This window comes from Paractinoplanes toevensis (assembly GCF_018332695.1).
In the GTDB taxonomy this organism is placed as follows: Bacteria; Actinomycetota; Actinomycetes; order Mycobacteriales; family Micromonosporaceae; genus Actinoplanes; species Actinoplanes toevensis.
Window position 1 is genome coordinate 57,029 of sequence record NZ_BOQN01000107.1, and the last position, 55,587, is coordinate 112,615.

52 protein-coding genes (2 of these 52 only partly in view) are annotated in these 55,587 nt (G+C 71.8%); 26 read left to right on the forward strand and 26 right to left on the reverse strand.

Annotation, left to right across the window (positions count from 1 at the left end; genetic code table 11):
- A protein-coding gene (locus Ato02nite_RS39595; protein ID WP_213011832.1) for a lysyl oxidase family protein crosses the window boundary here: on the reverse strand, positions 1-433 show its beginning. The gene continues 1,082 nt to the left of window position 1, outside the view; only the first 433 of its 1,515 coding nucleotides appear in the window; it begins with the start codon at positions 431-433; its stop codon lies off the left edge, out of view.
- A 194-nt stretch (positions 434-627) separates the two neighbouring features.
- Here Ato02nite_RS39595 and Ato02nite_RS39600 point away from each other — a divergent pair, with 194 nt between their 5' ends.
- Positions 628-1,647: a M48 family metallopeptidase gene (locus tag Ato02nite_RS39600; protein WP_213011833.1), complete on the forward strand. Its 1,020-nt coding sequence runs from the start codon at positions 628-630 to the stop codon at positions 1,645-1,647.
- Positions 1,648-1,650: 3 nt separating this feature from the next.
- Here the strand turns inward: Ato02nite_RS39600 and Ato02nite_RS39605 are convergent, their stop codons facing one another.
- Positions 1,651-3,576, reverse strand: a complete 1,926-nt coding sequence (locus Ato02nite_RS39605) for an acyl-CoA dehydrogenase family protein (RefSeq protein ID WP_213011834.1) — start codon at positions 3,574-3,576, stop codon at positions 1,651-1,653.
- Positions 3,577-3,613: 37 nt separating this feature from the next.
- On the opposite strand from Ato02nite_RS39605, the gene Ato02nite_RS39610 reads away from it, so the two are divergent.
- Positions 3,614-4,234 carry a TetR/AcrR family transcriptional regulator gene (locus Ato02nite_RS39610; protein ID WP_213011835.1) on the forward strand — a complete coding sequence of 207 codons (621 nt, stop codon included), beginning with the start codon at positions 3,614-3,616 and terminating at the stop codon, positions 4,232-4,234.
- Here the strand turns inward: Ato02nite_RS39610 and Ato02nite_RS39615 are convergent.
- Genes Ato02nite_RS39615 through Ato02nite_RS39625 form a run of 3 tightly spaced genes read right to left on the reverse strand, consistent with a single transcriptional unit; the run spans position 4,218 to position 6,191 of the window.
- Positions 4,218-5,186, reverse strand: coding sequence for a CU044_5270 family protein (locus tag Ato02nite_RS39615; RefSeq protein ID WP_213011836.1), 969 nt, complete (start codon positions 5,184-5,186; stop codon positions 4,218-4,220). The genes Ato02nite_RS39610 and Ato02nite_RS39615 overlap by 17 nt on opposite strands.
- On the reverse strand, positions 5,183-5,692 hold the full coding sequence (locus Ato02nite_RS39620; protein WP_213011837.1) for an RNA polymerase sigma factor: 510 nt from the start codon (positions 5,690-5,692) through the stop codon (positions 5,183-5,185). Before Ato02nite_RS39620 ends, Ato02nite_RS39615 begins: the two co-directional genes overlap by 4 nt.
- 31 nt (positions 5,693-5,723) lie before the next feature.
- The gene (locus Ato02nite_RS39625; RefSeq protein WP_213011838.1) at positions 5,724-6,191 is read right to left on the reverse strand and encodes a hypothetical protein; all 468 of its coding nucleotides are present in this window, start codon (positions 6,189-6,191) and stop codon (positions 5,724-5,726) included.
- 80 nt (positions 6,192-6,271) lie between these two features.
- Between Ato02nite_RS39625 and Ato02nite_RS39630 the strand changes: the two genes are divergently transcribed.
- Entirely contained in the window at positions 6,272-6,598 is a 327-nt protein-coding gene (locus tag Ato02nite_RS39630; RefSeq protein ID WP_213011839.1) for a PadR family transcriptional regulator, read from the forward strand.
- Positions 6,595-7,635: a hypothetical protein gene (locus Ato02nite_RS39635; RefSeq protein ID WP_213011840.1), complete on the forward strand. Its 1,041-nt coding sequence runs from the start codon at positions 6,595-6,597 to the stop codon at positions 7,633-7,635. The genes Ato02nite_RS39630 and Ato02nite_RS39635 overlap by 4 nt, the downstream gene beginning before the upstream one ends.
- Positions 7,636-7,646: 11 nt before the next feature.
- Here Ato02nite_RS39635 and Ato02nite_RS39640 read toward each other — a convergent pair whose 3' ends face one another.
- The 5 genes from Ato02nite_RS39640 to Ato02nite_RS39660 form a co-directional block, all read right to left on the reverse strand.
- Complete coding sequence (locus Ato02nite_RS39640) at positions 7,647-8,303, reverse strand: tetratricopeptide repeat protein (protein WP_213011841.1); 657 nt, start codon at positions 8,301-8,303, stop codon at positions 7,647-7,649.
- Positions 8,285-8,761, reverse strand: coding sequence for a tetratricopeptide repeat protein (locus Ato02nite_RS39645; RefSeq protein ID WP_213011842.1), 477 nt, complete (start codon positions 8,759-8,761; stop codon positions 8,285-8,287). Before Ato02nite_RS39645 ends, Ato02nite_RS39640 begins: the two co-directional genes overlap by 19 nt.
- Positions 8,656-9,447, reverse strand: a complete 792-nt coding sequence (locus Ato02nite_RS39650) for a tetratricopeptide repeat protein (RefSeq protein ID WP_213011843.1) — start codon at positions 9,445-9,447, stop codon at positions 8,656-8,658. The genes Ato02nite_RS39645 and Ato02nite_RS39650 overlap by 106 nt, the downstream gene beginning before the upstream one ends.
- Entirely contained in the window at positions 9,404-10,249 is an 846-nt protein-coding gene (locus Ato02nite_RS39655; RefSeq protein WP_213011844.1) for a hypothetical protein, read from the reverse strand. The genes Ato02nite_RS39650 and Ato02nite_RS39655 overlap by 44 nt, the downstream gene beginning before the upstream one ends.
- Before the next feature lie 230 nt (positions 10,250-10,479).
- A complete protein-coding gene (locus tag Ato02nite_RS39660) occupies positions 10,480-11,943 on the reverse strand; it encodes an aldehyde dehydrogenase family protein (protein ID WP_213011845.1) in 1,464 nt (487 codons plus the stop codon).
- 201 nt (positions 11,944-12,144) lie between these two features.
- Between Ato02nite_RS39660 and Ato02nite_RS39665 the strand changes: the two genes are divergently transcribed.
- The 4 genes from Ato02nite_RS39665 to Ato02nite_RS39680 all read left to right on the forward strand — a co-directional run bounded on the left by Ato02nite_RS39665 (position 12,145) and on the right by Ato02nite_RS39680 (position 16,584).
- The gene (locus tag Ato02nite_RS39665; protein WP_246607977.1) at positions 12,145-13,803 is read left to right on the forward strand and encodes a sulfatase-like hydrolase/transferase; all 1,659 of its coding nucleotides are present in this window, start codon (positions 12,145-12,147) and stop codon (positions 13,801-13,803) included.
- A 40-nt stretch (positions 13,804-13,843) separates the two neighbouring features.
- Positions 13,844-14,299 (forward strand): hypothetical protein, encoded by a 456-nt coding sequence (locus Ato02nite_RS39670; RefSeq protein ID WP_213011846.1) that lies wholly within the window; start codon positions 13,844-13,846, stop codon positions 14,297-14,299.
- Between the two features lie 20 nt (positions 14,300-14,319).
- A complete protein-coding gene (locus Ato02nite_RS39675) occupies positions 14,320-14,877 on the forward strand; it encodes a DoxX family protein (protein WP_213011847.1) in 558 nt (185 codons plus the stop codon).
- A 489-nt stretch (positions 14,878-15,366) separates the two neighbouring features.
- Positions 15,367-16,584, forward strand: a complete 1,218-nt coding sequence (locus tag Ato02nite_RS39680) for a vanadium-dependent haloperoxidase (protein ID WP_213011848.1) — start codon at positions 15,367-15,369, stop codon at positions 16,582-16,584.
- 3 nt (positions 16,585-16,587) lie between these two features.
- Here Ato02nite_RS39680 and Ato02nite_RS39685 read toward each other — a convergent pair whose 3' ends face one another.
- Positions 16,588-17,274: a toll/interleukin-1 receptor domain-containing protein gene (locus tag Ato02nite_RS39685; RefSeq protein WP_213011849.1), complete on the reverse strand. Its 687-nt coding sequence runs from the start codon at positions 17,272-17,274 to the stop codon at positions 16,588-16,590.
- 65 nt (positions 17,275-17,339) lie between these two features.
- Positions 17,340-17,897, reverse strand: coding sequence for a hemerythrin domain-containing protein (locus tag Ato02nite_RS39690; RefSeq protein WP_213011850.1), 558 nt, complete (start codon positions 17,895-17,897; stop codon positions 17,340-17,342).
- 86 nt (positions 17,898-17,983) lie between these two features.
- Between Ato02nite_RS39690 and Ato02nite_RS39695 the strand changes: the two genes are divergently transcribed.
- The gene (locus tag Ato02nite_RS39695) at positions 17,984-19,168 is read left to right on the forward strand and encodes a zinc-dependent alcohol dehydrogenase (RefSeq protein WP_213011851.1); all 1,185 of its coding nucleotides are present in this window, start codon (positions 17,984-17,986) and stop codon (positions 19,166-19,168) included.
- A gap of 38 nt (positions 19,169-19,206) precedes the next feature.
- Positions 19,207-19,518 (forward strand): Hsp20/alpha crystallin family protein, encoded by a 312-nt coding sequence (locus Ato02nite_RS39700; protein ID WP_246607978.1) that lies wholly within the window; start codon positions 19,207-19,209, stop codon positions 19,516-19,518.
- Positions 19,519-19,600: 82 nt separating this feature from the next.
- Here Ato02nite_RS39700 and Ato02nite_RS39705 read toward each other — a convergent pair whose 3' ends face one another.
- Positions 19,601-20,680, reverse strand: a complete 1,080-nt coding sequence (locus Ato02nite_RS39705; protein ID WP_213011852.1) for an NAD-dependent epimerase/dehydratase family protein — start codon at positions 20,678-20,680, stop codon at positions 19,601-19,603.
- 63 nt (positions 20,681-20,743) lie between these two features.
- Here Ato02nite_RS39705 and Ato02nite_RS39710 point away from each other — a divergent pair, with 63 nt between their 5' ends.
- Genes Ato02nite_RS39710 through Ato02nite_RS39725 form a run of 4 tightly spaced genes read left to right on the forward strand, consistent with a single transcriptional unit; the run spans position 20,744 to position 23,653 of the window.
- Positions 20,744-21,655, forward strand: coding sequence for an acyl-CoA dehydrogenase family protein (locus Ato02nite_RS39710; protein WP_246607979.1), 912 nt, complete (start codon positions 20,744-20,746; stop codon positions 21,653-21,655).
- On the forward strand, positions 21,652-22,368 hold the full coding sequence (locus Ato02nite_RS39715) for a PIG-L deacetylase family protein (RefSeq protein ID WP_246607980.1): 717 nt from the start codon (positions 21,652-21,654) through the stop codon (positions 22,366-22,368). Before Ato02nite_RS39710 ends, Ato02nite_RS39715 begins: the two co-directional genes overlap by 4 nt.
- On the forward strand, positions 22,365-22,964 hold the full coding sequence (locus Ato02nite_RS39720) for an SAM-dependent methyltransferase (RefSeq protein WP_213011854.1): 600 nt from the start codon (positions 22,365-22,367) through the stop codon (positions 22,962-22,964). Before Ato02nite_RS39715 ends, Ato02nite_RS39720 begins: the two co-directional genes overlap by 4 nt.
- Positions 22,961-23,653, forward strand: coding sequence for a glycosyltransferase family 2 protein (locus Ato02nite_RS39725; protein WP_213011855.1), 693 nt, complete (start codon positions 22,961-22,963; stop codon positions 23,651-23,653). Before Ato02nite_RS39720 ends, Ato02nite_RS39725 begins: the two co-directional genes overlap by 4 nt.
- A 29-nt stretch (positions 23,654-23,682) precedes the next feature.
- Here Ato02nite_RS39725 and Ato02nite_RS39730 read toward each other — a convergent pair whose 3' ends face one another.
- Entirely contained in the window at positions 23,683-23,856 is a 174-nt protein-coding gene (locus Ato02nite_RS39730; protein ID WP_213011856.1) for a CsbD family protein, read from the reverse strand.
- A gap of 193 nt (positions 23,857-24,049) precedes the next feature.
- Between Ato02nite_RS39730 and Ato02nite_RS39735 the strand changes: the two genes are divergently transcribed.
- The 5 genes from Ato02nite_RS39735 (at position 24,050) to Ato02nite_RS39755 (ending at position 30,924) form a co-directional block, all read left to right on the forward strand.
- Entirely contained in the window at positions 24,050-25,255 is a 1,206-nt protein-coding gene (locus Ato02nite_RS39735) for an LLM class flavin-dependent oxidoreductase (protein WP_213011857.1), read from the forward strand.
- Entirely contained in the window at positions 25,245-26,990 is a 1,746-nt protein-coding gene (locus Ato02nite_RS39740) for an ABC transporter ATP-binding protein (protein WP_213011858.1), read from the forward strand. The genes Ato02nite_RS39735 and Ato02nite_RS39740 overlap by 11 nt, the downstream gene beginning before the upstream one ends.
- Complete coding sequence (locus tag Ato02nite_RS39745; protein ID WP_213011859.1) at positions 26,968-28,713, forward strand: ABC transporter ATP-binding protein; 1,746 nt, start codon at positions 26,968-26,970, stop codon at positions 28,711-28,713. The genes Ato02nite_RS39740 and Ato02nite_RS39745 overlap by 23 nt, the downstream gene beginning before the upstream one ends.
- The gene (locus Ato02nite_RS39750; RefSeq protein ID WP_213011860.1) at positions 28,710-29,753 is read left to right on the forward strand and encodes an LLM class flavin-dependent oxidoreductase; all 1,044 of its coding nucleotides are present in this window, start codon (positions 28,710-28,712) and stop codon (positions 29,751-29,753) included. The genes Ato02nite_RS39745 and Ato02nite_RS39750 overlap by 4 nt, the downstream gene beginning before the upstream one ends.
- Before the next feature lie 223 nt (positions 29,754-29,976).
- Positions 29,977-30,924, forward strand: coding sequence for an NADPH:quinone oxidoreductase family protein (locus Ato02nite_RS39755; RefSeq protein WP_246607981.1), 948 nt, complete (start codon positions 29,977-29,979; stop codon positions 30,922-30,924).
- Between the two features lie 114 nt (positions 30,925-31,038).
- Here the strand turns inward: Ato02nite_RS39755 and Ato02nite_RS39760 are convergent, their stop codons facing one another.
- Genes Ato02nite_RS39760 through arfA form a run of 10 tightly spaced genes read right to left on the reverse strand, consistent with a single transcriptional unit; the run spans position 31,039 to position 43,949 of the window.
- Positions 31,039-32,616 (reverse strand): dipeptide ABC transporter ATP-binding protein, encoded by a 1,578-nt coding sequence (locus Ato02nite_RS39760; protein WP_213011861.1) that lies wholly within the window; start codon positions 32,614-32,616, stop codon positions 31,039-31,041.
- A complete protein-coding gene (locus Ato02nite_RS39765; RefSeq protein WP_213011862.1) occupies positions 32,613-33,602 on the reverse strand; it encodes an ABC transporter permease in 990 nt (329 codons plus the stop codon). The genes Ato02nite_RS39760 and Ato02nite_RS39765 overlap by 4 nt, the downstream gene beginning before the upstream one ends.
- Entirely contained in the window at positions 33,599-34,480 is an 882-nt protein-coding gene (locus Ato02nite_RS39770; protein WP_246607982.1) for an ABC transporter permease, read from the reverse strand. Before Ato02nite_RS39770 ends, Ato02nite_RS39765 begins: the two co-directional genes overlap by 4 nt.
- Positions 34,477-36,168, reverse strand: coding sequence for an ABC transporter substrate-binding protein (locus Ato02nite_RS39775; RefSeq protein WP_213011863.1), 1,692 nt, complete (start codon positions 36,166-36,168; stop codon positions 34,477-34,479). The genes Ato02nite_RS39770 and Ato02nite_RS39775 overlap by 4 nt, the downstream gene beginning before the upstream one ends.
- 32 nt (positions 36,169-36,200) lie before the next feature.
- Complete coding sequence (locus Ato02nite_RS39780) at positions 36,201-37,223, reverse strand: glycoside hydrolase family 43 protein (protein ID WP_246607983.1); 1,023 nt, start codon at positions 37,221-37,223, stop codon at positions 36,201-36,203.
- Positions 37,220-39,337, reverse strand: a complete 2,118-nt coding sequence (locus Ato02nite_RS39785; RefSeq protein WP_213011864.1) for a glycoside hydrolase family 43 protein — start codon at positions 39,335-39,337, stop codon at positions 37,220-37,222. The genes Ato02nite_RS39780 and Ato02nite_RS39785 overlap by 4 nt, the downstream gene beginning before the upstream one ends.
- Before the next feature lie 4 nt (positions 39,338-39,341).
- On the reverse strand, positions 39,342-40,166 hold the full coding sequence (locus Ato02nite_RS39790) for a carbohydrate ABC transporter permease (protein ID WP_246607984.1): 825 nt from the start codon (positions 40,164-40,166) through the stop codon (positions 39,342-39,344).
- Positions 40,163-41,098 (reverse strand): carbohydrate ABC transporter permease, encoded by a 936-nt coding sequence (locus Ato02nite_RS39795; protein WP_246607985.1) that lies wholly within the window; start codon positions 41,096-41,098, stop codon positions 40,163-40,165. The genes Ato02nite_RS39790 and Ato02nite_RS39795 overlap by 4 nt, the downstream gene beginning before the upstream one ends.
- A 2-nt stretch (positions 41,099-41,100) precedes the next feature.
- The gene (locus Ato02nite_RS39800; protein WP_213011865.1) at positions 41,101-42,435 is read right to left on the reverse strand and encodes an ABC transporter substrate-binding protein; all 1,335 of its coding nucleotides are present in this window, start codon (positions 42,433-42,435) and stop codon (positions 41,101-41,103) included.
- Positions 42,432-43,949 (reverse strand): arabinosylfuranosidase ArfA, encoded by a 1,518-nt coding sequence (gene arfA, locus Ato02nite_RS39805; protein ID WP_213011866.1) that lies wholly within the window; start codon positions 43,947-43,949, stop codon positions 42,432-42,434. Before arfA ends, Ato02nite_RS39800 begins: the two co-directional genes overlap by 4 nt.
- Positions 43,950-44,029: 80 nt before the next feature.
- Between arfA and Ato02nite_RS39810 the strand changes: the two genes are divergently transcribed.
- From Ato02nite_RS39810 to Ato02nite_RS53370, 4 genes are all read left to right on the forward strand, one after another.
- A complete protein-coding gene (locus Ato02nite_RS39810; protein ID WP_213011867.1) occupies positions 44,030-45,040 on the forward strand; it encodes a LacI family DNA-binding transcriptional regulator in 1,011 nt (336 codons plus the stop codon).
- A gap of 35 nt (positions 45,041-45,075) precedes the next feature.
- Positions 45,076-46,107, forward strand: a complete 1,032-nt coding sequence (locus tag Ato02nite_RS39815; RefSeq protein WP_213011868.1) for an LLM class flavin-dependent oxidoreductase — start codon at positions 45,076-45,078, stop codon at positions 46,105-46,107.
- Positions 46,108-46,198: 91 nt separating this feature from the next.
- Positions 46,199-47,221 (forward strand): discoidin domain-containing protein, encoded by a 1,023-nt coding sequence (locus tag Ato02nite_RS52895; protein ID WP_213011869.1) that lies wholly within the window; start codon positions 46,199-46,201, stop codon positions 47,219-47,221.
- Entirely contained in the window at positions 47,122-47,385 is a 264-nt protein-coding gene (locus tag Ato02nite_RS53370) for a beta-1,3-glucanase family protein (protein WP_213011899.1), read from the forward strand. The genes Ato02nite_RS52895 and Ato02nite_RS53370 overlap by 100 nt, the downstream gene beginning before the upstream one ends.
- 3 nt (positions 47,386-47,388) lie before the next feature.
- Here Ato02nite_RS53370 and Ato02nite_RS39830 read toward each other — a convergent pair whose 3' ends face one another.
- Positions 47,389-48,888 (reverse strand): methyltransferase domain-containing protein, encoded by a 1,500-nt coding sequence (locus Ato02nite_RS39830; RefSeq protein ID WP_213011870.1) that lies wholly within the window; start codon positions 48,886-48,888, stop codon positions 47,389-47,391.
- Between the two features lie 57 nt (positions 48,889-48,945).
- On the opposite strand from Ato02nite_RS39830, the gene Ato02nite_RS39835 reads away from it, so the two are divergent.
- Positions 48,946-49,722 (forward strand): DUF1684 domain-containing protein, encoded by a 777-nt coding sequence (locus Ato02nite_RS39835; RefSeq protein WP_213011871.1) that lies wholly within the window; start codon positions 48,946-48,948, stop codon positions 49,720-49,722.
- 1 nt (position 49,723) lies between these two features.
- Here Ato02nite_RS39835 and Ato02nite_RS39840 read toward each other — a convergent pair whose 3' ends face one another.
- Entirely contained in the window at positions 49,724-52,894 is a 3,171-nt protein-coding gene (locus Ato02nite_RS39840; RefSeq protein ID WP_246607987.1) for a PAS domain-containing hybrid sensor histidine kinase/response regulator, read from the reverse strand.
- Positions 52,895-52,960: 66 nt separating this feature from the next.
- On the opposite strand from Ato02nite_RS39840, the gene Ato02nite_RS39845 reads away from it, so the two are divergent.
- Both Ato02nite_RS39845 and Ato02nite_RS39850 read left to right on the forward strand, forming a co-directional pair.
- The gene (locus Ato02nite_RS39845; RefSeq protein ID WP_213011873.1) at positions 52,961-53,659 is read left to right on the forward strand and encodes a sensor histidine kinase; all 699 of its coding nucleotides are present in this window, start codon (positions 52,961-52,963) and stop codon (positions 53,657-53,659) included.
- Between the two features lie 10 nt (positions 53,660-53,669).
- On the forward strand, positions 53,670-55,587 hold the 5' portion of the coding sequence (locus Ato02nite_RS39850) for a hybrid sensor histidine kinase/response regulator (protein ID WP_213011874.1). Its footprint extends 59 nt past the window's final position; only the first 1,918 of its 1,977 coding nucleotides appear in the window; its start codon is at positions 53,670-53,672; the stop codon falls past the right edge of the window.

The following is a 55,587-nucleotide window of genomic DNA, read 5'->3' on the forward strand; positions in this document are numbered from 1 at the left end:
GGGTCCGCGCCGATCCCCAGGTGTTGCCGCAGAACGACGTCTTGTAGGAGGTGACCACCTGACCGGCCGCATCCTTGATGGTGAAGGCGGTGAAGTCCTTGAGACCGGTGAAGTCGGTGACCATGCCGGCCGGCAGCGCCACCTTCTTCGTCTTGCCGTTCTGCACCACGACCCGCTCGGCGGTGATCGGCTTGTCGTAGCCGGTGCGCTTCGCCCAGATCTCGAACGGGTCCTTGCCGGCGATCACGTGCAGGCCGAGGTCGAAGTACAGGTAGACCTCGTCGTCCCAGACGTAACGCTCGGCAGTGACCGCGTTCGTGGCCGCCACGAACTGCAGCGGTGGCGGGCTGGTCGCCGCCTGTGCGATGCCCACGCCGGTGGCCGTGAGCACCAGAACCGCAGCGGCGGCGCCGCGGGTCAGAAGCTTCCTCATTGATGTACCTCTCCGTGGGGAGTCCTGTCGGGGGACCATCCAAAGGGGACACCTGTGTAGCGCCTGTGAAGTTCTCGATCGGTTGGCACGAATCCGGGATGGTCACGGTCATCGGCCGAAAGTCATAGCGGCGGGCGGCAAATCCAGCTCAGGGCGGATGGCCGGGGCTTGCACCGATAAGGGAGGCTTCGGCCATGACGATCGACGACGAGAATCGGCCCGAGCGGCAGCGGGTGACGCTGACCGGCATCAGCTCCCGGGCGTGGGAGCACCCCGCCGACCGGGGCGCGCTGACCGCCCTGCGCGAGTTGCGGGGCTTCGACGACCTGGTGAAGGCGTTCTTCGGCATGTGGAACGAGCGGGGGTTCCGCCTGTCGTACCTCGCCGGGGCGATCCGGGTCGACCACCGGCAGTACCCGCGGGTCTACCAGCGTTACACCGAGGCGGCCCGCACCCTCGACATCGAGAACCTGCCCGAGCTGTACGTCGAGCAGGCCCCGATCATCCACTCCCGGTCGATCGGCATGGACAAGCCGTTCGTGGTGATCAGCACGGCCGCGGTGGAGAAGCTCGACGACGAGGAGCTGCGCACCATGCTGGGCCGGGAGCTCGGCCATGTGCGCAGCGGCCACGCCGTCTACCAGACGATCATGACGATCCTGACCGGCTGGGTCACCAACGTCAGCTGGATCCCGGTGGGCGCGCTGGCGATCCGGGCGATCATCGTGGCGATGTACGAGTGGTGGCGCAAGGCCGAGCTGTCCGCCGACCGGGCCGGGCTGCTGGCCGCGCAGGACCCGTCGGCGTCGATCCGGCTGTTCATGAAGTCGGCCGGCGGCGGGGACCTGTCGCAGATCGACACGGCCGCGTTCCTGGAGCAGGCGGCGGAGTACGAGGGCGGCGGCGACCTGCGGGACAGCATCCACAAGCTGGGCATGACGGCGTTCAACAGCGAGCCGTTCCCGGTGGCCCGGGCGGCCGAGTTGCGCCGCTGGGTCGACTCCGGCGAGTACGCCCGGATCCTGGGCGGCGACTACCCGCGCCGCGACGACGACCGGAACGCCTCGGTGACCGAGGACGTGAAGGCCGCCGCCGCGCACTACCGGGACTCCTTCCGCGACTCGGACGACCCCCTGGTGAAAGTGGTCCGCAAGGTCGGCGGCGGCGCGGCCAACCTGGCCGGTTCGGCCCGGGACTGGGTCAGCGGGCGATGAGGCTCAGCGGACGCTGAGGTCGTGGGCCGCCATGGTCTCCTGGCGGCCCTCCTCCTCGCGCAGGATCGCGGCGTTGAGCCACTCCTCCGGGATGGCGAACGCGTCGACCAGCTCGCGCATCTCCGGTCGCAGCTGCTTGAGCAGGTCGTTGACCTTCCCGGTGACCGCCTTGGCCCGGGCCGGGGTGAGCCGGCCGTGCTCGAGATACCAGCCCTTGTTCGCCTCGATGACCGTCAGGGCGTACAGGTCGCACATCTTTTCCAACCGGGGCTCGGTGGCGTGCGCGACGAAGGCCTCCAGCACCACCCGGTCGACGTGCGCCTTCGCCACCGACAGGACGTGGTCCTGGACGTCGTTGAAGATGTCGAACTGCCGGTCCCGCTTCTGCGCGGCACCCCGGCGCAGCCGCCGGATCACCCCGTCGAGCTGGTGCTTCTCCCGGTCCTCGAACATGCGCAGGTGCCAGCCGCGGTCGGTGAGCGCGACCTCCTCGTCCCGGCCCGGCACCGCGTCGACGAGCCGCTGGATCAGCGACCGCGCCGCCGTGCGCTCCAGGACCATCTCGCGCACCTGCTCGGCGACGAACGCGGCCCGCCCCCACCCGTCGAGCGAGCCGAACGCGTCCCGGTAACCGGTGAGCAGCCCCTTCGCGACCAGCTGGAGCAGGACGGTGTTGTCACCCTCGAACGTGGTGAACACGTCGGTGTCGGCCTTGAGCCCGGGCAGCCGGTTCTCGGCGAGGTAGCCGGCCCCGCCGCAGGCTTCCCGGCACACCTGGATCGTGTGGGTGGCGTGCCAGGTCTGCACGGCCTTCAGTCCGGCCGCCCGCGACTCCAGCTCGCGCTGCCGGTGCTCGTCGACCGCCCCGTCCGCCGTCTGCACCTCGTGCAGCGCGATCACCAGCTCCTCCTGGGCGAACGTCAGCGCGTAGGTGTGCGCCAGCGCCACGAGGAGTTTCCGCTGGTGGACCAGGTAGTCGTTGACGACGATCTCGCGCTGCTCCCCCGGCGCGCCGAACTGGCGGCGGGTCTCGCCGTACCGCACGGCGATGGTCAGCGCGCTCTTGGTCGCCGAGGAGGACGAGCCGCCGACGACCACGCGCCCGCGCACGAGCGTGCCCAGCATCGTGAAGAACCGCCGCGTGTCGTTCTCGATCGAGCTCGTGTAGGCGCCGTCGGACGAGACCTGCCCGTAGCGGTCCAGCAGCGCGTCGCGCGGCACGGTGACGTGGTCGAACGAGATCCGGCCGTTGTCGACGCCGAGCAGGCCGGCCTTGTGGCCGTCGTCGCCGATCGTCACGCCCGGCAGCGGGTTGCCGTCCTCGTCGCGGATCGGCACCAGCCAGGCGTGCACGCCGTAGCTCTTGCCGCCGGTGATCAGCTGGGCGAAGACCACGGCCATCCGACCGTCCTTCGCCGCGTTGCCGATGTAGTCCTTGCGGGCCGCCTCGTGCGGCGTGTGCAGGTCGAACGTCTCGGTGGCCGGGTCGTAGGTGCACAGTGTGCGCAGCTGCTGGACGTCCGAGCCGTGCCCGGTCTCGGTCATCGCGAAGCAGCCCATCAGCCTCGCGGTGATGATGTCCGGCAGGTATGCCGCGTGCTGCCGCTCGTTGCCCAGCGCCACCACCGCCCCGCCGAACAGCCCCCACTGCACGCCGGCCTTCACCATCAGCGACAGGTCGAGCTGCGCGAGCATCTCGGCCGCGACGACCGAGCCACCGGGGTCGGCGCCGCCGCCGTACTCCTTGGGGAAGCCCGCGGCTACGCCCGGGTCGACGGGCAGCTCGGTGATCAGCCGGGAGATGCGTTCCCGAGCCTGCTCGATCGTCTCGCCCGGCACGGCGACGAAGTGCGAACCGGCGAGCTGCTTGCGAGCCTCCTGGCGCACGTGCGCCCAGCGACCGTCGAGTGCCTCTTGAAGACCCGTCATGGGTACGGACTGTACCCAGGGTTATAGGGTTCAGGCTGTGAAACGGGACACGATCGCGGCGCGCCGCGCCGCCGCCACCGACGATCGGCGCAGGCACATCGTCGAGGCCGCGGTCCGAGCAATCGAGGCGTACGGGACGGAAGCCGGCCTGAGTGCGATAGCCGACCAGGCCGGCGTTCCCCGCCCGCACGTGTACCGGCACTTCACCGGCAAGGACGACCTCGACCAGGAGGTCGGCCGGCACGCCGCGCGCGAGCTGAGCACCTGGATCCGGCCGAGCCTGACCGCCCGCGGCACCCCGGCGTCGATCATCCACGGCCTGATCGAGCGGGTCGTGCAGTGGGCGGTCGACCACCCCAACCTGTACCGCTTCCGGGCCCGGCTGGGCTCCCCCGCCGCGGTCGACGAGCTGGTCGACGCCCTGGCCGCGTACCTGCGGGCGGCCGGCTACGACACCCGCCCGCCGGCCTACGTGGTGGCCGGCGTGATCGGCCTGGCCGACGCCGGCATCCTCTGGTGGCTCGACCACCCCGACGAGACCGGCCGCGCCGCACTGACCGACTGGCTGGCCGACCAGGTGTGGCTGGTGCTGGCCGACATGCTGCGCCGCATCGGCCACCCGTTCGACCCGGACGCGACCCTCAGCCCACGGTCCTGACCACCCGGTAGGTCACCGAGCTGGACCCGACGACCGTGCCGGCCGGGATGCCGTCCCGATCCGCGGTCAGCCGGGTGCGCTCCCCGATGAACGCACCGGTCACCGGGTCGATGACGATCTCCCGACGCTCCCCGGCCGCCACGATTCCCAGCGCCGTGCCGGTGTGACCGTCCAGCGTGGTGGTGCGTTCGGTGATGGTCAGCGCCGGCAGTAAGGCGAGGGCGCGGTAGAGGGCGGCCCGCAGGTCGGCCGGGAGAAGTCCGCTGCGCAGGGCGTCGGCCGCATAGACCAGCACCTCCTGGTCGGGATCCCGGCCGTGCCCGTCGGTCTCCCGGCGCAACTGGTCGAAGAGCCGGCGCGGATCGCGGGTCAGGTCGTCGACGAACGACGCGGTGGGCTCCTGCCAGTTGCCGGGGCGGTCGCACGAGTCCACGCCGGGCTGCGGGAAGAAGTCGCCGCAGCGACCGCGCCAGGTCTCCGGTTCCGCTCGCACGTCGTCGGGACCGGGACCGCCGACCAGGTAGGTGCGCTCGCCGGTGTCGGTCCGGCGCTGGACCCACTCGCCGTCCGGGTCGGCCGGAACCCACGTCTCGAAGCGCATACCGAACCGGTAGGACGACGCCGGGCCGTAGGCCATGCTCAACGAGTGGGTGACGATGTACCGGTACCGGCCGGCCGGCACCGGAGCGTCCGGGTTCTGGCTCTGCGCATCCGCGGCCAGGCTCAGGGTGTGCGCCACCTCGACCATGGCGCCGGGTGGGTGGTGACGGCGCTGCACGACCGCCGCCCCGGCGATGGCGATCAGGACGGCGACGGCCGCCGCGGCGAGCACTCTCCTCGGCGTACGGCTGCGGCTCTTGTGCAAGACGCGCGCCCGGGCGCGCCGCAGCGAGAGTGCGTCCGGCTCGGCCGGCGGATAGAGCTCCCGCAGGGCTTCGTCGAGGTCGCTCATGACTCGCCTTTCACCGCGGGGAGGGTGGCGCGCAGCGTGCGCCGCACGCGGTGCATCCGGGACCGGACGGTCCCTTCCGGAATGCCGAGGGCGACGGCGATCTCCCGGGACTCGAGCCCGGCGAGGCTGCTGAGCAGCAGCACCTCGCGATCACCGTCGGAGAGCGCGGCGATGGCCGCGGCGAGCTGCCGGAGATGGGTACGGGCATCAAGGCGTTCGGCGGTACGGTCGTGCCCGTCCTCCGCCTCGGCACGTTGCCCGGCCAGCCGTTCGGCCATCCGCGTCTGCTGCGCCTGGGTGCGATGGTGGCGGCGCAGCAGGTTGGTGGCTATGCCGTAGAGCCAGGCGCGCAGGCTCCCCAACTCGGCCCGATAGTCGGCACGCTGCTGCCAGGCGGCCAGAAAGGTCTCGGCGACCAGGTCCTCGGCGGCGGTGGCACCGGCCTGGCGGGCGAGATATCGCCACAGCCCCGGTGCGTGCTCGTCGAAGACGGCGGCGAGGTTCATACCGTTACTTGCCAGGAACGGCTCCCCGCGTTCACGCCCTCCGGTCGAGGGCCCGCAGCACTCCGTAGGTGACGGCACCGTAGACCAGGTGTGGCACGAGGTCGCTCAGCCAATCGGTGGCCGACCAGCCGCGCGGATCGGTCACCCGCAGGGCGGTCATCGACACGTCGGTGGAGGCCATCGCGGTGATGCCGGCCAGCGCACCGCCTACCGGGAGCGGTGGCCGGAAACCGGCCGCCCGCGCCACCCCGAAGGCGGCGCCGATCCCGACCCCGGTCAGCATGCCGGTGAGGCTGCCCAGCCCGGCGATCCGGTTGTCGCGGGTCTCCCCCTCGCCCGGGACGGACACCGGCAGCCGGTCCTCGATGGCTTCGACGGTCTGTTCCGGGGTGCTGCTGGTGCCCCGGCCCCGCCACACCATGTCCAGATAGGTCGCGGCGTTGAGCGCGGCCGTTCCCGCGGCTCCGGCGGCGGCTCCGGCCAGCATTCCTGTCCTCATGCTCTCGGCATGCCCGCCGCGCCGATCATCAAACAATAGTACGGTTGACGGTATATACCGCCGCCTGTAACGTCGCACCCATGCAAGAACCCACCTTCCTCATTCTCACCGCGCTGGCGGTCGAGCCCCGGCACGGATATGGCGTGATCCAGTCCGTCACCGCCCTCTCCGGCGGCGAGGTGAAACTCCGGGCCGGCACCCTCTACGGCGCCCTCGACCGGCTCACCGAGCGGGGCCTCGTCGAGGTCGACCGGGAAGAGGCGGTCGACGGCCGGCTGCGCCGCTACTACCGGCTCACCGACAGCGGCGCGGGGGCGCTGTCGGCCGAGGCCGCCCGGCTGCGGCGCAACGCGTCGGCCGCCGAGACGCAGTTACGCCGCCGCCCGTCGTTCGGCGGTGCCGCATGACACTGGAAAATCAGTACCGCCGCCTGCTACTGGCCTACCCGGGCCGCTACCGCCGGGCGCACGGCGCCGAGATCGTCACCACGCTGCTGGAGATGGCCGGCGACGGCCAGACCCGGCCCACCCGGTCGGACGCCTGGCATCTGTTCGTCAGCGGTGTGCGCCAGCGTTTCCGGCTGCCCGCGCGGCCCCTCGTCTGGGTCGCCGCGGCGCTGATCCTGCTGATCGGCGGGGGTTTCGGGTCGGCCGCCGGCTCGTGGGCGGCCGAGCAGACGTTCGCCGCCCTGCCCGGCGACACGACCCTGATGGCGCTGACCCACCAGGCGGCCGGCGGCGGCAGCCAGTACGGTTCGGCCCGCTCGTCGTCACCCTGGTGGACCCCGACCGTCACCGGGGTCGTCGACAATCCCGGCTGGGACCCCGAGGCCGCCCGGCAGACGCTCGCCGCCGACGGCTGGCGGGTCGGCGCGATCCGCGACCTCGACGGCGCCGCCTACGACACCGACCCGGCGACCGGCGCCATGGTGGAGGTCCCGATGCGCGGCACCCAGTTCGACACCGTCCGGGACGGCCTGCTGATGCGGGTCACCGGCTACGTCACGGCCGGCCGCGGCACGATCTCGGTGATGGTGTCGCCGGCCGACACCGGGGCGATGCGCCCGCTGACGCTCGCCGGCGTGCTTCTCGGGCTGACCGCCGGCTGGCTGCTGGCCGCGGCCGGGGCCTATCGCCTGCTCGGGCAGCCCGGTCCGGCCCGTCGTCGCGTCGCCGCCGTCCTGGCCGGACTGGCCATCGTCGCGCTCATCGTGCCGGCATTCGCGTTCTGGGTGAACCTCATGCGGGTTCTGGGGGCGTCCGGCGACGTCGTCCAGACCGTGCACAGTGCGCTCAACCGCTCGCCGTACTGGAGTTACAGCACGCCCTGGATGCTGGTGCAACTGACCGTCGGCGGTGCGGTGCTGGCCGGCGTGGCCTGGCTGGTGATGGGCCGGCGCGGCCGGTCAGCCGCGGCGGTGGACCAGATTCCCACCACTGGATAAAGCGGGCCCGGTCAACCACTCGCCGGGCGGCTGAGCACCGCGTCGAACAGGCTCCGGAGGACCTCCGGCGCGGTGCCGCTCAACCGGTCCAGCGGCAGGTCGTCCAGAAATGTCCCGCACAGCGCCGTGGCGATCAGCGACCGCCCCCGGCCCGGGTGGCCGGCTTCATGGAGAACCTCGGCGACGGCGAACAACGCCTGCGCCTGATAGGCCGGCTTCGCGACGGACAGCGCGAGTTGCTCGGCTCGCTCGTGCTCGCCGGCCCGGGCCAGACCTTCGGCGAGCCGGCTCCACACGTACGCCTGGTCGTCCGGGTCGCGAATGGTGCGCGCAGCCCGCTCGGCCCGGACGAAGTCGCCCACCTCCACGAAGGTCACGGCGAGGCGGACGATCACCCGGCCGAGGTGGGGCGACGTGGTCATGGTGCCGACGATCTCTTCGGCCCGGGCGCCCCGACCCGCCCCGGCGAGGGCCACCGCCAGTTCGCCGAGCACCGGCAGACCGACGTCGAATGCGCCGAGCACGTGTCCCGGCCGGCTGGTCCGACGGACGAACCGCTCCGCGGCGTCGTGATCAGCGGCCTCGACCAGGGCCACCGCGATGCCGCCCATCGCTCTTTCCCGGTGTTTCTGGTGGGGGATCACCCGCATCAGCCGTTCGGCGCCCACTCTGTCGCCGATACGCGCGAGCGCCTGCGCCAGCACGACCAGCGCTGCCGCCCGGCCATCCAGGTCGCCGATGGTCCGGCCAGGGTTTCCGCCTGGTCCGCCACCCGGCGAGCCCGGTCCTGGTCACCCGAGCGGGCAACGGCGACCGCGAAACGGGCGAGAACCTGCGCCCGGCCCGACCGGTCCCGGACGGCGTCCGCGATCTGGCCGGCGCGGTCGAAGTCGCCGGCCCGGATCAGGGCCTCGGCGAGCCGCCGCAGCGCATACGAGTGGGAGTCCCGGTCGAGCAGTTCGGCCAGCCGCTCGGCCCGGTCGATCTCGCCCGCCTCGACCAGGGCCTGGGTGAGATCGTTCAGTACCGACATGTCGACCTGCCGGTCACCGAGGCCTTCGGCCAGCCGCTGCGCCCGGTCGTGATCGCCGGCCCGGGCCAGAACCACGGCGAGCGACAGCAACACCCGGCCTTCGTGGTAGGGATCGGCGATGGTGCGGGCCAGACGTTCGGCGCGGTCCCCCGCACCGGCGTGCGCGACAACCACCCCGATATCGCCCAGGATCTGCGCTCGCTCCAGCGGTCGGGTGCCCGCGTCGGCGAGGTGCTCGGCCCGGTCGTGTCGCCGGACGCGGCGAGGGCGATCGCGAGCCCGCGGAGAACGCGGCTCGCCGGATACGACTCGGCGGTGGCGCGAGCCAGCTGCTCGGCCTCGGCCGCCAGCCGGCGAGCCTCCTCCACCGCACCGGACCGGACCAGGGCAAGCGCGACGCGGCTCAGCGCCTCGGCCCGGTCGGCGAAGTAGGAGAGGGCGCGGGCGAACCGTTCGGCGCGGGCGTAGTCACCGGCGTCCGTGCAGACCTCGGCAGCACGCCAGAGCGCCGTTGCCCGGAAGCGGTTGTCGGTCAGCCCGGCCGGGCCGGACCGGCCGGGGATCTGCCGGGCCCACTGCTCAGCCTCGTCGGCGAGCGCTCGGGCCCGGTCGCCCGCCCCGGCCCGGGCGAGAGCTTCCGCCACCTCCAGCTGCGACCTGGTCCGGCTCTGCTGGTCGGCGATGGCGGCCACGAGCCGGTGTGCGTCGTCGGCCAGCCGCTGAGCCCGGCCGCGGTCACCGAGGCCGGCGGACACCCCCGCCAGTTGGCTCAGCGCCACGACGTGCAGGTAGGGGTCGGTGATGAACGATCTCCTCGGCGCGGTCGCCGTCACCGGCGGCCGCCAGCGCGCTGGCAACCCCGCCGAGCGCCTTGGTCTGCTGGTAGGAACCGCTGATGGAGCGAGCGAGCCGTTCGGCCCGATCCGGGTGATCGTCCGCGAGAGCCTCCACCAGGTCGGTCAGCACGCCCGTACGATCACTCAGGTCGACCACCCGGTAGGCGAACTCCTCGGCGCCGTCGTGATCACCCGCGCCGGCGAGGGCGACCGCCAGGCCGCAGAGCATCTTCTGCCGATCGTGCGGCTCGATATCGAGGTGGACGATCCGGGCGGCATGCACCGCCGCCAGCCGCCGGGCCCGGTCGTGGTGCCCGAGCCGGGCGAACTCCGCGGTGAGGGCGGCCGGCACCGCCGCGTCGTCCCCCACGTCGATGACCGCACCGGCGACCTGTTCGGCGTCCGCCGCCAGCACGCGAGCCCGATCGTCGTCGCCGGCCTCGGCGAGAACCACGGCGAGCCGGATCAGGGCCGGCGCCCGGGCCTCCGGTTCGGTGATGGCCCGGGCAAGCTGCTCGGCCCGGTCGGCCTGGCCGAGCCGGGCCCAGACCGCGGGCAGATCGGCTGGGATCTCGCTGTTCCGGCTGGCCAGGAGGCCGCGGTGGAACGCCAGCCGCGCCGGCGCCGCGAGGTCGGGTCCGGCCGAGGCCAGGATCGTGTTCTGCGCCTTGGTGATCTCCACCAGGGCGGCGGTGTCCCCGCCCGACAGGTCGAGCATCCGGTCGTGCCGGCCCAGGTCGGTCACGAGGTCGACCGCTCGCCCACTCGTGCAGCCGCTCGCGGTAGCGGCCCAGCTGCGCGGGCCCGTACGCGCGCGCGGACGACTGCTGGATCTCTTCGTGGCCGAGCACGTAGACGGCCGGATGGGCACCCACCGCCCAGCGGTCGCGGCGCTCCCCCGCCGTCGTCACTTCCACAGTCGACAGCTTCTCACCGGAACGCAACGAAGCCGCCCCGGAGGGCGGCTTCCCGGACTCAGAAGGGGAAGGACCCCGGCCGGCTGCGTACCGTCACCCAGCGGGTCTCCGTGAACGCGTCGATGTTGGCGTCGGCGCCGCCGAAGCGGGAACCGGTGCCGGAGGCTCCGGTTCCACCGAAGGGGGCGTTGGCCTCGTCGTTCACGGTCTGGTCGTTGATGTGCACGATGCCGGTGGGGATGCGGTCGGCCAGTTCCAGGCCGCGCATCGCGTCGCGGGTGACGATGCCCAGGGACAGGCCGTACTCGGTGTCGGTGGCCAGGGCTATCGCCTCATCGATGCTGCCGAAGCGGGCCACCGGCGCGACCGGGCCGAAGATCTCCCTCGCGAACGCGGGTGTCGACGCGGTGACGCCGGCCAGGACCGTGGGGCGGTAGAAGAGACGATCGAATTCGCCGCCGGCGGCCAGGCGTACGCCGTCGCCGACGCTCGCCGTCACGATGTCGTGGATCTTGTCGCGCTGGCCGGCGTCGATCACCGGGCCGAGGGCGACCTGTTCCCGGGCCGGGTCGCCGACCGGCAGTTTCGCCGCCTTGTCGGCCAACCGCTCGACGAAGTCGTCGTAGATGCGCTCGTGCACCAGGTGCCGGCCGGTGGTCATGCAGATCTGGCCCTGGTGGAACCAGCTTCCCCAGGCGGCCAGGTTGACCGCGGCGTCCACGTCGGCGTCGTCGAGCACCAGCATCGCCGAGTTGCCGCCCAGCTCGAGGTGGGCCCGCTTGAGGTGGCTGCCGGCGGCCGCGCCGACCCGGCGGCCCGCCTCCGTGGAGCCGGTGAACGAGATGACGCCGACCCGCGGGTCGGTCACCAGGGCCTCGCCCACGTCGGCGCCGCCCGGCAGGACCTGCAACAACCCGTCCGGCAGGCCGGCCTCCTGGAAGATCCGGGCCAGGATCAGGCCGCCGGTCACGGCCGTCCGGGGATCGGGCTTGAGGAGTACGGCGTTGCCGAGCGCGAGGGCCGGTGCCACCGAGCGGATGCCCAGGATGATCGGCACGTTGAACGGCGAGATCACCCCGACGACCCCGACCGGGTAACGCCGGGTCATCGACAGTCGCGGTTCCTCGCTCGGCACCAGCGAGCCGTAGGGGCGGCTGGGCAGCGCGGCGGCCTCCCAGCACTCCTGCTCGGCGACGTGCACGGCGAAGCCGGCCATCCCGGGGACCGCGCCGACCTCCCGCACGTTCCACCAGGTGATCTCCTCGGCGTGCTCGGCCCACAGCTGGGCGGCGCGGCGCAGGACGGCCGCGCGGGCACTGTGCGGCTGGGCGGCCCAGTCCTTCTGCGCCGCGGCGGCGGCCTGCGCGGCCTGCGCCACGTCGGCCGGGGTGGCCAGGGCGAACTGGCCGAGAGTGTCGCCGGTGGCGGGCTCGACGACGTCGGTGGTGGCGCCGCTGCCGGGGCGCCAGGAGCCGCTCTCGAAGATCAGGTTTTGCCAGCGGGCGGGATCCAGCAGGGCCATCGTCGGCCTCCCTTCGAGTGGGCTGACCATAGGCCGGGATTTCGCCCAGATCAACACACTGTTTCAAATGTTGAACAGTAACCCGGGCCGGACGGCGGCTGATTCCGTTCTGATCTAGATGGTGAACCGCCGGGCGCTCCGGCTCGTATGTCGGGGAGAGGGTGGCACCCCACGCTGCCCCCGACCGAAGGACAGCAGATCTTGCCGCGCATCAGCCGGCGTCCCCTCCTGAGGGGCACGCTCACCGTCGCCGCCGCCGTCCTTGTCTATCTGGCCCTGATCGTTCCGGACGCGCTCGGCCGCACCAAGGCCGGGACACCCATCGAGGGCGCGTTCTTCCGGGTGCCGATCGAGGTGATCATCGGAGGGGCGGTCCTGCTCGCCCTCTCGCCGCGCTGGCGGCGGCCGGTCGCCGTGCTGTTCGGGCTGGGGCTGGGCGTGGTCGCGGTTCTCAAGGTGTTCAACTTCGGCTTCCGGCAGACGCTGGGCCGGCGCTTCGACATCGTTCTCGACCCGCCGCTGCTGCGCGACGGCTACAACGCGCTCACCGAGACCGACGGCCGGCTGTACGCGAACCTGGCCGTCGCCGGAGCCGTGCTGCTGATCGTGGCCGTGCTGGTGGCCTGCACCCTGGCCGTCCTGCGGCTCACCGCCGTCACCGCCCGCTACACGAACCCGGCCCGCCGCACCCTGGTCGGCCTCACCGCGGTGTGGCTCGCGCTGGCGCTGAGCGGTGTCACCCTGTTCCCGAACTCGCCGGTCGCCTCGGACACCGCCGCCGACCTGCTCAAGAACACCGTGAAGTCGGTGCCGGTGGCGCTGCGCGACAAGCGCGAGTTCGCCGCGCAGACCGAGAACGACCCGTACCACGGCGTGCCGCCGGCCGAGCTGGTCAGTGGCCTGGCCGGGAAGAACGTGGTGATCGGCGTGGTGGAGAGCTACGGGCGCACCGCCCTGACCAACCCGGCGATGACCGCGATCGTCAACCCGGTGCTGGACGCCGGCCAGAAGAAGCTCGACGCGGCCGGCTTCGCGGCGAAGACCGGATGGCTGACCTCGTCGACGTTCGGCGGCGGCAGCTGGCTGGCGCACGCGTCCTTCCAGTCCGGGCTGTGGATCGACAACCAGCAGCGGTACCGGCAGCTGGCGGCCAGCGACCGGCTCACCCTGACCAGCACCTTCCACGACGCCGGCTGGCAGACCGCCGGCATCGAACCGGGCAACACGGTGGCCTGGCCGGAGGCCTCCTACTACGGGTACGACACGGTCTACGACTCGCGGAACATGGGCTACAAGGGCACCCGTTACGGCTGGTCCCGGATGCCCGACCAGTACACGCTCGACGTCTTCCAGAAGAAGGTGTACGGGCCGCGGACCAAGCCGGTGATGGCCGAGATCACCATGACCTCCAGCCACGAGCCGTGGACCGCGATCCCCGACATGGTCGACTGGGACAAGATCGGCGACGGTTCGCAGTTCCAGGCGAACCCGCTGGACCGGCACGAACTGTGGGATTCCGCGCCGAACACCCGGATCCAGTACGCCAAGTCGATCGGCTACTCGGTGGACAGCCTGATCTCGTGGGCGACGAAGTACGGCGGCAAGGACCTGGTCCTCGTCATGTTCGGCGACCACCAGCCGATCCCGCTGGTCAGTGGCGGCACCAACGCCAGCCACGACGTCCCGGTCACGATCATCGCGCACGACCCGGCCGTGCTGGACCGCATCGCCGACTGGCACTGGGCCGACGGCCTCCGCCCCGCCGCCGACACCCCGATCTGGCGGATGGACCAGTTCCGGGACCGGTTCTTCACCGCGTTCCGCAGCCAGGGTGGCGTGGCGATGTCGGCACACCGCTGAGCCACTGTCACGATTTCGCCGGCTGGGCAGTCCTGTCGGTATGAAAACCGCAACCGCGAGCAGGGCCGGCCTGTTCACCCTGGCCGGCCTGCAGACGATCGTCTCGGTCTGGCAGTACTTCTTCCCGCGCTCGTTCTACGACGACTTCCCGACCGTACGGCTCGACCCGCCGTACAACGAGCACCTGCTCTCCGACGTCGGCGGCCTCGGCCTGGCCCTGACCGCCATGCTGTACTTCGCCGCCGTGGTCCTCGATCGCAAGGTCGTGCTGTCCGCCCTCACCGGTTACACGATCTACGCGGCCACCCATTTCGCCTTCCACGTCCGGCACTTCGAGCACTTCTCGGTACGGGACGCGCTCGGGGTCGGCACCGGACTCGGCTTCGAGGTGGTGCTGGCTGTCGCACTGCTGTTCGGGACTTTGGTCCTGCCGGGTCGGGATGTTCTACCCGGGTCTGCACAGCCCGCGGAGAGGAGTCTCAAAGGCGAGAGATAAACAGACCTCCGGAGGCAACGATGACCACCACCGCCGCTCACGCCCACCAGCTCGAAACCGTCGAAGCCCCGGGCCACATCCTCACCAAGCCCGCCGCCAAGGTCCTGGCCGTCCTGCGGGTGGCCACCGGGTTCGTCTTCCTCTGGGCGTTCCTCGACAAGACCTTCGGCCTCGGCTACTCGACTCCCTCCGCGAAAGCCTGGATCAACGGCGGCTCCCCGACCAAGGGCTTCCTCGCCTCGGTGGAAGCCGGACCCTTCCAAAGCTTCTTCCACAACATCGCCGGCGCCGGCTGGGCCAACTGGCTGTTCATGCTGGGCATGCTCGGCGTCGGCCTCGCCCTCATCCTCGGCATCGGCCTCCGCGCCGCCGCCGGCGCGGGCACCGCGATCATGGCGATGATGTGGCTGGCCGAGTGGCCCCTCGCCAGCGGAAGCTCCAACCCGATCGTCGACTACCACGTCGTCTACGCCCTGGCCGCCATCGTCTTCGCGCTCACCTACGCCGGACAGACCTGGGGACTCGGCAAGATCTGGGCCAACCTCCCCATCGTCCAGAAGAACCGCTGGCTCATCTGAAAATAAAAATCCGAAGCCGCCTCTCGGGGCGGCTTCGCCGTGTTCGCCAGGGGCCGCAGGAAGCGGGCGTACGAGACGGCCAGGACCGCCATGACGGTGAAGATGATCCAGGCGGTGGTGGCCGGCCCGGCGACCGTCAGGGCGTAACCGGCGATCAGGGCGCCCAGTGGGGCCGCGCCCTCGGTGACCACGGCGGCCGCGCTGACCACCCCACCAGGACCAGGAGTACGACGGTCCGGAACAGGATGTTGGTCGTTCCGGCGGCCACTGTCGCCGGCCGCAGGAACGGGATCCGCCAGGTCCAGCGGAAACCCTCAGGGCGCCGCCGAAGGCGCGGCCGCCGAGGTTCGCGCGCGGCGAGCCGGTGACCACGCTGAATGTTATCCGTCCCGCCCCAAATGACCGTCCCTCCACATCGGAGTGACGGGGTTGCCCGGCACCGCGCGCGACGACTTGGATACGAGCGACACGACTATCGGGGGAAGTCGCATGAGACGCTTCAGCTTGCTCGCCGTCGCCGCCCTTCTGGTCACGGCATTCGCGCCCGCACCGGCCGCGCGGGCCGCCACCGGCACCAACGCCGTCGTCCTCTGGAACAGCAACGCACAGACCGCGATCTACGAGGTGGCCCGTCAGGGGCCCTACGTCGCGCCGCGCAGCTTCGCCATGGTGCAGGGCGCCGTCTACGACGCGGTCAACGCGATCGCCGGCACGCCCTACCAGCCGTACCTGCGGGCACCTCGCGCCCACCGCGGTGACTCCGCCGACGCGGCCGTGGCGGCCGCCGCGTACCGCGTACTCCTCTCGTTGTTCCCGGCCCAGTCCCCCGACCTCGACGGCATGTACGCCGCCGCCCTGGCCCCGATCCCGGACGGGCGCGCGAAGCGCGGCGGCATCGCCGTCGGCGAGCAGGCCGCGGCCGACATGATCGCGGCGCGGGTCGGCGACGGCGCCTTCGGCCCCGCCACCTGGACCGTGGGCACGGCACCCGGACAGTGGCGGCCGACCCCACCGGCGTACGCGTCGGACGGCGCCTGGGTCGGCGACATGCGGTCCTTCGTGATTCCGCGTAACGACATGTTCCGCACCGCGGGGCCGCCCGCGCTGACCAGTGCCCGCTGGTCCCGCGACCTCGCCGAGGTCAAGGTGCTCGGCGGCGTGCACAGCACGGTCCGCACCCAGGATCAGACCGAGGCCGCGATCTGGTGGCACGACCGGCGCCTCACCGAGTGGGAGATCAAACGGCAGTTGGCCGGCACCCGGCATCTGTCCACCCTGCAGACCGCGCGGATGTTCGCGCTGGCCGACGTGGCCAACGCCGACTCGCTGATCGCCTGCTTCAACGAGAAGAAGTACTGGAGTTTCTGGCGGCCGGTCACCGCCGTCCAGGAGACCGGCGACCCCACCTGGATGCCGCTGCTGACCACGCCGCCGTTCCCCGACTACACCTCGGGGCACACCTGCTCGACGTCGACCATCATGGTCACGCTGCGCGCCTTCTTCGGCCGCGACGACATCCCGTTCAGCGCCTACAGCGCCGACTCCGGCACGACCCGGCACTTCACCAGCTTCTCGTCGGCCCTGGCCGAGGTCGTCGAGGCGCGGATCTGGGGCGGGGTGCACTACCGCAGCGCCGACGTGGACGGGGCGCGGATCGGTGACGGGGTGGCCCGTTACGTCCTGGCCCACGAGTTCGGGCGCCGCTGAGCGTCAGGCCCGGATCAGCTGCCGCAGGCGGTCGAGGAACCGCTGGTCCGGCAGCCGGTCCGGGCGTGCGTCGAAATAGTTGACGGTGCTGAGCGCGAACCAGTTCTCCCCGGACAGCAGGATCGGCAGCAGCGGTTTGCCCCGGTCACGGGCCCGGTGCAGCTCGTTGCCGACGTTCGCGGACGCCTCCGCCGCCGGGGACATCACCACGATCATCGCGGTGCAGTCGTCGACCCGGTCGCGGACCACGTGCTCCCACCGGTCGCCGACCTCGAGCCGGTGCCGGTCCAGCCACACCGGGAGGCCGCCCTTCGCCAGCAGGTCGACGAGCCGGTCCACGTAGCCGACGTCACGCCGGCTGTAGCTGACGAACACGTGCCCCCGGTCGAGGGCGAGGGGCTCGGACCCGCGGTACAGCTCGCGGAAGGCCGCCAGTTCGGAGTCGGCGTCCCGCGGGGCGGCCGACATCCGGCAGAGCACGGTGACGATCGCCTCGAGCTTGGCCCACGCCGGCAGCGTCCGTCCGTGGAGGACAGCGCTGACCGTCTCGTGCGAGACCGAACCGGCCTGCCGGCTGATGATCCGGGTGGCCGGCATGCCGGCCACCCGATAGAGGTCGTGCAGCCGCACGAGCAGCTCGCGGTGCGGGCCGTCCGGGACCTTGTCCGGGCCGGGCAAAGCGATCGGCACTCGACGCTCCGAACGGGGTCAACGGGATCGGAGCAACCAATAGTAGGCGCCGCGGCCCGGACGGGTCACTTGGTGGCCCGGCCGGTGATCAGGTCTCGGAGGCGGTCGACGAGGCCGACACCCGGTCCGGCCAGCTTGTGGAACAGTTCGCTGTTCGGGGCGCCCGGGTGCGGGCGGGTCGGTGCGAGCTTCTTCGCCGTCTGCACCTTGCCGGCCAGCTCGACGAGTTCCTCGTGCGGGATGCGGCTGCGCAGCTGCGGGAACTGCTCCGTCTCCTCGTCCTGCACGTGGTCGGCGAGGATTTCCTCGAGCTTGCGCAGCGTCTCGTCGAAGTCGGCCGAGGAGACCTCGAGGCCCTCCAGCCTCTTCATCGTCTCCTCGAGTTCCTTGTGCTCCTCGACGTCGTGTTCGACCGCCTTGTCGCCCTCCGGCAGGTACTTGCGCATGGCCGGGTAGACGTACATCTCCTCGGCCACGGCGTGCCGGACCAGTTCGCTGATGGCGGTGTCGGTGAGATCCCGGCGGATCATCGGGTCGCGTACCGTCCAGATCTCGCCGATCAGGGCGGTGACGTCGCGGTGGTCGGCGGTCAGGACATCGACCACGTCCGGGTTATCGGCCATCGTTCCTCCATTGAACTCGAAGCTGGACGGCCGCATACCCCAGAACTCGGCGGCATAACTCGGCTTTCATCGGGCATCCGGCGGTGATGAAGGCTTTGACATGGCAGGGCACCGGCAAGGTCTCGGTGGAGACGGTGCCGGACCCGAGGATCCAGGATCCGACCGACGCGATCGTGCGCATCACCTCCACCGCGATCTGCGGGTCCGACCTGCACCTGTACGACGTGCTCGGCATGTTCCTCGACAAGGGCGACGTTCTCGGGCACGAGCCGATGGGCGTGGTCGAGGAGGTCGGCGCCGAGGTCACCCACATCAGGCCGGGCGACCGGGTGGTCATCCCGTTCAACATCTCGTGCGGCCACTGCTGGATGTGCGAGCGTGGCTTCTTCGCCCAGTGCGAGACCACCCAGGTGCGCGACCAGCACAAGGGCGCCTCCCTGTTCGGCTACACCAAGCTGTACGGGCAGGTGCCCGGCGGCCAGGCCGAGTACCTGCGGGTGCCGCAGGCCCAGTTCGGCCCGATCAAGGTGCCGGACGGTCACCCGGACGAGCGCTACCTGTTCCTGTCCGACGTGCTCACCACGTCGTGGCAGGCCGCCCGGTACGCGGATATCCGCCCCGGGGACACCGTCTTCGTCACCGGTCTCGGCCCGATCGGCCAGATGAGCGCCCGGATCGCCCTGCACCTGGGCGCCGGCCGGGTCATCGCCTCCGACAACGTGCCCGAGCGCCTGGCCATGGCCGCCCGGCACGGCGTGGAGGTGCTCGACACCTCGAAGGTCGACGACGTGCCCGCGGCGGTGCTGGACCTGACGAACGGGCGCGGTGCCGACGGCGTGATCGAGGCGGTCGGGATGGAGGCGCACGGCTCGCCGCTCCAGGCGGCCGCGGTCAAGGCGGCCGGGATGCTGCCGGATGCGATCGCCCGCAAGGCGATCGACACGGCCGGCATCGACCGGATGGCCGCGCTCACCGACGCGTTCGGCGCGGTGCGGCGGGCCGGCACGGTGTCGATCATCGGGGTGTACGGCGGTCAGGCCGACCCGATCCCGATGATGGACCTGTTCGACAAGGGCGTGACGCTGCGGATGGGCCAGGCCCACGTGAAGCGCTGGGTGGACGAGATCATGCCGTTGCTGACCGGCGACGACGACCCGCTCGGCGTGGACGACCTGGTCACCCACCGGCTGCCGCTGGGCGAGGCGCCGCACGCGTACGACATGTTCAAGAAGAAGGAGGACGGCTGCATCAAGGTCGTCCTGAAGCCCTGAAAAATCTTGGCAAAGCACTTGGCACTCCTCGGTGCCAAGTGCTAAACAACGACCGGTTCGCCGGGCAGATGCTCGCCGGTCCCGGGACGACGGCCATGCCGCTCGACCTCTACCGCTCCGGTGACCACTTCGTGCTGCACTGCGACCTCGCGGGTGCCGACCCGGGTTCGGTGCACGTCGGTGTCGACAACCGGGTGCTGACCATTCGCGCCGAGCGTTCCCCGCGCACCGATGACGACCTGCAGTGGGTTCGCCGCGAGCGGCTCACCGGCACGTTCGAGCGCCGCATCACCGTCGGCGACGGCCTCGACCTCGACGCGATCACCGCGCCTGGCAGGACGGCGTGCTGACCGTGACGCTCCCGGTCGCCGAGACCGTCGAGTCCTGACGCGAGCGGGCTGGGCGGGAGGTGCTCCCGCCCGGCCCGGTCCGTCAGTAGGGGTCGCCCGTTCCGGGCAGGCGGCCCCGGGCCAGGCCACCGGGTCGGCCGGGCTGGTCCGGATCGGCCGACAGCGGCGGGCTCGGCGCGAGGCCGGCCCGCGCGGCGATCCCGGCGACCAGTTCGCGCAGCGCCGCCACCGCGTCGTGCCGCGGCTGCCAGCCGAGTTCCGCGGTTGCCCGCGCACTCGACATCAACGGCGCGTTCAGGGCCAGGTGCACCCAGCCCGCGTCGATCGGCTGCAGCCGCAGATGCCAGCTGAGCGCGGCCGCCCCGGTCAGCGCGATGGCCGGCACCGGCACCCGGACGCCGCGGAACACCTCGGCCGCCAGTCGCGGATCCAGAACCGGGCCGGCCGCGATGTTGAACGCGCCCCGGATGTCGGTGCGCAGAATCCGGGCGTACGCGTCGGCTACGTCGTCGGCGTGCACGGCCTGCATGCGCAGTCTCCGGTGCGACGGCACCACCGGGATCCGCTCGTGCCGCAGCAGCCGGGCGGGCAGCAGCGGCCCCGCGAAATACCGGGCGATCTCGGTGCCCGCCTCCCGCTGGAAGATCAGACCGGGCCGGACCCGCACCACCCGCAGCCCCGGATGATCCCCCTCGATCTCGTCGAGCATCCGCTCGACCAGGGCCTTGTGCCGGCTGTAGGACGATTCGACCACCCCGCTGCGGGGATGACTCTCGGTCACGAACTCGTCCTTCGGTCCCGGCGAGTAGACCCCGACCGAGGACGCCTGCACCAGCGTGCCGACGCCGGTCCGCAGCACCGCCCGGGCGACCTCGCGACCGCCGAGCACGTTCGTCCGGAACAGCCGGCGCGGGCTGTGGCTGGGCTGGATCTGCCAGGACAGATTGATGACGGCGGCGGCACCCCGGAAGATCGGTTCCAGCCGCGCGGCCGCGCCCTCCCCGGCCACGTCCACCGAGTGCCAGTCCACGTCCCGGTAGACGCCCTCCGGTTCGGGCAGGCGCCGGGCCACCCCGGCGATTTCGAGATCGGTTTCGGTCCGCAGCCGGCGCAGAAGGGCCGTGCCCGCGTTTCCCGTCGCTCCGACGATCACCACACGCATGACGTCGGGCATACCCGCACTACGGCCGCCGAACCGTGGTTGACCGGTACCCGGACGGGGAACATGCCGCTCGTGCACATGATCACCCTGCCCGACCTCCCCCTGCCCGGCCACGGCGCCACCGCGGAACGCCTGCGCGGCCTGGCCGCCCTGGGCCGCGCCGACCTGGTCGATTGCCGGCTGGCCGAGGGCCACCTGGACGCGGTGGCCATTCTCGCCGAACTCGGCGAGAACAACGACGGGGAACGCTGGGGCGTCTGGGCGGCGGCTCCTTCTTCCGTACGGGCGGAGCACGGTCCCGGCGGCTGGCGGCTCAGCGGTGACCGCCCGTGGTGCTCGGGCGCGGCCTGGTGCACGGACGCCCTGGTCACCGCGGCCGCCGAGGACGGGATCCGGCTGTTCGCGGTCCGCAACGAGCGCCCGCACGCGACCCCGCTCGACGGCACCTGGCCGGCGATCGGTATGGCCGGCAGCGACAGCCGCACGATCCGCTTCACCGAGGCACCCGCGCGTGCGGTCGGCGGCCCCGGCGCGTACGTCGATCGGCCCGGTTTCTGGCACGGCGGCGTCGGCGTCGCCGCCTGCTGGTTCGGCGGCGCCCTGGGCGTGGCCGACACCCTGCTCGACGCGGCCCGCCGCACGGATGCCGGCCCGCACGCCCTGGCCCACCTGGGCGGGGTCGACGTCGCCCTGGGCGCGGCCCGCGCGGTGCTGGCCGAGGCCGCCGCCGCGATCGACGCCGACCCGAAGGCCGATGCCCACCGCCTGGCCGTGCGGGTCCGGTCGACGGTCGAGGCCGCCGCCGCCGAGGTGATCGACCGGGTCGGCCGGGCTCTGGGCGCCGGCCCGCTGTGCCGCGACGAGGCACATGCCCGGCGCGTCGCCGACCTGACCGTCTATCTGCGCCAGAGCCACGCGGAAGGCGACCTGGAACAGCTGGGCCGGCTCCTGGCCGAGGGCGAGGACCGGTGGTGAGGCCGATCGCCGGCGAGGGCACGCCCGAGGGCACCTGGCGGGCGTGGAGCGCGCCGGATCGGTGGCCGGCGCTGCCGCTCGACCCGCCCGGGCCGCCGCTGGTGGTGGCGCCGCACCCGGACGACGAGATTCTCGGCGTGGCCGGGCTGATGAGCGTGCTCGGCTCGGCCGATCTCGCCGCCGTCACCGACGGCGAGGCCTCGCATCCGGGCTCGTTCGTGCACACGCCGGAGGAGTTGGCCGCGATCCGGCGGGCCGAGACCGACGAGGCGCTGCGCCGGCTGCGGATCGACGGCACCGTGTTCCGGCTCGGGCAGGCCGACGGGGCTATCGACGAGGACCGCCTGGCCGCAGACCTCACGAAGCTGCTCACGCCGGGGCGGTGGTGCCTGGTGACCTGGCGCGGGGACGGGCATCCGGACCATGAAGCCGCCGGGCGGGCCGCGGCGCGAGCCTGTGCCGAGACCGGGGCGCGACTGCTGGAGTACCCGATCTGGACCTGGCACTGGGCGTACCCCGATGATCCGGACGTGCCCTGGCAGCGGGCCCGGCGGATCGATCTGCCGCCGGCCGCGCAGGCGGCCAAGGCCGCCGCGATCGCGGCCTTCCCCAGCCAGATCGAACCGCTCGGCCCGGCCGAGGCCGACGCCGCGATCCTGCCGCCGCACGTGCTCGCCCGGTTCGCCCGCCCGTTTGAGGTGATCTTCGAATGACCACGCCGATCAGTTACTTCGAGCAGATGTACGCGGCCGACCCGGACCCGTGGAGCTTCGAGACCCGCTGGTACGACGCCCGTAAGCACGCGCTCACGGTGGACGCGCTGCCGCGCCGCCGCTACCGGTCGGGCTTCGAACCGGGCTGTTCGACCGGCATGCTCACCGCGCGCCTGGCCGGCCGCTGCGAACGGCTGCTGGCCGTCGACGCGGTCGCCGCGGCGGTCGAGACCGCCGCCGGACGGGTCGCCGGGCAGCCGCACGTCGAGGTTCGCACCGCGCGGATGCCGCACGAGTGGCCGGACGGCAGGTTCGACCTGATCGTGCTGTCCGAGCTGGGTTACTACTTCGCCGACGCCGACCTGACGACCCTGCTCGACCGGGCGGTCTCGTCCCTCGACGCGGACGGTGACCTGGTGGCCGTGCACTGGCGGTGGCCGGTCGAGGAGCACGCCCGCCCCGGCGACGAGGTGCACGCCGCGATCGCGGCCCGGCCCGGCCTGCACCGGCTGGCCCGGCACGAGGAGGCGGACTTCATCCTGGAGGTGTTCGGCCGCGACCCGGCGTCGGTCGCCCGGCGCGCGGGCCTGGTATGACCCGGGTCGCGGTCATCGTGCCCGCCCACGACGAGCAGTCCCTGCTCCCGGCCTGCCTGAGCGCCCTGCGCGCGGCCGCCGCCCCGGTGAACGCTCGTCTGATCGTCGTCGCGGACGCCTGCACCGACGACACCGCCCTGGTGGCCGCGGCGGGCGGCGCCGACGTCGTGACGATCGAGGAGCGGAATGTCGGCCGGGCTCGGGCCGCCGGGGTCGAGCAGGCCCTGCGCGGCGGAGCGTACTGGCTGGCCACCACGGACGCCGACAGCCGGGTACCGCCGAACTGGCTGCACTGGCAGCTCGATCACGCCCGGACCGGCGCCGACCTGGTGGCCGGCACGGTCGAAGTGGACGACTGGTCGGGCTGGCCCGGCCCGCTGCCGTCCCGGTACGAGCGCCTCTACCGGGAGCTGGTCGCGGGCGTTCGGCACGGGCACATCCACGGCGCCAACCTGGGCTTCCGCGCCTCCGCCTATCGGGCCGCGGGCGGCTTCCCGGAGCTGCCCCGCGACGAGGACCGCGGCCTGGTGGCCCGGGTCCGGGCGAGCGGCGGCCGGGTGGTCACCGACGCCGGCTGCCCGGTGCGCACGAGCGCCCGGCCGGACGGCCGGGCCCCGCACGGCTTCGCCGCCCACCTGCACGGTCTGGCGTCGGACAGCCTGGCCCTGGACAGCCGAACGGCCCGGTGAATCACCGGGCCGTTGCTTTCGAGGGGGCGTCAGGACTTGAAGGCGTCCTTGACGTTCTCCACGGCCTGCTTCAGCTTCGAGCTGCTCTGGTCGGCCTTGCCCTCGGCCTCGAGCTGCTCGTCGTCGGTGGCCTTGCCGACACCCTCTTTGACCTTGCCGCCGACTTCCTCGGCCTTGTTGTCAACCTTGTCGTCGAAAGCCATCTCTTGCCTCCACATCATCGTGCGAACGACATGGGGGATACCCGTGCTTGCTGATCGGCAATCATTTCGATCCGCTGATAAACAGCTGATAAGCATCTGTGATCGGTGCCGATCGCGAATCCGCGATGGACAGGGCCTCGGATTGCCTACTAGTTTCGTAGGTGTTGTAGAGAATTGCAGAGAGGACTCCACCATGAGTGCCGACGCCTTCGAACCGGCCATCCCGTCGACCGCATCGCCGGAGGTGGAGTTCATCAGCCTCACCCACCCGAACCCGTCGACCGAGCTCGACCCGGTGCCCTCGCGCGGCATCGACCTGAAGTTCTTCCGCAAATACGTGCGGACGCTCGAGGAGGGCGGCTTCGACTACACCCTGCTGCCGTACGGGTCGGCCAGCGCCGACTCGTTCGTCGTGGCCAGTGCGGTCGGGCAGCTCACCGAGCGGATCAAGCCGATCGTCGCGCTGCGGCCCAACACCACCTTTCCCACCGTGGCCGCGCAGAAGCTCGCCACTCTCGACCAGCTCACCGAGGGCCGCGCGGTGGTCCACCTGATCACCGGCGGCAACGACGCCGAGCAGGCCCGGCAGGGCGACCACCTGCCCAAGTCCCGGCGCTACGCCCGCACCTCGGAGTACGTCGACATCCTGCGCCGCTCCTGGACCGAGCCGGCGCCGTTCGACCACGACGGCGAGTTCTACCGGTTCGAGGGCTTCGGGCCGGGCTTCCTGCCGTACGAGGGGCCGATCCCGATCTCCATCGGCGGCCAGTCCGACGAGGCCTTCGCGATCGGCGGCGAGAAGGGCGACATCTTCAGCTTCTGGGGCGAACCGCTCGACGACCTGCGCGGCGAGATCGACCGGGTGCACCGGATCGCCCGCGAGTCCGGCCGCACCACGCTGCCCCGCATCTGGGTGACGTTCCGGCCGATCATCGCCCAGACCGACAAGCTGGCCTGGGAAAAGGCCCACGAGTACGTCGACCGGGTCGCCGCCAACTTCGCCAAGGTGCGGCCACTGGCCCAGGGCACCCCGCAGAACGTCGGCTCGCAACGGGCCCTGGCCTTCGCCAACCGCGCCGACCTCTACGACCGGGCGCTCTGGACCAGGACCGCGGCCGCCACCAACGCGGCCGGAGCGTCGACCGCCCTGGTCGGCTCGCCCGAGACGGTCGCCGCGGCGATCCTCGACTACGTCGACCAGGGCGCGTCGCTGGTGTCGATCCGCGGTTACGACACCCTCGCCGACGCGGTCGACTACGGCCGTTACATCCTGCCGCTGGTCCGCCAGGAGATCGCCCACCGCAAGGCCACCGGGCAGCGCAGCGGCTTCCAGGCCGAGCACCCCGGGAACTACGGCACCGAGTACGCCGGGTACGCCACGGCACCCCATGCCGCCTGAGACCCGCCGCCGTTCCGCCCTCGCCGCCCAGTTCGCCGGAGCCCGGGCCCATCCGGGTCCGGCGCTGGTCGCCACCGTCACCGGCCTGATCAACGGCGCCACCATGGTGGTCGGCGCCACCGCGATCGGCTGGTCCACCGACCACCTCGTCATCCCGGCGCTGGGCGGCGAGCACGTGCCGGCCGGCACCTGGTGGATCAGTGCCGGGCTGGTCCTCGGCATCTCCGCGGTGCGCTGGACCACCATCTTCGTGCGCGGCATCGCCACCGGCCGGGTGCAGTACCGAGCCCAGGCCGAGACCCGCCGGGCGGTGGTCCGCCGCTACCTCGAACTCGACCCGGGCTGGCACCGCCACCGCTCCCCCGGCCAGCTGCTCGCCCACGCGGTCTCCGACGTCGACGCGCTCTGGTCGCCGATGCAGTTCGCGTACTTCGCGGTCGGCATGGTCTTCATGCTGCTGCTGGCGCTGGCCGAGCTGTTCCACCGCGACCCGCTGCTCGGCCTGGTCGGGGTGGCCCTGATCGCCGGGGTGCTCGCCCTCAACGTGATCTACCAGCGCCGGCTGGCGCCGCGCGCCCGGGCCGCGCAGGCCGCCCGCGGGCAGGTCGGCGCGGTCGCGCACGAGTCGATCGAGGGCGGCCCGGTGGTCCGCAGCCTCGGCCTCACCGACCGCGAGGACGCCCGCTTCGCCCCGGCCGTGGAGAGGCTACGCGCGGCCGACCTGCGGATGGCGTCGATCAGCTCGACCTTCGATCCGCTGCTCGAACTGCTGCCGACCGTGGCCGTCCTCGTCGTGCTGGCCGCCGGCGCGCCCCGGGTGCAGGCCGGCGCGCTCACCGTCGGCGACCTGGTCGGCGTCGTCTACCTGCTGATCACCATCTCGATCCCGCTCAACGTGATCAGCCGCTTCCTCTCCATGCTGCCCATGTCGGGCGCCGGCCGGGAGCGGGTGCACGCCGTGCTGGCGGACCCGGACGTCGTGCGCTTCGGCGCACGGCGGCTCCGCCACGTGCGCCCGCTCCGGGTCGAGCTGCGCGACGCCGGCGTCACCCGGCAGGGCCGGCCCATCCTCGACCACGCCTCGCTCACCCTGGAGGCCGGCACGGTCACCGTGGTGGTCGGCGCGGTCGGGGCCGGCAAGACCACGCTGCTCGACCTGGCCGGCGGGCAGGCCCACCCGACCGGCGGCGTCGTGCTGTTCGACGGCGTCGACGTGCGGGAACTGGCCCGCGGCGCGGTGCCGGAGAACGTCGCGGTGGTGTCGCAGAACCCGTTCCTGTTCGCCGAGTCCGTCCGCGACAACCTCACCCTCGCCGGGAACTACACCGAGCCGCAGATCTGGCGGGCCCTGCGCGCCGCGGCCGCCGACGACGTGGTGCGCGGCCTGCCCGACGGGCTCGACACGGTCGTCGGTGAACGCGGCGCCACGCTGTCCGGCGGGCAGCGGCAGCGGCTCTGCATCGCCCGCGCGGTGCTGCGCGAACCGCGGCTGCTCGTGCTCGACGACGCCACCTCCGCGCTCGACCCCCGCGTCGAGCGGCAGGTGCTCGAACAGCTGCGCGGCGGGCCGACCGTCCTGATCACCAGCAACCGGCCGGCCGCGATCGAGTTCGCCGACCGGGTGGTGCTGGTGCGCGGCGGCCGGATCGTCGCCGACGGCACCCCGGCCGAGCTGGCCGGCGTACCGGAATACGAAAGGATCGTCACCGCGTATGACCACTCTCGCGCGTCCTGACCTGAAGGGGTTCCGCACCGCGCTGCGGGTCTCCCCTTCGCTGCGCCAGGGGCTGCCGGTCACGATTCTGCTCGCGCTGGCCGCCGGGGCCGGCCGGATCATCGCGCCGCTCACCGTGCAGCACGCCATCGACGCCGGGCTCGCCCCGCACACGATCGCGCCGGCCGTCACCATCGGCGGGATCGCGGTGCTGGTGGCCGGCTCGTCGTCGATGGTGCTGAACCGGCGCATCCACGACCGCATCGAACGGGCCCTGGCCGGGCTGCGGCGGGCCGGGCTGCGCCGGGTGCACGACATGGCGGCGAGCCGGGCCGACCGGCTCCCCAGCGCCGACCTGGTCACCCGGCTGACCAGCGACATCGACCAGGTGACCACGTTCCTGCAGGGCGGTGGCATCCAGTTCCTCACCAACGCCGCCCAGCTCGTCATCGCCACGGTCATCATGTGCGCGTACAGCTGGCAGCTCGCCGTACCCGTACTCGTGATCGCCGGTCTTCTCCTGGCCGCCATGGCGGCCATGCAGAAGGTGATCGCCCGGCGTTACCACCGGGCCCGCGGTGACCTCGCGCGGATGCAGTCGGCGGTCGCCGAATCCGTCCTCGGCGGCCCGGTGATCCGGTCGACCGGGACCGGCGAGCGCACCCGGGCGAAGCTCGACGAGGCCGTCGACCAGGCCCGGGACAGCCTGCTGCGCACCCTGCCACCGCTGCACGGCAACACCTCCCTCGGCGAGCTGGCGATCTCCACGATGACCGTCGCGGTGCTGCTCGGCGGGGTGTGGTGGGGGCGGCGGACCGGGCTGACCGCCGGCGAGGTGGTGGCCATGGTGTTCCTGGTGACGTTCTTCGTGCGGCCGCTGCAGTTCCTCGTGCAGAGCCTCGGCGAGGCGCAGAACGCGCTGACCGGCTGGCGGCGCGCCCTGGAGCTGGTCACCACGCCGAGCGCGGTGGTCCGGGACGGAACCCCACTGCCGGAAGGGCCGGTTTCGGTACGCGTCGCGCACGTGTCGGCCCGCTACGGGGACGGGCCCCTCGTGCTGCACGACGTGACCGTCCGGCTCGAAGCCGGCGAGCACGTGGCGATCGTCGGGCGGACCGGCTCCGGCAAGTCCACCTTCGCGAAACTGCTCACCCGCCGGCTGGAACCCGCAACCGGAACGATCCGGCTCGGCGGCGTGCCGCTCGAGGAGCTCGACGACAACAGCCTGGCCGGGCGGGTCGTCATCGTGCCGCAGGACCCGTTCCTGTTCGACGACACCATCGTCGCGAACGTGCGGCTCGGCCGGCCCTCCGCGACCGACGACGACGTGCTGGACATCCTCGCCCGGCTCGGGCTGCACGACTGGTTCGCCACCCTGCCGGAAGGCCTGGACACCCCGGTCGGCCTGCGCGGTGACCGGCTGTCGGCCGGCGAACGGCAGCTCGTCGCGCTCGCCCGCACCGCCCTCGCCGACCCCGACCTGGTCATCTACGACGAGGCCACCTCGGGCATCGACCCGGCCACCGACGTCGCCGTGCAGCAGGCCCTCGCCGCGCTGACCCACGGCCGCACCACCGTCTCCATCGCCCACCGCATGATCACCGCCGAGACCGCCGACCGGGTGCTGGTCTTCGACGACGGCCGGATCGCCCAGGCCGGCCCGCACCGGCGGCTGGTGACCGAGCCCGGACCGTACGCGGGACTCGTGACGGCGTGGAACCGCCAGTTCGGAGGAGTGGCATGACCGAGCTCGGTTTCAACACCCGGGTCTCGTTCCCGGCCGGCGAGGCCGCGCGCGGCCTGCGCGAGGGCATCGACCTGTTCCGGGCGGCCGAGGACCTCGGCTACCAGTCCGGCTGGGCCTACCAGCGGCACTTCGACAACTACCTGTCGTCGCCGCTGCCGTTCTTCGCCGCCGCCGGCCAGCACACCAGCCGCATCACGCTCGGCAGCGCGGTCATCCCGGCCCGCTACCAGGAGCCGATCCTGCTCGCCGAGGCGGCCGGCACCGCCGACCTGCTGATCGGAGGGCGGCTGCACCTCGCCTTCTCCAGCGGGACGGACATCTGGGACGAGGTCTTCGGCGCGGTCGGCACCGACGCCCGCACCGAGGGGCAGCGGCGGCTCGCCCGCTTCCTGACCGCCGTGGCCGGCGAGCCCATCCACACCGTCATGGCCCGCCGCGGCGTCGGCGGCCCACCGGTCGGCACCCCGCTGCGGGTCACCCCGAACAGCCCCGGCCTGCGCGACCGCATCTGGTACGGGTCGGGCAGCATCGCCTCGGCCGTCACCGCCGCCCGGCAGGGCCTGCGCCTGATCACCGGCACGATCCTGCACGACGTGCCGGACGGGGAGACCTTCCCGGAACATCAGGCCCGCCTGATCAAGGAGTACCGCAACGCCTGGACCGCCGCGCACGGGTCATCCGCGCCACCGGTAGCGGTGGCCGCCTCGATCCTGCCCGGCCCGACCGCCGCGCTGCGTTCGGTGTACGCCGCCTACGACCTCGAACGGCGCACCCACGGCCCGGCCGCCTCCCGGCCGCGCGGCGCTCTCGAGCCGGCACTCTCGGCGCAGCTGCCACCCGGCATGGTGATGAGCCCGGTCCACCACGGCTCACCGGCCGAGGTGACCGACGCCGTCCTGGCCGACCCCGGCCTGTCCGCGGCCGACGAGCTGATCCTGTTCCTGCCGCCGGCCTTCACCCTGCCCGACAACATCCGCCTGCTGACCGACCTGGCCGAAACCGTGGCGCCGGCCCTCGGCTGGACCCCGGCAAGCTGACCCGGCAGATCACTCACCGCCACCCCGGCGGACCGCCTGCCGCCAGCATCCCGGCGGATCGCCCGCCGTCGGCACCCCGGCGGATCGCCCGCCGCCCGCACCCCGGCGGATCGCCCGCCGTCGGCACCCCGGCGGATCGCCCGCCGCCCGCACCCGGCAAGCTGACCCCGGCCCGCGGCCCGCACCTCCCGGGTCCGGCGGCGCCGGCCACGGAAAGGGAACCATGCACGCGATCCTTGTCAGTCGCTTCGGCGGCCCCGAGGTGCTCGAACCCGCTGACATCGCCGAGCCGGCGCCCGGGCCGGGGCGACTGCTCGTGGACGTCACCGCGGCCGGCGTGAACTTCGCCGACACCAGCCGGATCGCCGGCACCTACACGCCGAGGCCGGAGCTGCCGTTCGTGCCCGGCACCGAGGTGGTGGGCCGCGCCGGGGATGGGCGGCGGGTGCTGGCGACGACGTTCGGCGGAGGCGGGTTCGCGCAGCGTGCGGCGGTGGCGGAGGCCGAGGCCGTGCCGGTCCCCGACGCGGTCGGCGACGCCGAGGCGCTCGCCCTGCTGGTGCAGGGCCTGACCGCCTGGCATGTGCTGGCCAGTAGCGCCCGCATCCGGCCCGGCGAGACCGTGGTGGTCAACGCGGCGGCCGGCGGTGTCGGCACGCTCGCCGTGCAGCTGGCCCGGCACTTCGGAGCGGGCCGGGTGATCGCGGTGGCCGGCTCACCGCAACGGCGTGCGCTCGCGCTGTCCCTGGGCGCCGACGTGGCCGTCGACGGAGATCCGGACGGCTATGCGGAACGTGTCCTCGAGGCCGGCAACGGCCCGGTCGACATCGTGCTGGAATCGGTCGGCGGGCCGGTCTTCCGCGCGGGCCTGGAGGTGCTGGCCAACTTCGGCCGGCTGGTCACCTTCGGCAACGCCTCCCGCGAGCCGCGACCCCTCATCGATCCCGGCGAGCTGACCGACCGCAACGCCGCGGTGATCGGCTTCTGGCTGCGCCCGGCCCTGACCGCCCCCGGCGCCTACCGGCCCCCGCTGGAGGCGATGTTCGACCTGGTAGCCAAGGGCGAACTCCGCCCACTGACCGCCGCGTCCTACCCCCTCGCCGACGCCGCCCAGGCCTTCACCGACCTACTGGCCCGGCGCACCACCGGCAAGATCACGCTGCGCCCCTGAACAGCTTTCAAGGACAGCAATGCCGATCTTGTGCAGTTGGCGTTCGGAGCGAACACGAACCCCACAAGATCGGCCTGAGGGCCGACCGGCGGCGGCCGGAAGGCGGCGGGTTGGTCATGCCGTCACTTGGGCTCGGCGGAGGGCTCGCAGGCGGCGGGCCTCGGCCGGGTCGGTCACCGGGACCGCGGCCAGCAGCTCCTTCGTGTACGCGTGCTGCGGCTGCTCGTAGACCGACGCCGTGTCGCCCAGCTCGACGATCCGGCCCTCGTAGAGCACCGCCACCCGGTCGGCGATCTGGCGCAGCACCGCCAGGTCGTGCGAGACGAAGACCATGGTCAGGCCGAACTCGGTGCGCAGGTCCTCCAGCAGGGAGAGCACCTGGGCCTGGGTGGTCACGTCCAGCGACGACACCGGCTCGTCGCAGACGATCAGCCTCGGGTGGGGTGCCAGGGCACGGGCGATGCCGACGCGCTGCCGCATGCCGCCGGAGAGCTGGTGCGGGTAACGGTCGTACTCGCGCCGGGCCAGGCCCACCCGCTCCAGCAGGTCTTCCACGTGCGGGCGCGGATCCCGTACACCGGAAAGGCGCAGGGGGTCCGCGATGCTCTCGCCGATGGTTCGTCGCGGGTTGAGCGACGACATCGGGTCCTGGAAGACCATCTGGACCGAGCCGCCCGGGCGGCGCCGCAGGTCGGTGCCGTCCAGGGTGATCGTGCCGGCCGTCGGCGTGAGCAGGCCGGTCATCAGCCGGGCCAGGGTGGTTTTGCCGGTGCCGGACTCGCCGACGATGCCGAGCGTCTCCCCCGCCCGCACGTCCAGGGTGACGTCGTCGACCGCGCGCACCGGCTCGCCGCGGCGGCGCTGACGGAAGTGCTTGCGGACTCCGGCGAGCCGCAGCAGCGGCTCGCCGTCGATCGTCCGCGGCGGCTTGGGGTGGGGCACGGCGGCGAGCAGTTCCCTGGTGTACGCCGCTTCCGGCGCGACGAGCACCGCGTCGGTCCGCCCCTGTTCGACCGCGACACCGCGGCGCATGACCACCACGTGGTCGGTGGAGCCGGTCACCACGCCGAGATCGTGGCTGATCAGCAGCAGCGACGTGCCGGTGGTTTCCCGGACCTCGTCGAGCAGGTCGAGGATCTGCGCCTGCACGGTCACGTCGAGGGCGGTGGTGGGTTCGTCGGCGACGATCAGCTGGGGTCGGCAGGACAGGGCCATCGCGATCAGGGCCCGTTGCCGCATGCCGCCGGAGAACTGGTGCGGATAGCTGGCCGCCCGCCTCGCCGGGTCGGGGATGTGCACCTGGCGGAGCACCTCGACGGCGCGGTCGCGGGCGGCGCGCCGGCTCGCGCCGGTGTGCAGGCGGTAGACCTCGGCGATCTGGTCGCCGATGGTGTGGAACGGGCTGAGCGCGGTGAGCGGCTCCTGGAACACCATGGCGATCTGCGCGCCGCGCACCTGCCGCCAGCGGCGTTCGGTCAGCGTGGTGAGGTTGTCCGCGCCGAAGGTGATGCGGCCCTCGACCTGGGCGGCGGTGTGCAGGCCGAGCAGGGCGAGAGCGGTGGCGCTCTTCCCGGAGCCGGATTCGCCGACGATGCCGAGCGCACCCCCGGCCGGCAGCTCGAAGGACAGCCCGTCGACGGCGACGGTGTCGCCGAACCGGATGCGGAGATCCTCCACGACGAGGTCGGTCATCGCAGCTCCACGCGGGGGTCGACGGCGGCGTACAGCAGGTCGGCGACCGCGTTGGCGATGACGATGAGCAGGCCGGTCAGCAGGGTCACGCCGACGACCACCGGCAGGTCGATCTGGTTGACCGCGCCGACCAGCAGTTGACCCACGCCGGGCAGGCCGAACATCGTCTCGGTCAGCACCGCGCTGGTCATGATGGCGGCGAGGTCGATGGCGGTGAGGGTCACGAGCGGCAGCAACGCCCCGCGCAGCGCCCGGCGCCGGACGATGCGGCTCTCCGGCAGGCCGTACGCCCGAGCCGTTCTGATGTGGTCCTCCGCCAGGGTCTCCTGGATGCCGGCGCGGGTCAGCCGCGCGTAGGCGGCGGTCTGGATGACCGCGAGCGCGACCCAGGGCAGCAGCAGGTTCTGCGCCCACGCCAGCGGATCGGTGGTGAGCGGCACGTAGGTGGGGAACGGCAGCCATTGCAGCTGCACGCAGAAGAGCAACAAAAGCAGAAGACCGACCAGGAATACGGGTACGGCGTAGCCGGCCAGCACCAGCCCGTTGACGACCCGGTCCAGCCAGCGGTAGCGCCGCAGCCCGGCGAGCAGGCCCGCCCCGATGCCGGCGACCAGCGACAGCACCTCGGCCCCGAAGGCCAGCGAGGCGGAGACCGGCAGCCGATCGGCCAGCAGCGCGGTCACCGGCTGGTCGGTCTCGAACGAATAGCCCAGGCAGGGGGCGGGACAGTGCCGGGTGTTCGGCCCGGCCGGATAGTCGCGCCCGGCGACGATCCCCTCGAGGAAGTGCCGGTACTGGGTGAACACCGGGTCGTCGACGCCCATCGCGTGCCGCACCTCGGCCAGCCGTTCGGGGGTGCAGCCCTTGCCGCAGGTGAGCACGGCCGGGTCGGACGGGGCCAGGTAGAACAGGCCGTAGAGCAGCAGCGACAGCCCGAACAGCACGAGCACCGCACCGCCGAGCCGGCGCGCCAGGTAGCCGATCATCGCAGCACCTCGCTCTGCCGCGGGTCGAGCGCGCGGCGCAGGCCGTTCGCGACCAGCACGAACGACAGCAGGGTGAGGAACAGCAGGCCGCCCGGGATGATCACATACATCGGGTCGGCCCGGAACCAGGTCGTCGCGGTGGACAGCATCTGACCCCAGGACGGGGTGGGCGGGCGCACGCCGACGCCGAGGAAGGACAGGCCGGCCTCGACGACCATGTTGGTGGGCAGCAGCAGCGCCGCGTAGGTGAGCACCGGCGCGGTCAGTCCGGGCAGGATCTCCCGGCGGGCGATCCGGAACCAGCCGGCCCCGGAGAGCCGGGCGGCCGCCACGTAGTCACGGGTGCGCAGGGTCAGGGTCTCACCGCGGGTGATCCGGGCGGTGCCGCCCCAGCCCAGCACGGCGATGACGGTGGCCAGCAGCAGCGGCCGCGGCCAGTCCTGCGGCACGATGGCCAGCAGCGAGATGGCGATCACCAGGATGGGCAGGGCCAGCACCAGGTCGACGAGCCGGGTCAGGATGCCGTCGGCCCAGCGCCCGCCGAGCCCGGCCGCGGTGCCGACGAGCAGGCCGATCAGCACCTCCAGGATGGTCGCGCCGACCGCGACGCCCAGCGACACCTGCGCGCCGTAGACGACCCGGGCGAACAGGTCGCGGCCGGTGCCGGGTTCGAGGCCGAGCCAGTGGTCGCCGCTGATCCCGCCGAGCCGGCCCAGCGGCACCCCGCCGCGGGCCGAGTCGAGCAGGTTGTCGTGATACGTCGTGTAGTCCTGGCCGGCCGCCGCCGCGAGCAGGGGTGCGGTGGCGGCGACCAGGATCATGAGCAACGCGATCGCGGCTCCCACCAGGAAGCCGCGATCACGGCGGAGTGCTCTCACTTGACGGAGATCCGGGCCAGGTCGTAGGTGCCGCGCCAGCCGTCCGGTACGGCGTTCTTGACGTTCTTGCCGAACAGGAAGACGTCCTTCTCGTGGGCGAGCGGGATGGTCAGCGCGAGCTTGCCGATCGTGGTGTCCAGGGCACCCCACCGGGCCTGGGCGGTCGACTGGTCGGTGAGCGCGTTGATCGCGTCGATCTCCGCGTTGACCTGCGGATCGTTGTACTGGGCGAGGTTGAAGTTACCGCCCGCCGTGATGATCTGCCGGCCGTCGAAGATCGGGATGAGGAACGGGCCGCCGGACGGCCAGTCGGCTCCCCAGTACTGCAGCGACGCGCTCGGCTCGGTGGCCGGCTTGCCGGTGACGTCCCGGTAGGTGGCGTCGTCGATCGCGGTCAGCTTCACCGTGACGCCGGCCTGCTTGAACGCCTCCTGCACGGCGGCCGCGACCTTCGGGCCGTACCCGCTGTCGTCGGAGTTGGAGTGGGCCAGCTCGATCGTCAGGTTGCTCACGCCCGCCTCGGCCAGCACCTGCTTGGCCTTGGCCGGGTCGCCGGTGTCACCGGCCGGGAAGTGGTCGTACGGCTGGTAGCCGAGAGCCTTCTGCGGCGGCAGGAAGGTGGTCGACGAGCCGACGATGGTACTTCCGCCGAGCGCGTTGACAACCGAGGTGCGATTGACGGCGTACGAAAGGGCCTCGCGCACTTTCTGGTTGTCGAAGGGTGCCTTCTTGGTGTTGAACGCCAGGTAGTAGGTGGCCGGGAACTCGCCCCGCGCGACCTGCTTGTCCAGTGGACCGCCGGTGCCGAGCTGGGCCAGCTGTTCCGGGCCGACCGGGGCGTCGGTGGTGGCCGCGTTGGCGTCCTGGCCGGCCCCGCTGACCAGGCGCTGGTTGATGACCGCGGCGTCCAGGCCGGCGGTGACCTCGATCCGGTCCGGGCAGGCGTACCGCAGGGTGTCGCTCTTGCTCGACCAGTGCGTGTTGCGTACCAGCACCAGCGACTTCTTCGGCTCGTACGACTCGACCTGGTAGGGCCCCGACGAGATCGGGTGCGCCTCGTAGCCGACACCCTTGTCCTTCGCCTTCGGCACCGGCGCGAACTGGGTGGCGGTGGCCAGGAACGGGAAGTCGCCCTCGGGCTTGCTCAGCTTGAAGACGATCGTCCGGTCGTCCGGCGTCTCGATCGCCTTGATGCCCTCGGGCTGCTTGTACGGCCCCTGGTAGCTCGCCGCGTCCTGCAGCCAATCGCGCAGGTAGGGTGCACCGCCGGGCAGTTCCGGGGCGAAGGAGCGCTCGATGCCGTACTTCACGTCGGCCGAGGTGATCGGCGTGCCGTCCTCGAAGAACACGTCGTCGCGCAATCTGTAGGTCCAGGTCTTGGCCCCGTCCGACGGCGTGCCGAGGTCGGTGGCCAGGTCCGGCGCGGGCTTCGCGCCGGCTTCGCCGGGTTGCCGGTTGCGGGTGGTCAGCGTCCGGAACAGCAGCGACGGAATGTTGCCACCGCCGGACGTGTAGAGCCGGGCCGGGTCGAGATGCGTGATGCCACCCTGGTTGAGCACCGTGAGGGTGCCGCCCTGACAGGTGGCGGGATCGAACGCCCCGGTCGCGGACGTGCCGCCGCCACCGCCGCCGTCGCAGGCGGCCAGCAGCAGGAGGCTGGGCAGGACGAGGGTCAGAGCTCGCCGCATTGACACTCCTCAAGATCTATGGAGTTTGTATGCTATCCCCCTTTATTGAGGTTTGTCGTCCCGGGGGCCGGCTGCGCGGTGGCCGTGGGGCCGTGGACGACCGGCTTGCCGCCGACCCAGTCCACGCGGTCCAGCCACATCTGCCGGCCGGGCGCGACGCTGCCGACGGCGTCCGGTGGCCAGGCGTGGTAGAGCAGCCAGGTGGTGCCGTCCGGCAGCGTGACCGGGTAACAGTGACCCGGCCCGGCGGCCCCGGCCGACGAGCGCAGGATCGGATTTTCCGGCGCGTCCTGACACGGGCCCATCGGCGTGTCGCAGGTGGCGTAACCGACGGCGTAACCGTCCTGGTCGAACGGACCACCGGAATAGAAGAGGTACAGCTTGCCGTCGTGGCGCAGCATCTCCGGGGCCTCCACCACCGCGCCCTGCCACGGTTTGTCGTTGGTGAGCAGGCGTACCCGGTCGCCGGTCAGCGTGCGGCCGTCGGCGGTGAGGCGCTGGGCGTACAGGTGGCTGGGGACACCGATGTGGTTGCCGTCGTTCTTCCAGTACAGGTAGAGCGAGCCGTCGTCGTCGCGGAACGGGCTCGCGTCGATCGAGCCGCCCTCGTCGTCCTGGCAGATCAGTGGCTCGGGCGACGGGTCGGCGAACGGGCCGTGCGGGTCGTCGGCCACGGCCGCGCCGATGCACTGCCGGTCGGCCTTCCGCCGGCGGGCGGTGTAGTAGAGGACGTATTTCCCGGCGTCGGTGCGCAGCACCTCGGGCGCCCAGGTGTTGCCGTAGTCCGCCCAGGAACCGACCTGGGGCAGCACGTCGCCCCGCTCGGTCCAGTGCACGAGGTCGGTGGAGGTCAGCAGCGGCACGTTGGCGACGGCGCTGTTGGTGCCGTAGGCGAACCAGGTGCCGTCGACGTGCAGCACCCCCGGGTCGGGGAAGTTCTTGTCGTAGACCGGATTCGTGAAGGTCATCGGTGCTCCGGGGGTCGGCCCGGCCGCCTGCGAGGTGCAGGCGGCCAGGAGCAGAACGACCGCGGTGGCCACGGCACGCCGGATCACGGCTGGTGGATCCGCAGGTAGTCGAAGTGGGCGGTCACCGGTGGGGTGGTGCCGCCGTGCGCGTCCAGGCCGATCCTCGGCCGGCTGCCGGCCGGGAAGGTCCAGACTCCGCCGAGGTCCCAGGTGCGGCCGTCGGTGCTCGACTCGGAACGGAACAGGTGTTCGCCGCTCGCACCGACCCGGTGCACCAGCCGCAGCCAGGTCGTCGTGGCCGGGGTGCCCACGGTGATCCCGCCGTAGGCGAGCGAGCCGGCGTAGGGCAGCTCCCGTCCGAACTCGATCTGCCGGGTGTTCCAGATCGACACCACGTCGAGGCGCGCGAAGTCGTCGTCCCCGGCGTAGGCGATCAGCCCGGCCTGCTGATAGTTGCGCACGTCGTCGGTGCCGAGAGCCAGCGTCAGCTTCGTCTCGGCCGTCCAGTTCCCGGCCGGGGCGTCCCGCAGCAGCACCGACGCGGTGTTGCCGGTGCCGGTGAGGTCGCCCGCCTCGATCGGCCAGTTCAGCGTTCCGCCGGCCACGGTGACCGCGGCGTTCGGCCGCACCCACGACCAGCCGGCGCCGAGTGCACCCCCGGTGAACTCGTCCGACCAGGTCACCCGCCCCACCGCCGGGGCCGGAACCATGCGGGTGACCGGCCGGTAGAGGCGCTGCGCGCTGAAGTTGTCGACGTCGCCCCGCCCGGTGAACCCGGCGACCCGCGCCCCGGCCGGGACGGTGAGATCGACGCTGACGATCGGCCCGCTCTGCCGCGCCTCGGTGAGCTCCGCGACGAGATGCCGCCCGCGCACCGAGACCGCGAGGTTGTGCCACGCCCCGGCATCGACCCCGGCCGGCAGCGGCGCGGCGGCCCGCTTCCCACCGGCCGTGGCGATCAGCTGCCCGGCGGCGCGGTCCAGCACGACCCGGGCCGGACCGGCGATCAGGCCCGCCGACGATCCGGCCGGCACCCGCAGGTCGGCCTCGACGCGCAGGTCGCCGGCGGGGACCGGCCGTAGCGCGGTGCCGCTGCCGGTCGCGTAGCCGTCGGGGGTGACCCGCCACCCGGCCGGCAGCCAGCTCACCGGGTGGGAGAACGTCTCCGCGCCGGTGCCGGCCGGCGCCGGTTGCGGGCTGTCCGACGGGCCGGCGCCGGCCCGCGCCACCGGCCAGCCGTCGATCCAGTCGAGGCGGTCGAGCAGCATCGGTCGCCGGTTGATGCCGTACGGCTGGTCCAGGTAGGGCCGATCGCGGTCGATGGCGTGATAGACCAGCCAGTCCTGGCCCGCCAGATCGGTGACCACGCCGTTGTGGCCCGCGCCGATCCAGCGATTGCCGTTCTGGGTGACCACCGTCGTACCGCCGGCCCGCGAGGCGGTCAGCGAGATGCCGCGAGAGTCGGAGAACGGTCCGAGTGGAGATGCGGAACGGCCGGCCGAGACCGAATATCCGGTGGCCGGGCCGGCGCAGCAGTTCGCCGACGAGGCGAACAGGTAGTAGTAGGAGCCGTGCCGGACGACGTAGGCGCCCTCGTACTTGTTGTCGATCGCCACCATCGTCGGCGGGCTCGCCGCGGTCAGGCCGTCGGCGGTCAGCCGCACCACCGAGATGCCGCCGTAGTAGCTGCCGAAGTAGAGGTACCGGGTGCCGTCGGCCGCGGTCAGCTGGGCCGGGTCGATCGTGCTGAGATAGCCGCCGCCTCCGCCGGGACGCGGGGCCACGACCGGCGCGGGCTGCTGGGTCCACGGCCCGGCCGGGGTCGGCGCCACCGCCGCGCCGATCGCGAAGTCGGAGCCGTCCGGCGAGACCGTCGTGTCGGTGACCGCGTAATACATGACGTAACGGCCGTCGAGGTAGCGGACATCCGGCGCCCAGTAGGAGGCGCCGGGAGCGACATAGGGTGCCGCCGGGCCGGTGAGGGCATCCCCCACGTACGCCCAGTGGACCAGGTCGGACGAGCGCGAGATGGGGATGTGGTGGGCGGTCCCCTCGCCGGAGCGGAGCGGGTCGCTCGTGGCGTAGGCGTACCAGAAGCCGTCCTGACCGCGGATGACGGTGGGGTCGGCATAGGTGTCGGCGAAGGACTGCGACACCGGGTTGACGAACAGGCTCAGGGTCAGCAGGAGGGCGGCAAACACGGGATCACCCCTTCACACCGGTGTGCGTGACGCTCTGGATGACGTGGCGCTGGGCGGCGACGAACAGCAGCAGCACCGGCACGCTGGCCACCACGGCACCGGCCATCGCGATCGGATAGTTGGTGGTGGCGGCGTTCTGCAGGTTGCCCAGCCCGGCCGGCAGGGTCAGGTTCTCGGCGCTGTACAGGACGTAGATCGGCCAGAGGAAGTCGTTCCAGTTCGTCAGGAACGACAGCACGGTCAGCGTGGCGAGGGCCGGGCGGGCCAGCGGCAGCACGATGCGCGTGAAGATCTGCCACTGGTTGGCGCCCTCCATGAGCGCCGCCTCCTCCAGCTCGACCGGCAGTGCCGCGAAGAACTGGCGCAGGAAGAAGACACCGAACGCGCCGCCGGCCGACGGGACGATGATCGCCCAGAGCGAGTCGAGCCAGCCCAACCGGCTGACGATGAGGAAGTTGGGGATCAGGAACAGGAACGGCGGTACGAACAAGGTGCCGATCACCGTCGCGCTGACCAGCCGGCGGCCGTGGAAACGCATGCGGGCCAGGGCGTACGCGGCCATCGCGTCGACCGCCACGATGAGTGCCGCGTTGGCCGTGGCGGCGATCATGCTGTTGACGAACCAGCGCAGCACCGGGGTGGCCGAGTTGGTGGTGAGCACGCTCGAGTAGGCGTCGCCGGTGAACGGGCGCGGCAGCCAGGACAGTGGCAGCGCGGTGGCGTCGTTGTTGGTCTTGAACGACGTGGTGAGCATCCACAGCAGCGGTGCCACGAAGATGACCGTGAGCACCCCGAGGGTGAGCCAGAAGAGAACGCGGCCGGGTTTCACGAGGCCCCCCTTCGCTGGGTGAGGCGCAGGTTGAGGAGGCTGACCGCCATGAGCAGCAGCGCGAGGATGTAGCTCATCGCGGCCGCCATGCCCTGCCGGTTGTTCCCGAGGCCGGTCTCGGCGATGTACATGATGGCCGTCCGTGTCTCGTTGGCCGGTGCACCCTTTGTCAGCAGGAACGATTGTCCGAACATGTTCGCGGACGCCAGGATGGTGATTGTCGTGACAAACGCCATGACAGGTCTCAGGCCAGGCAATGTCACGTTGCGGAACTCGTCCCAGCGCGACGCGCCGTCCACCCGGGCCGCCTCGTACAGGTCGGGCGAGATGTCCTGCAGACCGGCCATGTAGATGACGGCGTTGAAGCCGAGCGTCCACCAGACCGTCATGCCGATCAGCGAGATCCAGGCCCACGGCAGGTCGGTGGTCCACGGGATGGCACTGCCGAGGTAGTAGTTGACCAGGCCGATGTTGGGGTCGAGCACGAAGCGGAACAGGATGCCGACCACGGCCACCCCGAGCACGTACGGCGCGAAGAAGACCGCCCGGAAGAACCCCCGGCCCTTGAAGGCCCGGTTGAGCAGCAGCGCCACCCCCAGCGGGCAGACGATCAGGAAGGGCACGCTGAACACCGTGAAGATGCCGGTGGCCAGCATGCTCTTCCAGAAGTCACCGCTGTCCCGGCTGCCGGGGGTGAACAGGTCGATGTAGTTCTGCAGCCCGGTCCACGGCTTGCCCGGCAGCAGGTAGTTGTAGTCGTGCAGGCTCACCCAGAGTCCGTAGATCGCCGGGATCAGCACGAAACCGATGAACAACACGCCGAAGGGCAACAGAAAGAGGTACGGCGTGAGCGGCCCGTGCCGGCGTACGGCACCACCCGGTTCTGCGGCCGGCGCAGCGACGGATCGCGCCGGCCGGGCGTCGACGGCCACGATCAGGCTCCGTACTTCTTCTTGTTGTCGGCCAGGATCTTGTTGGCCTTGTCGGCGGCGGAGTTGAGCGCCGCGGCCGGGTCCTGCTTGAGCAGCACCGCGCTCTGCACGCCGGTGTAGAGCTGGGCGAGGGCGTCGCCGATGCCGGCCACCGACGGCGGGAAGTGGGTGAACTGCACGTCCTCGGCGAACGACTGCAGCCCGGGGATGGCCTTGAAGTCGGCGCCCTGGGCGAGCTCGTTCTCGGCCGGGACCTTGGCGCTCTTGGCCCAGTCGGCCGAGTGCTGGGTGAACCAGTTGATGAAGAACCGGCTGGCGTTGGCCTTGTTGGCGTCGTTGTCTTTCTTGCGCGGCAGGACGAACTGGTGGCTGTTGCCCCAGACCCCGCCGGTCGAGCCGATCTTCGGCAGGGGCGCGGTGCCGATCTCGAACGCGGTCAGCGCGGCCACGTCGTTGACCTGCCAGATCCCCTGCCAGTTGAAGACGTTCTTGCCGTTCTTCAGCGACAGGTAGTCGGCGTCCTGGCCGACGTTCTTCGGGCTGTAGCCGTTCTTGACCAGGTCGACCATCCAGGTGAGCGCCTGCACGCCGGGGTCGGCGTTCCAGGTGGCGCTGGAGTTGTCGGAGCTGAACACGTCGCCGCCGAACTGCCACAGCAGCGACTCGAACTGGAACCCGCCGGTGAACTGGAACGGCGAGACCCACGATCCCTGGATGCCCTTGCTCTTCAGGGTGTCCAGCTGCGTCATGTACTCGTCTTTGGTGGTCGGTGGCTTCGACGGGTCGAGGCCGGCTTTCTCCATGACCGTCTTGTTGTAATAAAGACCAAGATTGTGTACGTCGATCGGGATGCCGTACCGCTTGCCCTGATAGACGCCGCCGTTCCAGACGGCCGGCGCGTAGTCGGACTCCTTGAGCCCGAGGGCGTTCGCGATGTCGTCGATCGGCACGATCACCTGCTGGGCGGCCTGGGTCGGCATGTCGTCGATGTGCATGGCGCCCACGTCCGGGCCGTTGCCGCTCTGCACGGCGGCCGGCAGTTTCTGGTAGAAGTCGGCCCACTGGAAGACGTTCATCTTCACCTGGACGGCGGGGTTCTCCTTGTTGAACTGGTCGACCATCTTCTGCGCGGTCTGGCCGTCGCTGCCGGTCCAGCCGTTCCAGAAGCTGATCGTCACGTTCGGGCCGCTGTAGCTGGCACCGCCGTTGCCACCGGCCGGGGCGGCGGTCGGGGCCTTGGAGGTGCCACCGCAGGCGGCGAGAGCGACGGCGGAACCGGCACCGCCGGTGAGGGCGAGGAAGCGGCGGCGGGAGAAGGAGCTGGCGGAGGGGTTCATGCGGGACTCCTAGCGTCGGTGGAAAGCTCCACGACGTTCCAGGACGCGGGCGGGAGGGTGACGGTCAGCCGGCCGTCCTCCACCCGGCCCGCGGCGGTGCGCGGAACGACGCGGTCGGGGTTGTGCTGGTTGTTGGTGGCGCGCTGGTCGTCGTCGGCGAGCAGCACGTGCGAGCGCAACGTGGCACCCGGCAGGGCGCGCAGGTCGACGGTGAGTTCGAGCGGGGTGGTGCGGTCGCGGTTGACCGCGAACAGGGCGGCCCCGCCGGTTTCGGCGTCCAGCGAGGCCGCGGCGGTCAGCGCCGGCACCGGGCCGTATTTTGCGGTCTCCAGCAGCGGCGACTCCGGCTCGACCCGCAGGGCGTCACCCCGGGCCAGCCGGGCGGCCGCCGCGAAGGGGTGGAAGATGCTCTGCCGCCAGGCCGGGCCGCCGGGCTCGGTGCGGATCGGGGCGATGATGTTGGCGAGCTGCGCCTGGCAGCCGATGGCCACCCGGTCGGCGTGGCCGATCAGCGAGATCAGATAGGTGCCGACCACGACGGCGTCGAGCACGTTGTACTCGTCCTCGATGAGGCGCGGCGCCTGCGCCCAGTCGAGCCCGGCCTCGCCCGGGAACCGGTCGGCGTACCACACGTTCCACTCGTCGAAGGAGATCCGCAGGCGCTTGCCGCTGCGGTTGACCGCCCGCACGTGGTCGGCGGTGGCGATCACGTCCTCGATGAACGCGTCCATGTCGACGGCCGAGGCGAGGAAGCTGTCCGCGTCGCCGTCGCGCTCCTGGTAGTACGCGTGCATCGAGACGTAGTCGACCTGGTCGTAGCACTGCTCGAGGACGGTCGCCTCCCACGAGCCGAACGTGGGCATCTGCCGGTTGGAACTGCCGCAGGCGACGAGTTCGACGGACGGGTCGAGACGGCGCATGGCCCGGGCCGTCTCGGCCGCCTTCCGCCCGTACTCCATCGGGGTTTGATGTCCGATCTGCCAGGGACCGTCCATCTCGTTGCCGAGGCACCAGAGCTTCACCCCGTACGGATCGGGGTCTCCGTTCTTGATCCTCCGGTCGGACATCTCGGTGCCACCCGGGAAGTTGCAGTACTCCAGGAGGTCGACGGCCTCGGCGAGGCCACGGGTGCCGAGGTTGACCGCGAGCATCGGCTCGGCGCCGAGCCGGCGGATCCACGCCATGTACTCCCCCAGGCCGAACTGGTTGCTCTCGATGGAGCGCCAGGCCAGGTCGAGCCGGGTGGGCCGGGACTCGCGCGGGCCGACCCCGTCCTCCCACCGGTAGTTGGAGACGAAGTTGCCGCCCGGGTAGCGCACCACCGTCACGCCGAGCTCGCCGGCCAGCTCGAGCACGTCCTGCCGGAAGCCGAGGTCGTCGGCCCGCGGGTGGCCGGGCTCGAAGATGCCGGTGTAGACGCACCGTCCCATGTGCTCGACGAATGAGCCGAACAGCCGGCGATCGATGGATCCGATTCGGAACGCCGGATCGAGAGTCAACCTCGCGGTGTGCATGGGCTAGGTTTTACAACGTTGTTTACTACGTTGTAAAGAGCTGGAAATTTGGTTTAATGGCGATCGAGAGGGGGCCGCCCGTGGGTGCCAGCATCAAGGACGTCGCGCTGCGCGCCGGGGTCTCGGTCAAAACCGTCTCCAATGTGATCAACGATTTCCAGTTCGTCTCCGACGCCACCCGGGCCAAGGTCAGGGCCGCTCTCGAGGAGCTGGACTACCGGCCCAACCTCTCCGCCCGGCTGCTGCGCGGCGGCCGCACCGGGGTGGTCGCGCTGGCCGTCCCGGAGATCAGCTCGCCCTACTTCGCCGAGCTCGCGGCCCAGTTCGTCCAACAGGCAAAGGGACACGGCTGGACGGTGCTGGTCGACGAGACCCAGGGCGCCAAGGACAGCGAGCACGTCGTCCTCGAGGGCATCAAGTCGCACCTGATCGACGGGCTGATCGTCAGCCCGCTCGCGCTCACCGCCAAGGAGATCGACCAGCGCCGCGACCACACGCCGCTGGTGCTGCTCGGCGAGCGGCTCGCACACGCCCCGGTCGACCACGTGAGCATCGACAACGTGGCCGGCGCGACCACCGCGACCGCGCACCTGATCGCCCTAGGCCGGCGCCGGATCGCCGCGATCGGCAGCCAGCCGCACATCTCCGGCGGCACCGCGGCGCTGCGCCTGCGCGGCTACCGTGCGGCCCTGCGCACCGCGAAGATCCGCTACGACGCGTCGATCGTGATCCCGGCCAAGAGCTACCACCGGGCCGACGGCTACGCCGCCATGCACGCCCTGCTCGACCTGCCGGCGCCTCCCGACGCCGTGTTCTGCTTCAACGACCTGCTCGCCATCGGCGCCCTGCGGGCCCTGCACGAGCGCGGCCGCCAGGTGCCGTCCGAGGTGGCGGTGATCGGCTTCGACGGGATCGAGGAGGGCGAGTTCCACACCCCGACGCTCAGCACCATCCGCCCGGACAAGGCGGAGATCGCCCGGCTGGCCCTGGCCCTGCTCGAACGCCGCATCACCGACGGGCCGGCCGCATCGCCGCGGGAGGGGTTCGCGTCGTTCGAGCTGCTCGCGCGGCAGAGCACGGCACGGTCCTAGGGAATCCGCCCGGCCCGGCCGCGGTTGGTGCCGACGTGGAGAAGAAGATCGGGTTCTTGTCGTTCGGGCACTGGCGGGACGCGGCGGGGTCGCAGACCCGCAGTGCGGCGGACTCGCTGTTGCAGACCATCGAGCTGGCCGAGGCGGCCGAGGAGCTCGGGGTCGACGGGGCGTTCGTCCGGGTGCATCACTTCGAGCGGCAGCTCGCCTCGCCGTTTCCGCTGCTCTCGGCGATCGGGGCGCGCACCCGGCGGATCGAGATCGGCACCGGCGTGATCGACATGCGGTACGAGAACCCGTTCTACATGGCCGAGGAGGCCGCGGCCGCCGACCTGATCTCGGGCGGCCGGCTGCAGCTCGGCGTCAGCCGGGGATCCCCGGAGACCGTGCTCAACGGCGCCCACACGTTCGGCTACGTGCCGCCGGAGGGGTCGACCGCGGCCGACCTGGCCCGGGAGAAGACCACCATCTTCCTGGCGGCGATCAGCGGCAAGGCGGTGGCCCGCACCGACCCGGCCCGCACCGGCATCAGCGGCGGGCTGGCCATCCAGCCGCAGTCGCCCGGCCTGCGCGACCGCATCTGGTGGGGCGCCGGCACCCGGCAGACCGCGCGGTGGGCGGCCGCGCAGGGCATGAACCTGCAGAGTTCCACACTGCTGTCGGAGGACACCGGCGTGCCGTTCGACCAGCTCCAGGCCGAGCAGATCCAGCTCTACCGGGACGCCTGGAAAGAAGCGGGGCACACCCGCGAGCCGCGCGTGTCGGTGTCCCGCAGCGTGCTGCCGATCACCGAGGAGATCGACCGGCTCTACTTCGGCAATTCCGAGAACGAGGACCAGGTCGGCCTGCTCGAGGGGGTCCGCTCACGCTTCGGCCGGACGTACGCCGGTGAGCCCGACAAGATCGCCGCCGAGCTGGCCAGCGACGAGGCGGTCCGCGCAGCCGACTCGGTGCTGTTCACGGTGCCCAACCAGCTGGGCGTCGCCTACAACGCCCGCATCCTGGAGACGATCGTCCAGCACATCGCCCCGGCGATCGGCTGGAGTTCCGGAACCAGGACGCCTTGAGGTAACGACTTCGGTCGATGAGACTCGGACGGTGAGAGCGCTCTCGCATCCCCCAAGCCGCGAGGGCGCGTCACTCCCCCTGGAGAGTCCCATGCGACACGCCATCCCCCGGCGTCGTCCCCGGCTGGTTACAGCCGCGCTCGGCGCCCTGCTCCTGCTCCTGGCCGGCGCCTATGCCGCCATCGCCTCCGGTGCCGCGCACGCCGCCGACACCCTGCTCTCGCAAGGCCGCCCCGCCACGTCGTCGAGCACCGAGAACGGCTCGTTCCCGGCGAGCGCGGCGGTCGACGGCAACACCGGCACGCGCTGGTCGAGCGCATTCGGCGACCCGCAGTGGCTGCAGGTCGACCTCGGCGCGACGGCCACGATCACGTCGGTGACGCTCAACTGGGAGGCCGCGTCCGCGAAGTCCTTCCAGATCCAGACCTCGGCCAACGGCAGCACCTGGACCACGATCTACAGCACCACGACCGGCGCCGGCGGGGTGCAGACCCTCGCGGTGAGCGGTTCCGGGCGGTACGTGCGGATGAACGGCACCGTGCGCGCCACCCCGTACGGCTATTCGCTGTGGGAATTTCAGGTTTTCGGGTCCTCGACCGGCACGCCGCCCACCACCCCGCCCAGCGGCGGCAGCACCATGCCGGACTCGTTCTGGGGTGACACCGGCGGCATCCCGGCCGCGCACAACGTCGTCGAGGTCAAGGTGCTCAACCGCACCAACGGCAAGTACCCGGACAGCCAGGTCTACTGGAACTTCAACGGGCAGACGCACTCCATCGCCGAGCAGCCCTACCTCGATATGCCGGCCAACTCGGCCGGCCGGATGTACTTCTACCTCGGCTCCCCCACCAGCCAGTACTACGACTTCATCGAGTTCACCACTCCGCCACCGCGACCTCGCCCTACCGGATCCTGGCACCGGGCAGCGACCCGGTCTTCCAGCCCGGCGGGCAGTATCAGAACTACCTGTCCTCGTACGCGTCGTCGGTCGGGGTCAGCGCCACCACCCAGCAGATCTTCGGCTGCTCGGGGCCGCTCGCGTCGAACGCCAGCCAGTGCGCGTCGCTCAACCGGCACACCGCCGACCTGCCCGCGGCCCAGCAGCAGACGGTGAGCAACTTCTACCGGGCGGCGCCGGCCAACTACTACGCCAAGTTCTGGCACGACAACGCGCTCGGCAACCTGGCCTACGGCTTCCCGTACGACGACGTGGCCGGCCAGTCCACGTTCATCTCGCACTCGGACCCGCAGTACCTCCTGGTCGCCGTCGGCTGGTGAGCGTTACCCGGCGCGGCCGCGCCGGGCCACCGCGAGCAGATGAGTGGCCGGCCAGTCGACCGGCCGGCCGCTCAGGTCGGTGAGGGCGGCGACCGGGGCGATCCGGTTCTCGATGACCCAGTCGTTGCGGATCGGGTGGGAGGACGGGTCGAGGTCGAAGCCCACCTCGGCGAGCAGTTCGGTCCAGTCGGCGAAGCTGAGGCCGCAGAACTGCTCGCGGGTCTCGGACAGCCAGTTGTCCAGGTAGTCCTTGCGGGTCAGGTAGTCCATCGCGGTCGCCAGCTCGATCCGGACGGTGTCGTCGCCGACCGGCTCGTACTCGCACGGGAAGGCGAAGTCGACCGCGAACTGGTCGAGGCGGGCGCGGGTGGAGAGGCTTCCGACGTACGCCTGAATCTCCTCGGAGCTGAGACCGGCCAGGTCGGGCCGGGGAGACGCGGGGTTGTCGCCGTCGGCGACCGACAGGCGCAGCAGCACCTCGCGGCGCGGGTCGTCGGGGCCGCAGACGTCGCTGTTGATCCAGACGCCGCCGGGCGCGGTGTGGTCGTAGATCCGGCGGATGAACTGGCGCAGCGACTCCCGCTGGGCACCGTAGGACCAGATCTCGTGGGTCAGGGCGAAGGTGAGCGTGGTGTCCACCGAGCGGTCCGCGAAGATCGCGCCGCCGAGGACGTTGCGCTGGTAGAAGTACACGTTGGCGTTCTGGAAGACGCCCTGCGCCTTCTTGTGCACGCACTCCTGATAGAGATGCCGGGCGATCTCGACGCCGATCAGGTCGCTCTCGTGCAGGGCCGGTTCGCGGTCGGCCAACTCCAGCAGCGAGCCGGCGCCGCAGCCGATGTCGACGATCCGGCCGGGTTCGACGTAACGGCGGACGGCCGACCATTTGCGTTCGGCCGCGCCGGCGAAGGCTTCGACGTACGTCCGGTAGTCGCGGGTGGCGGTGAGGCCGCCCTCGTCGCCGACCAGTGGATCGTTGACCGCGGTGCGGACCGCCTCGACCAGCCGGTAGCGCTCGAAGACGTCGATGGTGGCCGGGTGGGCCAGCTCGCGCCAGGTCTCGTCGCCGGCCGCCAGGCGCAGCAGGACGTCCCACGGACGCTCGGGCTTTTCGGGCAGGGCCGGGTCGTCCTCCACCGGGGCGATCGGGAAGCCGAGCTTCTCGTACAGGGCGGCGACCTCGGGCGTGGAGCAGGCCACCACGGTGTTCTCGGGGGTCAGGTCGAGTCCGGTCGCCACGGCCACGGTCTTCAGCGTCACCTCGGCGAACGCGCTGGTCGGGGCGGCGTCGAAGATCGGCACCACCACCGAGCGGAGGCCGCTGAGCACGCTGAGGCGCTCGATGGCGGCCTCCCGGCGGTGGTACGGGACCGGGTTGCGCTTGGTGTTCTCGTGGTTGGCCGACGTGACCGCCCAGACGACCTCCCGGCCGGTGTGGCCCTGCAGATAGTCCGCCTGGAATCGGGTCAGCAGGTGGTGCCGGCCGGGGAAGAGCAGGTACATCCCAAGATCGTAACTCGGCCCTATCTCCTACTGCTCATGTAGAGATAGGCTGGAGCCATGACCTGGGCACAGTGGCACACCGAGCACGAGCAGAAACTGGCCGACCCGCACGGATTCCTGGCCATCACCAGCCTGAACTTCCTGACCGAGATCCCGCAGCGGTTCCCCGACGCGCCGGGCGAGTGGTCGACCGGGCCGGGCGGCGTGGTCGTCGACCTGGCCGACGGCGAGTCTGTGACCATCGACGGCACCGAGGTCACCGGGCGGCAGGAGCTCGGCGTGATCGCCGAGCGCGACGGCATCAACGTCGGCGCCGGCGACGCCGTCATCGAGGTGGCCAAGCGCGGCGGCTTCGACATCGTCCGCCCGCGCCACCCGTCCAACCCGCTGCGGGTCGACTTCAAGGGCACGCCGGCCTACGAACCGGACGAGAAATGGGTGCTGACCGGCCGGTTCGTGCCGTTCCCGGAGCCGCGGGACATCACCGTGGGCGCGGCGGTCGAAGGGCTCGAACACGTCTACGAGTCGCCGGGCCAGGTCGAGTTCGAGGTGCTCGGCACGCCGCTCGCGCTCACGGCCTTCAACGGCCGCGCCCCGGGCTCGCTGTTCGCGCTGTTCACCGACGAGACGTCGGGGGTGACGACCTACGCCGCCAACCGCAGCCTGGCAATCGACGTGCCCGACCCCGACGGCACGGTGGTGCTCGACTTCACCCGGGCGACCAACCTGCCGTGCGCGTACACCGACTTCGCCACCTGCCCACTCCCGCCGGCGGAGAACCGCCTGCCGGTCGCGGTGGAGGCCGGCGAGAAGATCCCGTACGAACGGGCCTGAACTAGACGGCCGGGGTGTCGTGCGTGGTCCAGCGGTCGAGGGTGGCGCGCAGTTCGTCCGGGTCGATCGGCTTGGCCAGGAAGTCGTCCATTCCGGCCTGGTAGGCGCGGCGGCGGTCGTCCTGCAGGACTCCGGCGGTCATCGCGATGATCGGGATGTGCCGGCCGGTCTCCTGGCTGCGCACCCGGCTGGTCGCCTCGTACCCGTCGAGTTTGGGCATCTGGCAGTCCATCAGGATCGCCTCGTAGTCGCCCGAGGCGGCCAGCTCCACCGCCTCGGCGCCGTTGTGGGCGATGTCGGCGTCGTAGCCCAGGGCGTCGAGCGTGTCGACCGCGACCAGCTGGTTGATCTCGTTGTCCTCGGCGAGCAGGACCCGCTTGCGGGTGCCGGGCACCGCGGGCCGCCGGGCGTCCGGCGGGCCGGCCGGCGGTCGCAGCTGTTGCAGCAGGTAGTTGTAGAGGGCCGACGGGCCGACCGGCTTGGCCAGCACGTCGCCGCTGTGCACCGGGTCGGCGGCGTCCCGGGTGAGCAGCAGGCAGACCGGCCCGTCCATCTCGGCGACCAGGGCGGCGCCGTCCAGTTCCGGCGGGTGGTGGTCGACGACCGCGAGGTCGAACGGCCGGCCGGCCGCGGCGGCGTCGGCGAGCGCCCGCCGGGCGTCGGATGCGGTCGCCGCGGTGGTGACGTCCGTGCCCCAGGTGCGGACGTGCTCGGCGAGGAAGGCCGCGCTGGTCGGGTTGGGGTCGACCAGCAGCAGACGGCGACCGGCCAGTTCGTCGCGGACCCGGCGGGCGCGGTGGCCGGCCGGTTCGGTGAGGCTGAGCCGGAAGTGGAAGCGGCTGCCCTCCCCCGGCGTGCTGTCGACCCGTAGCTCGCCGCCCATCAGCTCGACCAGCTGGCGGCTGATGGCCAGGCCCAGCCCGGTGCCGCCGAACTCGCGGCTGGTGGTGGCGTCCGCCTGGACGAACGGCTCGAACAGCTCCTTGATCTTCTCCCGGTCGATGCCGATGCCGGTGTCGCTGACGCTGAACGTGTACTCGCGGCGGCCGTCCCGGACCGTGGGCGCCGCGTCCACGCGGATCAGGACCTGCCCGGCGTGGGTGAACTTGACCGCGTTGCCGGCCAGGTTGAGCAGGATCTGGCGGATCCGGCCCTCGTCGGCGCGGATCCGCTCGGGCAGCTCGGGTGGGTAGTAGGTGATCACGTCGATGTCCTTGTCCCGGGCGGCGGCCGCGGCGGCGTGCGCGACCTCCTCGACCAGGTTGCCGAGGTCGAAGTCGGCCGGCGCGAGAGTGATCTTGCCGGCTTCGATCTTCGAGAAGTCCAGGATGTCGTTGATGATCGCCAGCAGCGAGCGGGCGGAGCTGCGGATGGCTTCGCAGTAGCGGCGCTGCGCCGGTTCGAGCGGCGTGTCCAGCAGCAGCTTGGTCAGGCCGATGACGCCGTTCATCGGGGTGCGGATCTCGTGGCTGACCATGGCCACGAACTGCGACTTGAGCTGGGCGGCGGCGAGCGCCTCGTCCCGCGCCCTGGCCAGGGCCAGCGCGGCCTTCTTGCTGTCGGTGATGTCCCGCGCGACCGCGTAGATGGTGCCCTGGTCGTCGGCGGCCGTGGCGTTCCAGTTGAACCAGCGGTAGCCGCCGTCGGCGGCGAGGAAGCGATTGTCGAAGCCGGCCGCCGCGTGGCCGTCGACCTGGCGGGCCACCGTCTCGGCGGTGTGCTGCCGGTCGTCCGGGTGCACGAACGTCAGGTACGGGCGAGCGAGCAGGTCGGCGGTCGAGTGGCCCAGGGTGCGCTCCCACGCCGGGTTGACCCGCAGGAAGTAACCGTTGGTGCCGGCGATGCACAGCAGGTCCCGCGACATCGTGAAGAAGTGGTCGAGCTGCTGGGTCATCCGGCGCCGCTCGGACTCCTGCCGGTCCCGTTCGGTGACGTCGCGGCAGGTGACCACGAGCACCCCGGTCTGTTCGCCGGTGTCCTGCAGGTGCCGGAAGCCGACCAGTACCGGCACGGCGGTGCCGTCGCGGCGATAGACCTCGCAGTCGAACTCGCCGGTCTCCCCCGCGTCGAAGGTCTCCCGCAGTTCGTGCCACCGCCGGGTCGTCGCGCCGTCCCGCCACCATGGGTAGGGCGGGCGCCGCCCGATGAGCTCGTCGGCGGTGAACCCGGTCAAGTCGCACCAGCGGGCGTTGACCCGCAGGATCGTGCCGTCGGGCGCGACCGCGAGCACCCCCTCGATCAGCGAGCCGAGCACGGTCTCGCTGAAATCGCGCTGTTCGCGCAGCTCGGCGATCAGGTCGCGCTGCCGGGCGTCGACCTCGTTGAGCATGAAACCGGCACTGAGCAGCACCAGGTAGAGGGTCAGCAGCAGGCCGCTGATCGCGACGGTCAGGGCGAGCCCGTCGATGGCCCGCTGGGTGCGGTTGATCGCGGCGATCACGACGCCGATCAGGACGACGACGCCGCCCACCGCCGGGGCGAGCCGGCGCACGGTCCGGCCGCCGAGATAGGAGCTGCCGAACACCGCGACGGCCAGGCCGCCGCGCCGCGCCATGAGAACACCGACGGACATCGCCAGGAGCGATACCTCCGTCAGGACCGGCATGATGTACGCGTGGGCCTCCTCGGCGATCGGCGCGAGCCCCAGCCCGGCCGCCAGCACGGTCACCCCGACCAGCAGTCCCGCCGCGGTGGCCAGCAGTTGCGCGGGGCGATGGCCGCGGCGGGCGTCCAGGTCGATGGCGAGCAGGCTCAGCCCGATGAGCAGGAACGCCACCGGTGACCGCAGCGGCGGCCGGCTGGCGCCACCGTCGAAGCCGAAGTCCCGGCCCGGCAGATCCAGCACCGACAGGAGCGGCAGATCCAGCGTCGCACCCCGCCGGCGGATGATCACCACAGCACCGACGACCACCACGGCCGCCAGCAGCCGCCCCGCCCAGCGCCGGACCGGGCTCGTGGGCGGCGGCCCGGAAGCCCACAGGGCGGTTCCGGCGCAGATCGCCAGCAGGGCGCTGGTCAGCGACATCGGCGGCAGTCCCGGCGCGACCGTGGCCAGCGGCTGCGCGTTCAGCCAGTGGCCGGTCAGCACCACCACCCCGACGAGCACCGTCACCGCGGCGGCGGCCTGGTGGATCCCGGCGAGCCGCGCCCATCGCACACCACGAAACAGCATCACGCTCAATAGCGTCTCAACTACGATGCGTAGGTTGCTCACGTTTCGCGACAAATGGGGGTGGCCGTGGTCACGGCTGTACCGGTGCCGGAACCGGCGCGCCTGCTCGACAGCGCCGCCCTGTCCCGCCTCGGCCATGATCTGCGCAGTCCGCTGACCGGCATCATCGGCCTCGCCGGCCTGATGCGCCGCAAGATCACCTGTGGTGGTGCCGACCCCGTGCAGCAGGACCGGCAACTGCAACTGATCGCCGACAGCGCGACCGGCCTGCTGGCCACGATCGAGCGGGTGGTCGCGCTGGCCAAGCTGGAGACGCGGGACGACGAACCGCCCGGGTCCACCGACTGCGGCACGGTCGCCGCCGAGGTCGTCGCGGAACTCACCCCGGCCGCGGTCGAGCACGGCCGCCGCCTGCACGCGTCGACCGGCCCGGCACCGGCCGCGATCACCCCCGCCGCGGCCCGCCTGATCGTGACGGAACTGCTGGACAACGCGATCAAATACAGCACCGAGGCGGACATCGAGGTCACCGTCACCGGCGCGGCGATCAGCGTGGCCGACCACGGGCCCGGGCTGCCGGCCGGCGAACAGCAGCGGATCTTCCAGCCCTTCGAGCGGGGCACCGCCGCCGAGGAACGCGAGGTGGCCGGCAGCGGCCTCGGCCTCGCCCTGGCCCAGCGGGCCACCGTCCGGCACGGCGGCACGCTCGGGATGGCCACCGGACCGGACGGCACCGTCTTCACCGTGACCCTGCCCCGCGCCTGAGGAGGTCCGCATGGCCACCGTGCTGGTCGTGGACGACCGCGCCACCAACCGCGAGGTTGCCCGGATGACCCTCGACGAGGGTGGCTACGAGGTGATCGAGGCAGCGGCCGGACGGCAGGCGCTCGACCTGGCCCGCCGGCTGCACCCGGACGTCGTCCTGGCCGACGTGGTCATGCCGGGGATGGACGGTTACGAGTTCGTCGAGGCGCTGCGGGCCGACGCCGGCACGGCCGGCATCCCGGTGCTGCTCTACACCGCGAACTACGCGCCCGACGAGGCCGGGCCGCTGGCCGACGCGTACGGCGTGGCCCGGGTGGTGGCCAAGTCCGCCGACCCGGCCGAACTGCTCGCCGCGGTCGGCGAGGCCCTGCACCACCGGCCCGAACCGACCACCGGCCCGGTCACCAGCGAGCACCTGCGCACGGTGAACGCCAAGCTGGTCGAGAAGGTGCTCGCCCTGGACGAGAGCGAGGCCCGTTTCCAGGCACTGGCCGACCTGTCCCCGGTCGGGATCGTGTCCGGCAGCATCGACCTGCAGGCCTCCTACGTCAATCCGCGGCTGCTCGACATCACCGGCGCCACCGGGCACGACCTGCTGCGGCTCGGCTGGCTGCGCTGCGTGCCCGAGGAGCACCGGGACGAGTTACGGGCGGCCGCGAACGCCGACTTCTACGGCCGGATCCACCTGGGCGACGGCCGGCACCGGTGGCTGCACACCCGCATCCGGGTCACCCAGGAGGAGGGCGACGAGACCGGGTTCGTCGCCACCGTCGACGACGTGACCACCGTGGTCGAGGCCGAGGAGCAGCGGCACCTCGCCGAACGACGCCGGATCGCCGAGCGGTTCGACGGCCTGGCCCGGCTCAGCGGCGCCATCGCACACGACTTCAACAACATCCTGAACATCATCCTGTCGTTCAGCGAGTTCACCCAGGAGTCCCTGCGGGAGGCGGTGGACACCCGGCTGACCGCCGCGGTCGCCGACCCGATGCTCGGCGACCTCGAGAAGATCCACCGTGCCGGCCAGCGGGCCGCCCACCTGGCCCACCAGCTGCTCACCTTCGGCGGGCGCGAGGTGGTGCAACCGTCGGTGGTGCGGCCCAACACCGTGGTCGCCGAGGTCCGCGACCTGGCCGAGGCGACGGTCGGCAAACAGGTCCGGATCGAGACCCGCCTCGACCCGGCCGTCGGCAACACCCGGATCGACGGCGACCAGCTCAGCCAGGCCCTGCTCAACCTGGCTCTCAACGCCCGGGACGCGATGCCCGACGGCGGCGCCCTCACGCTGGAGACGGGCAACGCCGGTCCGGAGAGGCCGGCCGGTCTGCCGCCCGGTGACTACATCCGCATCGCGGTCCGGGACGAGGGCGTGGGCATGCCGCCCGAGGTGCTGGACCGGGCCGTCGAGCCGTTCTTCTCGACCAAACCGAAGGGCCAGGGCACCGGGCTTGGCCTGGCCACCGCGTTCGGCATCGTCCGGCAGGCCGGCGGCGAACTGGTCATCGCTTCGGCCCCCGGCCACGGCACCACCGTGAGCCTCTACCTGCCGGCCACCGGCGAACCACGGCCCGGCCACGCGCCGCAGGCCGCCGTGAAGGCGACCGCCGGGCAGACCATCCTGCTGGCCGAGGACGAGGACGGGGTCCGCGAGGTAGCCACCCGCATCCTGACCCGGGACGGCTACCGGGTGCTGGCCGCCGCCAACGGCCAGGAGGCCCTGGAGATAGCCCGCCGGCACGACGGCCCGATCGACGGCGTGCTCTCCGACGTGGTCATGCCCCACCTGAACGGCCCCGAACTGGCCGAGGCACTGCGCACGGTCCTGCCCGGCGTGCCGGTGCTGTACATGTCCGGCTTCGCCGGCCCGCTGATGACCGACCAGGGCCTGCTCGAGCCCGGCGTCACGGTGGTCGGCAAACCCTTCACCC

Excerpts from the sequence above, each read along its gene's own strand:
- Ato02nite_RS39670 (WP_213011846.1), top strand. The coding sequence starts at position 13,844 with ATGAAAACCGCAACCGCGAGCAGGGCCGGCCTGTTCACCCTGGCCGGC.
- Ato02nite_RS39720 (WP_213011854.1), top strand. The coding sequence starts at position 22,365 with ATGACCACGCCGATCAGTTACTTCGAGCAGATGTACGCGGCCGACCCG.
- Ato02nite_RS39725 (WP_213011855.1), top strand. The coding sequence starts at position 22,961 with ATGACCCGGGTCGCGGTCATCGTGCCCGCCCACGACGAGCAGTCCCTG.
- Ato02nite_RS39660 (WP_213011845.1), bottom strand. The coding sequence starts at position 11,943 with ATGGCCCTGCTGGATCCCGCCCGCTGGCAAAACCTGATCTTCGAGAGC.
- Ato02nite_RS39740 (WP_213011858.1), top strand. The coding sequence starts at position 25,245 with ATGCCGCCTGAGACCCGCCGCCGTTCCGCCCTCGCCGCCCAGTTCGCC.
- Ato02nite_RS39680 (WP_213011848.1), top strand. The coding sequence starts at position 15,367 with ATGAGACGCTTCAGCTTGCTCGCCGTCGCCGCCCTTCTGGTCACGGCA.
- Ato02nite_RS39760 (WP_213011861.1), bottom strand. The coding sequence starts at position 32,616 with ATGACCGACCTCGTCGTGGAGGATCTCCGCATCCGGTTCGGCGACACC.
- Ato02nite_RS39745 (WP_213011859.1), top strand. The coding sequence starts at position 26,968 with ATGACCACTCTCGCGCGTCCTGACCTGAAGGGGTTCCGCACCGCGCTG.
- Ato02nite_RS39635 (WP_213011840.1), top strand. The coding sequence starts at position 6,595 with ATGACACTGGAAAATCAGTACCGCCGCCTGCTACTGGCCTACCCGGGC.
- Ato02nite_RS39625 (WP_213011838.1), bottom strand. The coding sequence starts at position 6,191 with ATGAGGACAGGAATGCTGGCCGGAGCCGCCGCCGGAGCCGCGGGAACG.
- arfA (WP_213011866.1), bottom strand. The coding sequence starts at position 43,949 with ATGCACACCGCGAGGTTGACTCTCGATCCGGCGTTCCGAATCGGATCC.
- Ato02nite_RS39600 (WP_213011833.1), top strand. The coding sequence starts at position 628 with ATGACGATCGACGACGAGAATCGGCCCGAGCGGCAGCGGGTGACGCTG.
- Ato02nite_RS39615 (WP_213011836.1), bottom strand. The coding sequence starts at position 5,186 with ATGAGCGACCTCGACGAAGCCCTGCGGGAGCTCTATCCGCCGGCCGAG.
- Ato02nite_RS39630 (WP_213011839.1), top strand. The coding sequence starts at position 6,272 with ATGCAAGAACCCACCTTCCTCATTCTCACCGCGCTGGCGGTCGAGCCC.
- Ato02nite_RS39675 (WP_213011847.1), top strand. The coding sequence starts at position 14,320 with ATGACCACCACCGCCGCTCACGCCCACCAGCTCGAAACCGTCGAAGCC.
- Ato02nite_RS39835 (WP_213011871.1), top strand. The coding sequence starts at position 48,946 with ATGACCTGGGCACAGTGGCACACCGAGCACGAGCAGAAACTGGCCGAC.
- Ato02nite_RS39710 (WP_246607979.1), top strand. The coding sequence starts at position 20,744 with ATGCCGCTCGTGCACATGATCACCCTGCCCGACCTCCCCCTGCCCGGC.
- Ato02nite_RS39605 (WP_213011834.1), bottom strand. The coding sequence starts at position 3,576 with ATGACGGGTCTTCAAGAGGCACTCGACGGTCGCTGGGCGCACGTGCGC.
- Ato02nite_RS52895 (WP_213011869.1), top strand. The coding sequence starts at position 46,199 with ATGCGACACGCCATCCCCCGGCGTCGTCCCCGGCTGGTTACAGCCGCG.
- Ato02nite_RS39705 (WP_213011852.1), bottom strand. The coding sequence starts at position 20,680 with ATGCGTGTGGTGATCGTCGGAGCGACGGGAAACGCGGGCACGGCCCTT.
- Ato02nite_RS39755 (WP_246607981.1), top strand. The coding sequence starts at position 29,977 with ATGCACGCGATCCTTGTCAGTCGCTTCGGCGGCCCCGAGGTGCTCGAA.
- Ato02nite_RS39690 (WP_213011850.1), bottom strand. The coding sequence starts at position 17,897 with ATGGCCGATAACCCGGACGTGGTCGATGTCCTGACCGCCGACCACCGC.
- Ato02nite_RS39840 (WP_246607987.1), bottom strand. The coding sequence starts at position 52,894 with ATGCTGTTTCGTGGTGTGCGATGGGCGCGGCTCGCCGGGATCCACCAG.
- Ato02nite_RS39735 (WP_213011857.1), top strand. The coding sequence starts at position 24,050 with ATGAGTGCCGACGCCTTCGAACCGGCCATCCCGTCGACCGCATCGCCG.
- Ato02nite_RS39620 (WP_213011837.1), bottom strand. The coding sequence starts at position 5,692 with ATGAACCTCGCCGCCGTCTTCGACGAGCACGCACCGGGGCTGTGGCGA.
- Ato02nite_RS39750 (WP_213011860.1), top strand. The coding sequence starts at position 28,710 with ATGACCGAGCTCGGTTTCAACACCCGGGTCTCGTTCCCGGCCGGCGAG.
- Ato02nite_RS39730 (WP_213011856.1), bottom strand. The coding sequence starts at position 23,856 with ATGGCTTTCGACGACAAGGTTGACAACAAGGCCGAGGAAGTCGGCGGC.
- Ato02nite_RS39695 (WP_213011851.1), top strand. The coding sequence starts at position 17,984 with ATGAAGGCTTTGACATGGCAGGGCACCGGCAAGGTCTCGGTGGAGACG.
- Ato02nite_RS39775 (WP_213011863.1), bottom strand. The coding sequence starts at position 36,168 with ATGCGGCGAGCTCTGACCCTCGTCCTGCCCAGCCTCCTGCTGCTGGCC.
- Ato02nite_RS39830 (WP_213011870.1), bottom strand. The coding sequence starts at position 48,888 with ATGTACCTGCTCTTCCCCGGCCGGCACCACCTGCTGACCCGATTCCAG.
- Ato02nite_RS39765 (WP_213011862.1), bottom strand. The coding sequence starts at position 33,602 with ATGATCGGCTACCTGGCGCGCCGGCTCGGCGGTGCGGTGCTCGTGCTG.
- Ato02nite_RS39800 (WP_213011865.1), bottom strand. The coding sequence starts at position 42,435 with ATGAACCCCTCCGCCAGCTCCTTCTCCCGCCGCCGCTTCCTCGCCCTC.